This is a genomic window from Microbaculum marinum, from assembly GCF_037855135.1.
Lineage (GTDB): Bacteria > Pseudomonadota > Alphaproteobacteria > Rhizobiales > Tepidamorphaceae > Microbaculum > Microbaculum marinum.
This window is the reverse complement of record NZ_JAZHOF010000008.1, coordinates 1-57,671: the sequence shown is the minus strand read 5'-3', so window position 1 is coordinate 57,671 and position 57,671 is coordinate 1. Positions and strand designations below refer to the sequence as shown.

Genomic DNA, 57,671 nt, shown 5'->3' with positions numbered 1-57,671 from the left:
TCTGGGTGGCGCTCATGGTCTCGAAGAAGCCGTCCATCTGCCGGTCCTCGGTGACATAGGCGATGCCGTCGCGCACCGCCTCCGAAGGGCGTTTGTAGCGGATCTCGCGACCCTCGAAACGGATGCGCCCGCCACCGAAGTTGCGGCGGAACTCCCCGAAGATCACCTTGGCGGTCTCGCTGCGCCCCGATCCGATGAGGCCCGCAATCCCCGTCACCTCTCCGGGATAGACGGAAAACGAGATGTTGTTGACGACGTTGCCGTATTTGAGGTTCTCGACCCTGAGGATCGGCTTGCGTGTGGGATGTGCCGGCCTGGGCTTGTCGATGAAGCGCTCACCTTCTGCACCCTTTTCGCCGATCATGTGACGGATAAGCGTCTCCCTGTCGAAGCTCGATGCGCGGTCCGTGATGATCTTGTGGCCGTTGCGCAGCACCGTGATCCTGTCTGCCTGGGTCAGCGCTTCCTCGAGAGCATGGGAAATGAAGATCATCGCCACGCCGCGACTGCGCAGCTCGTTGACGAGAAAGAAGAAGTGGTCCGTTTCTTCCGGGGTGAGTGCCGCCGTCGGCTCGTCGAGGATTATGATCCGGGATTGGTTGTAGACGGCCCGGGCGATCTCCACCATCTGGCGACGCGCGGTATTCAAGGCGCCTGCCCGGGTATCGGGATTGATGTTGAAGTTCAGCGACCGCAAGAGCTGCCGCGCTTCGTTTCTCAGCGCCCGCACAGAGTTGAACGTCTTTTCCCGGCCCAGAACGAGATTCTGCGCAACCGTGAGCTGCGGCACGAGACTGGTTTCCTGGAACACCATCGAGATGCCCTTTTCGTACGCATCCCGGGGTGTCTTCATGGAGACCGCCGCCCCGTCGATTCGCAGTTCGCCCTCATAGTCCTTCAATACGCCGGCGACGATCTTGCACAGCGTAGACTTGCCGGCGCCGTTCTCGCCGACCAGCGCGTGGACCTCGCCGGACCTCAGATCGAAATCGACGCTGTCGATCGCCGCCACGCCGCCATACCGCTTGGTGACACCCTTGATCAGCAGAAGCGGAGCATCCGTCATGGGTGTTCCCCCTTCACGCGCAGCAACTCGCCGCTGCCTCTGCTGAGCGCGACGATACCGCCCCGCCACTCGACCGCCGTCGTTATGCCGTGGCGGGTGCCGTTGGCCCGGGAATGGAGGCTGGCTCCAGGCTGGAAGTCGGTGTCGAGGAGTACCACGAGGCCATAGGAGAGCGACGGCGCCCACGGCTTGGTTTCGCCGAACAGACGGGTGGCGCCAGACTGGACGGGGTAGCGATAGTCTGCCTGTGCGCTGAGGCGCGGGGCGACCCAGTATTCGGGCTCGATCTCCGCCATCATGCGCGCGGCGAACGCCTCCTCGGTGCGGATGAAGTCGATCAGCGGATCACGCCGCGACAGGCAGGCGAGTAGGTAGCCCCCGCTCTGGCGCCTGTGAATGCGCCCCGGATTTCCCGGCAGTTCGTTGAAGCCTGCTTCCGGACCGGTCGTTCTCAGTCCGGAGGCCCAGCATTCGGAGATCACCAGCGATCCGGCGGAGGTCTCCACCATTCCATGCGGGCAGCGCAGCTGCGAGGCGACAGTCGTTGTCGTGCCGTTCTCGCTGATCCGGAGAATCCGGCCGCCGCCGCTGTCCGCGAAGAGCTCCCGCGTATAGGGATAGGCGCCGCCGTCGCGGCCCGCGTCGGCGGCGAGGAGGTCGCCATTCGAGGCGAACACGAGCGCGGTCGTCCCGGTCGGCCGCGTGTCCGTTTCATAGAGTCCGTCGTGGACGGCAAAATCCGCATCCAGGACTTTCACCCCCTCCCCTTCGATCCCGACGGCGGCCAGCCCGTCGTCGCGGCAGGCGAGCGCCGTGACGGCCCCGCCGAACTCCGCGACCCGGACAGGGCCGCCGTCCCCCCAATCGTTCATCCTCAGCAGGCTGGCGCCACTGGACACAAGCAACGAGCCGTCTGCAGCGATGCACATGTCGTGCGGCTCCGCGACCGGGATCGCCTCCGCCTCCTCCAGGGCGTCATTCGGACGAAGCGGTCCGTCGAGAAGCGGAAACGAAGGCTGCGCTTCGGCACGGCGTCCGAACATGTCCTCACCTCGGCCAGTAGCTGTCGTTGGAGGTCCAGCGGCTATCGGCGCCCGGCAGCTTCAGGCGCCCGATCTTGTCGTTCGACACGCCGGCCAGAAAAAGCTCGCCACGGTGCTCGCGCATGGACGTGATCATGTAGAGAGGCCCGTCAGGCGCATCCCAGTAGGAATCCTCGATCCTGCCATCGGCGGAGCATTTCAGGACACCGCCGATGTTGAGATTGGCGAAAAGCCAGTTGGTCGGCGGCACACGCTTGGCCATGCGATGGCGCAGGCCTGGCTCCCGCATGGCAAGGTCGAGCGCCGGCGAACGCATGCCGGCAAGGGCGATCCAGTATCCCCCGTCGGACGCTCGGTTGATGTTGTCGGGATAGCCGGGCAACCCGGTGATGAACTCGCGCGGTCCTTCATCGAGCCGGTCCAGGTCGAAGCTCATCACGGAGCATTGCGCCGTGCTGACGACGAGGAGCCGTCGACCGTCGTGGCTGACGCAGACGCCGTTCGGGAAATGCAGGTGGTCGCAGACCGTCGTCGTCGCGCCGGTTCGCGGATCGTGACAAAGCAGCCGTCCGTTCGGCCGGCCCTCGAGTAGGTCGACCGCCCAGGTCTCCATCTCGTAGCGCTTGGTCGCATCGCTGAAGAAGATCCGCCCGTCTGGTGCGATGTCGAGGTCGTCGGCCATCCTGATCGCCCGGTCGTCCTCCAGCGACGTCCAGCTCCGCCGCGTCTGACTGGCCAGGCGTTCCACCCGGTTGGGGCCGGGAATCCGGTAAAGCCCCATTCCCGCGATGCAGACGACCAGCCGGTCCTCCGCGTCAAAGGCCATGCCGAGCGGCCGGCCGCCGGTCTTGGCGAAGGTCTCGATCCGTGTGTAGTCCGGCGCAAGCAGCCGCATGATCCTGCCGTCGCGCGTGCCGCAGTACAGGTTGTCGTCCCGGTCGAGAATGACGTCTTCCGGACCGTCGATCCGGCCGCCCGCCAGGATCGTCGCATCGGCCAGCTTGTTGGCACCACGGCCGGGGGCGAGGTCCGCGAGATCCATCGCCGGCGCCAGGGTCAGTCTGGCCGGATCGAGATAGGCTCGGGCGAGCAGGCGATGGCGCTCCTTGCGGTACTTCGTGTCCAGCGCCAGCACCGCCACGAGGATCAGGCCCATCGCGGCCTGGACGAAGTCGCCGCGGAAGCCGGCATTGCGAAGCGAGTTGCTCAACAGGTAGATCGTCGCGAAACCGATCAGGGCGTTGAAGACGCTGCCCCGGCCCGGCACGAAGCCGCCGAGGCCGACGACCAGCCCCGTCAGGACGAAGAACTCGAGCCCGAGACCGGTATCCGAGCCGGCACTGTTCTCGCGAGCCGCATAGAGAAAGCCTGCGAGCCCGACGAGCGCGCCGGCGAGCACGTAGGTCAGCAGGATGACGCGTTTGATCGGGACGCCGGCGTGGCGCGCCGCCTTCCTGTTGCCTCCCACGGCCAGGATATGCCAGCCGAACCGGGAATGGCGGAACATCAGGTGGAGGACGATCGCAACGACCGCGAGGATCCAGAAGCTGACGGGCACGCCGAAGAGATCGTCGAACCCGAAGAAATCCCAGATCGCATCGCCTCGGAACGACGTCGATATTTCGACCAGGGAGGCCTGCGAACCGATCACGAACAGGGCCCGGAATGTGATCATCGTCCCCAGCGTCGCCAACAGGGCCCCGCATCCCAGGACGCCCGTCAGGAAACCGTTCAGGAGACCGACCGCGGCACCGCATAGCACCGACAGCGGCAGGACCAGCCATGTCGGCAACTCGACGATGTGGAACAGATAGAGAGAGGCGAGGACGCAGACTGCGTAGTTCGAGCCGACCGACAGGTCGATGCCCCCGATTGCCACCACCAGCAGCATCGCCAGAAGGACTATCGCGACGTCCGAGGAGTAACGGGCAAGGGTACCGAGATTGGACGGCGAGAAGTAGCCGTCGGTGGTCAGGAGCAAGATCGCCAGCAATCCGAAGAATGCGACGAACGGCACGGCTCCTTCGATCCAGTTCCGATTCAGCAGATCGGAGACGATGCGGCGAAACGAAACGACCGCCAGCGGGGTGCTGACACGCGGTCTGGCGGAGATCGACTGGGGTGCGTCGGCCGAACTCATGTAGGACTATCCGTGCATCAAGGTGACGGCGGGAGGCTCGAATGCCTCCCGCCGGAGGATTGCCGCGTCGGTCGCGCGGCCCGGCAGGCGCCAGTTACTCAGCTGGGCATGTCCCAGCACATGCTCGGCGAGTAGTTTTCCTTGGTGATGACGATGAGGGGCGAGTCCACCCGAAGCATTTCGCCGTCCTTCGGCTCGGCGCCCTGCAGGATCACCCGCATCATCGTCGCGGCGTCGCGCCCCTGACCGTCGGCGTTGTAGCTCCAGTAGCGATCGATGACGTCCTGCTCGATGTTGTTGCAGATCAGCCGGTTGCCGCCGCCTGTCGCATAGACAAGCACGTCGTCCTGCTTGCCGGCATCCTTGACCGCGTTGCCGGCACCGATCGTGTGCACGCCCCAATGGCCGAATACGGCGCACAGGTCCGGGTGCTGCTGAAGCACGGTGGCGGTGATCTGCCTGGCCTTCTCGGGCTCCCAGTCGGATGCCTGGTTCGAGACAACCTCGATTTCGGGATGCTCCTTGAAGACGGCAAACGCGGCTTCGTTCATGATGACGCTGTCTGCAGCGGTCAGCTGCCCGGGAACGATGGCAACCTTGCCCGACTTGCCGCTGCCCTCGCCGCACTGCTTCACGATGTCTTCGGCCACTTCGCGACCTATGCGGTCCCAGTCGGCCCCGACGAAGGCGGTCGAGTTCTGCAGCGAGCTCAGGTTGAGCTGCATGACCTTGATGCCGCTGTCCTCGGCCTTCTTGATCTGCCGGGCGAGGAGCTGGACCGTCGGATTATGGGCGACGATCAGGTCGGGCTTCTCATTGATCGCTGCGGCGAACAGCTCCGACATTGCTTTCATGTCGAAGGCGGCGTCGCGGACTTCGTACTCGATGCCGAAAAGTTCAGCCTGCTCTGCCATGCGTCGCGACCAGCCCTCGGTGAGGGTGATGCCCATCGCGATCGGCACGAAAATGACCTTCTTTCCCTTCATCCGGTCATCGGCGGCATGCGCCGGGTTACCTGGTGCGAGCGCAACCAGCGCGGTGATCAGGGCTGCCCCCATAAGGGCGCCTGCTTTCTTCAGTCGGATCATTGGCACTTTCCTCCTTTGCGGTACGGTTCTTGTGGTTCCGGTGGTGATCAGAGATCTCCCTGAGTCTCCGTTTCGGGGTCTCGCGGATTCCGGTGATTGTCGATGACGATCGCGGTGATCAGCGTCATCCCCATGATCAGACCCTGAAGCTGGGTGGACAGGTTCATCAGCGTCATGCCGTTTCGAAGAACGGCTATGAGGAAGACTCCCGCGATGATCGACAGAATGCTGCCGCGTCCCCCGCGCAGGCTGACGCCGCCGAGCACCACCACCATGATGACTTCAAACAGCAGCGTTCCGTTCGTGACAGTCCGGAAGTCCACTGCCCCGCTCGAACTCGCGACGACGATACCGGCGATCAGCGCGGCTATGGCTGCGAACACGTAAGTCACCAGAGTGACGGCGCGAACGGGCAATCCGGTCAGCCGCGCCGCGCCAATGTTGTCTCCCATCGAGTAGATGGTCCGCCCGACGATTGTCCGCGACAGAATGAAACCCGTCACGGCCAGAATGCCCAGCGCTATCACCGCCGAGAGCGGAACGCCGAGAATGCGGCCCGAGGAAATCGCCACGATGAACGGATCGTCCTTCGGCAGGAGCACGAGGAACTCCCCTTGCAGGAGGCCCCACCGGATACCGCCGGTGATCAGCATTGCCGTGGCAAGCGTCGCCAGCAGCGACGGGATCTCGAAATAGGCGACAAGCCAGCCGTTCAGAATGCCCAGCACGACGGCCGTAGCCAGCGCGGCGACAAGAGCGGAACCGACACCGTGGCCGCCCGTCAGAAGGACGCCGAAGGCGGTGGACGCGGCAGTCATGACCGCGATCTGGGACAAGTCCAGACCGCGGGTCATGATGACCATCGCCATGCCGCAGCTCAGGATCATCAACGAGGCGGAATTCTGGGCCAGGTTGGAGAGGTTCGGCCACGTCGCAAAGCCGCTGACAAAGAACGCGAAGAGCGCCGCTGCAGCGATTGCCAGCATCAGGACGAGCGCTTCCATCGACCGGCCGATCATCGGCCGACGCTCCGGTAGCTGTCGTTACGGACCATCGTGAAGAGCCGCCCGCCGATTGGATCGCGCGACCTGCTAGGGCTGCTTTTTGACGTCATTTCAACAGGTTCGAAGAACCTCCCCCGGATTCGGAACAGACCTGCCCCATGGCGAATTTGAAAAAGTGTGTCACATTTTATACTGGAGAGTAAGTTTTTTTTCGCGTACGTAACTCCAGTGATCGCTGTGCCTGTAAACGGTCGTCGAGAGGAAGTCGCACATGTCTATTCGCTTTGACGGCAGGGTCGCGATCGTCACCGGGGCCGGCTCGGGCCTTGGCCGGTCGCACGCTCTGGCACTCGCCGAACGCGGCGCGAAGGTCGTGGTCAACGATCTGGGCAGCGCAATGGACGGGACGGGGATGTCCGAAGCCCCGGCACTGGCGGTCGTCGATGAGATTCGCGCTCAAGGCGGAGCCGCGATCGTCAACGAGGCCGACGTCACAAACGCCGATCAGGTCACTGAAATGGTGGAGGAGACCATCGGCGAATGGGGGCGTGTCGACATTCTCGTCAACAATGCCGGCATCCTGCGGGACAGGACATTCGCCAACATGGGTCTCGATGACTTCCGCAAGGTCGTCGACGTCCACCTGCTGGGAAGCGTGATCTGTACGAAGGCCGTGTGGCCGCTGATGCGCGAGCAGGGCTACGGCCGGGTCGTCATGACCTCGTCGTCCTCGGGTCTCTACGGGAATTTCGGCCAGGCTAATTACGCGGCGGCGAAGTCGGCGATGCTCGGCTTGTGCAACGCGCTCCATCTGGAAGGCGAAAAGTACGATATCCGGGTCAACGTCCTTTCGCCTGCCGCCGCCACCCGTATGGTCGAGGGTCTCGTCGAGGACGACGTGCTGGACCAGTTGGACCCCTCGGCCGTGTCGCCCGGCCTGTTGTACCTCGTCTCCGAAGACGCCCCTTCGCGAATCGTGCTGTGCGCCGGGGCGGGGAGTTTCGCCCGCTACGTAGCGTTCGAAACCCGTGGGATCTATCTTCCGCCCGATGAACGGACCCCGGAGGCGATCGCCGCACGCTTCGGCGAAATATCCGATCCGACCGACGGGCAGGTCCTCAACTCGGCGTTCGAGCAGACCCTGAAATTCGTCCATCACGCCGCGGGCGAGGCTCAAATCTAGATCTTATCGGCGAACCTCATGCTATGACGGGCACCCGATTCGGACGCCGACGCAAGGAACCGACGAGAATGCCTGGAGGAACCGGTTGAGCCGACGAGCCCAGCAGAACGTGTTCGATCGGCCGCGGGATCACCAGATCAAGCGCGACGCGGTGCTGCGCGTCGCCGCCGAGATGTTCAACAAGCGCGGCTACGCGGCAACGTCGCTGGAAGAGATCGCCGGCCGCTTCAACATCTCGAAGACAGCGCTGTACTACTACGTCGGCACAAAGCCGGTCGTGCTGCAGGAGTGCTACGAGCAGACCCTCGACTATTGTGAATCCGTCATGGCCGAGGTCACCGCCAGCAACGATTGCGGTCTCGCCAAGATTGAACGCTATGTGCGCGGGGTCATCGTCGACGTCCTCGATCATCCTTGCGCTATCGTTCACGAATTTGCATCTCTCCCGCCGGAATCGATGGATCGAATTCACGCCCGGGCGCGCCAGCTCGATACGGATCTGCTGAAACTGATAGAGGAAGGGATCGCGGACGGCTCGATTGTCGGTGTTCCTCCCAAGCTGACCGAGTTGCTGCTGATGGGCGCGATCAACTGGATCCAGCGGTGGTACAACTACGAGGGCGAGAACTCGCTGGACGAGATCGCCGACTGCTTCATCGCCATGTTCCTCGGCGGCCTGAAGCCACGGCCGTAGGAAACGACCCCTTGCTCAAGCTGCCGGGTCCGTTGCCTCTGCCGGGTCGACTTCCACACTCCGGCGTGCCGGGAACACCCACCTGAGCGCGACATAGAAGGCGGGCGTCAGGAACAGACCGAAAATCGTGACGCCGAGCATTCCCGAAAACACCGCCGTCCCCAGCGACCTGCGCATTTCGGCGCCTGGCCCCTCCGCAATCATCAGCGGCACGACGCCCAGGATGAATGCAAAGGCGGTCATCAGGATCGGCCGCAGCCGCAATCGGCAGGCTTCAACAACCGCATCGACTGGGCCAAGCCCGCGGTCCTGGCCCTGCCGGGCGAACTCGACGATCAGGATCGCATTCTTCGCCGCAAGTCCGACCAGGACGATCAGACCGATCTGCACGAGGATGTTGTTGTCGAGGCCGTTTAGGACGACCCCGACAAGGGCCGCCAGGATGCTCAGCGGAACGATCAGGACGATTGCGACAGGAAGCACCCAGCTCTCGTACTGAGCTGCCAGCGCGAGGAACACGAACAGCACCGAGAGCCCGAAAATGAAGATGGCGAGGTTTCCGACCTGGCGCTCCTGGAAGGCGAGTTCCGTCCACTCGAAAGCCGTCCCCGCCGGCAGCTGCGCGAGCGCGATCTCTTCCATGCTGTCCAGCGCCTGGTCGGACGAGGCCCCCGGCGCGGCGTTGCCCTGCACCGGCACCGAGACATACATGTTGTAGCGCTGCACCAGGGTCGGCCCGGTGGTTTCCCGCAGCGACACCAGCGTGCCCATCGGCACCAGCGCGCCCGTTGCGGAGCGCACCTTGAGCTCCAGGATATCGGAGGGCTCCAGCCGGAAGGTCTCGTCGGCCTGGGCGCGGACCTGGTAGACCCGGCCGAATGCGTTGAAGTCGTTGACGTAGGAGGTGCCAAGATTGATGGCCAGCGTCTCGAATATGCTCGGAATCGGCACGTTCAGGACGCGGGCCTTGTCCCGGTCGATGTCGAGGTAGATCTGGGGGCTCGAGGCCGAGTATGTCGAGTAGACGCCGGCGAGGCCCGGCGTCCGGTTCGCTGTGCCGATGATACCTTGGGCCGCCTCCAGGATACGATCCACGTCGGAGCCCTGCCGCTCCTGCAGTTGCATCCGGAAGCCCCCCGAATTCCCGATCCCCCGGATCGGGGGTGGGGGGACGGCTATGATGAAGGCTTCCTGTATTTCCTGCAGTTTGCCGTAGAGGTCGCCGATGATCCGGTCCGCGCCGAGCCCCGCCGGACCGCGCTCCTCGAAGGGGTCGAAGCCGGTGAAGATCACCGCCGAATTCGGAGCGTTGGTGAAGGTCGCCCCGGAAAAGCCGGCGAACGCCACGGCGTCCCTGATCCCGTCGATGCCCGAGATGATGTCGGAGGCCCTGCGCACCACCGCGTCGGTGCGCGACAGCGACGCCCCGTCGGGAAGCTGGATGACGACGATGGCGTAGCCCTGATCGAGCGTCGGGACGAACCCCCGGGGGACCGTCTGGACGGCGTAGTAGGTCCCGTAAAGCAGGCCCGAGAAGACGACCAGGGTGGCGATCAGCGCGATCCGCCGGCCAACAAGGAAGCGGATGACGGACGAGTAGCCGCTCGCCATCTTCTCGAAGCCCCGGTTGAACGCGCCCGCGGCGGCAGCCGCCCCACGCGTCAGCAGGAAGCGCGGCGGACGGGCGCCGTGCGGCTTGAACAGCAGCGCAGCAAGGGCCGGAGACAGGGTCAGTGAATTGAGTGCTGAGATAGCCGTGGCGACCGCGATCGTCACCGCAAACTGCAGGTAGAACTGGCCCGAGATGCCGGGAATGAATGCGGTGGGAACGAACACGCCGATCAGCACCAGCGATATCGCGATGACGGCGGTGCCGACCTCGTCCATCGTCCTGTGGGAGGCGGCGCGGGGCGACTGGCCGAGCGCTATGTTGCGCTCGACGTTCTCGACCACCACGATCGCATCGTCGACGACGATGCCGATGGCCAGCACGAGCCCGAACAGCGTCAGCATGTTGAGCGAAAGGCCGAACGCGTAAAGAAAAGCGAAGGTCCCGATCAGGGAGACAGGAATGGCGATGATGGGAACGACGGCGGTGCGCCACGACTGGAGGAAGACGATGACCACCAGCACGACGAGCAGCGCCGCCTCCAGGATGGTCTTGTAGACCTCGTTGATCGACTCGGCGATGAACTCGGTCGGATTGTAGACGATCTGGTAGTCGAGCCCCGGCGGGAAATCCTCCGAAAGGTCCCGCATCGTCGCGGTAATCTCATCGGCGGCCGCCAGAGCATTCGTGCCGGGCCTCTGGAATATGGCGAGCGCCACGGCCGGGCTGCCGTTCAGATAACTGTTGGTGACGTAGTCCCGCGCTCCAAGCTCAATTCTGGCGATGTCCTGCAGTTCGACCAGTCGACCGTCAGGTGTCGCCTTGACGATGACGTATCGGAACTGCCGGGCGTCCTCGAAGCGTCCCTGGGTGGTGACGGTGTATTGAAATGCGTTGGTTTCCGGCGCTGGCGGCGCCCCGATCGAGCCGCCGCTCACCTGCACGTTCTGTTCGCGCAAGGCCTCGACAACGTCGGCGGCGGTCATCCCGTAAGCTTCGAGCTTCTCCGGATCGAGCCAGACGCGCAGCGAATACTCCCGCTCGCCGAAGATGATCAGGTCCCCGACGCCATCCAGCCGCAACAGCACGTCGCGGACACGCGATCGCGCATAGTTCGACACGTAGAGCTGGTCGGAGGTATCGTCGGGCGACAGCATGTGCACGACCATCATCAGGTCGGGAGAGCTTTTCGTCGTCGTGATCCCCAGTCGCCGCACCTCCTCCGGCAACCGCGGCACCGCAATCGCCACGCGGTTCTGGACGAGAACCTGTGCCTGGTCGAGATCGGTGCCCAAGCGGAAGGTGATCGTCAGCGCCATCGCGCCGTCGCTGGTGGAGTAGGAGGACATGTAGAGCATGTCCTCGACACCGTTTATCTCCTGCTCGATCGGCGTCGCGACAGTGGCGGCAACCGTCTCGGCGTCCGCGCCGGGATAGGAGGCCCGCACCACCACTGTCGGAGGCGCGATCTCGGGGTACTGGGATACCGGAAGGCGCGTGTAGCTGATGGCGCCGACGATCACGAGGAACAGCGATACGACCGTCGCGAAGATCGGCCGGTCGATGAAGAAATGCGCGAACCTCACTGCCGTGTCCCGGCAGGCTCGTTGGTGGGCGGCAAAGTGATCAGTTCCGGCGCGACTTTGACACCCGGTCGCACACGCATGAGACCATTGACCACGACGGTCTCCTCTCCCGTCAGACCCGAGCGGATCACCCTGTATCCGTCTATGCGCGGACCAGGCCGTACAGGCACCGCCGAGGCCACGTCGTCGGCGTTCACAACATAGACAATGCGGCGGTTCTGGTCGGCCCCGATCGCCTCATCCGGCAGCATCACGCCCTGATAGGGCACCGAGGCCGGTACATTCACGTACCCGAACATGCCGGGCTGGAAGACGTAGTCCGGGTTGGCGAAGGTCGCCCGAACCCGCATCGTGCCTGTTTCGCGGTCCAGCCGGTTCTCGGCGAAATCGAGAGTTCCCTCGGCAGGCGGAATACGGTCGTCCGCGACCCGGACCTTCACCTTCAGATCGCCGGCCCCCTCGTTCAGGGTCGCACCGTTCTGGCGCGCGCGCATCGCGTAGTCGAGGTACTGTTTCTCGTCGAGCTCGAAGTAGAAGTGGATCGGGTCGAGCGACACGATCGTCGTCAGGACGGTCTGGTTGGCCTCGACCAGGTTGCCGACCGAAACCAGGCGACGATCGATGCGTCCCGCGAGGGGGGCCCGGATCTCCGTATACTCCAGGTCGAGCTCGGCGCGGGCAACGGCTGCGCGGGTTCCATCGGCCCGCGCCGTGGCGGCAAGGTACTCGCGACGCCGGTCATCGACGGTGGATACCGGAATGTTGCCATTGCCGACGAGCGACTGGGCGCGCTCGAACTGGATCTTGGTGAAGTCAACGAGCGCCTGCGCGGCCCCCTGCTCCGACTTCGCCTGATCCAAGGCGGTTTCGAACGGCCGCTGATCGATCGTGAAGAGGAGTTGGCCCTTCTCGACCATCGCGCCATCGGTGAAATGGACCTGATCGAGATACCCGCCGACGCGAGACCTTACGGATACTTGATCGACCGCTTCGAAGCGGCCGACGAATTCGTCATCCTCGATGATCTCCCGCACCACCGGCCTGGCGACAGTCACCTGCGGGTCGGCCGTCTGCGCCTCTGCAGCAAGTTTATCGAAGTGAAGAGCCAGAAAGACGAACGCTCCGGCCAAGATCAGGCGGCCGCGCCTAGACGAAAGAGACATCTACCGATCCCTCAATCCTGGGACGCCGCAAGGAGACGGCTACCCTATCGGAACGAAGCCGTTAATTGGATCGTCAGGGGCGCTCGGCAAGAGAACGCCAATCTCCAGATGTAATTAATTTCGCGAAGACCGGACCGGATCCTTCGTAGGACGATGCGTGAACGGCTTCGGCCCCGCTATCCGGCCGCACCTCGGCAATCTCACCCTCAAACAGATGGACGCCAGCCCGCGCGCAACGGCGCACGGAAGCGGTTGACTCCGCCGTGAATCCATTTGTACCATATCTAGCATAACGTTCCATATAGAGCAACATATGAGCTCCCTTGACAAGGCCCTCCTGATCCTCGGCTGTTACTCGGCGAACCGAGCGGTGCTCGGCGTGACGGAAGCTGCCGCCGAGGTGGGCCTTCCCAAGAGTTCGGTTTCGCGTCTGATGAAATCGATGGCGGAAGCCGGTCTTCTCGAACCATCGCAGAAGCGACGCGGCTATTCGCCCGGCCCGCTCGCGTTCCGTCTGGGCAATCTGTACCTGAAGGACGATCGGGTCCTGGACCTGATCGAGCGCGCTTCGGGACGGCTCGTCGACGAATTCGGCCTCACCAGCTACATCGGAGTTCTGGACGGAACCGAAGTGGTTCTCATCGGGGTCCGCCAGGGGTCGTATCCGGTCCGCCTCGTCCTCCCGAAGGGGATGCGGCTGCCTGCGCACGTCACGGCAGTCGGACTGGCTCTCCTCGCCCGCTTGCCGGACTCAGAGATTCTGCGCCGCTTCCCCGACACGGTGACCTACAGCGAGACCGGTCAGGTCAATTCGGCAGTCGAGATTCTCGCACTCGCCCGCAAGGCCCGCGCCGACGGCTACGCACGGATCGAGAGCATCACCTATCGCGGGTTCAACGCCTTCGCGGTCGCCGTGGCCAACGAGACCGACGGGCACCTGTTCTCGGTGTCGCTGTCCTGCCCCGAGGAACTCTACACGCCCGAACTGCAGGCGAGGATGCGGATGCGCATGCTCGCGGAAGCGCGCGAGATCGGTGTCACCGTAGGCGACCCGTACTGGCTGGCACGGCCGCGCGACGACGCATCGAAACCCCATTCACACAGCCACGAAGCCCCGACACGGAACCCGGGTGCGGACATGGCCAATACCACGTCGGCCTGACCCGGCCGGCAAACTTCCACAGGGATAGAGCGGAGGACGATCAAATGAGCAAATACGATCTCGAAATCACTCGCCGGCGGCTGCTTTCGCAGTCTGCGCGGCTCGGGGCCGGGGCGGTAGCGCTGTCTGCGTTCGGCGGAGGCGCCGCGCTGGCAGAAGCCAGCACGCTGAACGTGCTGTTTCCTGGCGGCACCTGGCTCGAGTTCTACGAGAAGACGTTCACGACGCCCTGGAGAGAGGCGCACGGCACCGAATTCGTCTGGAAGAACGGCCTCGGCTTCGAGCCGCTGGTCATTGCCCAGCGCCGCCGCCCGCAGTGGGACCTGATCCACCAGAACCAGAACACCTCGAGCCAGCTCGGCGCACTCGATGCGATCATCGAGTGGAAGGAAGAGGACCTGCCCAACCTCAAGAACATCCATCCGTCCTTCCGCTACCCGTACCTCGCCGGCAAGGTGCACACGCCCTACGGCCTGGCGGTCAACACAAGCAAGATCACGAAGCCCGTCACCAAGTGGGCCGATCTCTGGGATCCGGAATTCAAGGGCAAGGTCGGCTTCCCTGACTGGGACTGGATGGGTCAGGAAGTCTTCCACGCAATCAACCAGATCAACGGCGGCACCCCAGACAACGTCGATCCCGGCATCGACAAGATGAAGGCGCTCTACGCAGACGGGGGCGCCATCACCCTCGACAATGTCGAGCACACCAAGCAGATGCTGGTCGCCGAGGAGGTGTGGATCACGCCCTATTTCGGCGCACGCACCGATCAGGCGAAGGAAGCCGGCGCGCCGGTGGAATTCATCGTGCCCGAGGAGGGCGGACTGTCCTTCATCTTCAACACCTCGATCATTTCCGGTCGCCCGGACGACAGCCAGGAACTCGCGCTGGCATTCGTCGACACCACCCTGGACGCCGAGAAGCAGATCGAGTTCTCCCGGCTCACCGGCTATCCGCCCACCAACGTCGAGGCGATGAAGAACCTGCCGCCGGACCTCAAGAAGCTCGAGCTTACCGACGAACAGGTCGACGCACTCGGCAAGCTGCAGCGCGACTTCGACTACATGGCGATGTTCGCCTACCGCGATCAGATCAAGGATCGCTGGAACAAGGAAGTTCTCGGAAGCTGAACGAGACCAAGGGGTAGCAAACGATGACGGACGATTCAGTCCTTGAATTGCGGGGCGTCGAGAAGCTCTACGGCGAGACCCGTGTTCTAGGGCCCATCGACTTCACCGTCCAGAAGGGTGAGCTCCTCACCCTTCTGGGCCCCTCCGGCTGCGGCAAGACGACGACCCTGCACATCATCGCGGGTCTCGTCGAACCGACGGTCGGCACCGTCACGATGAGCGGCCGCGACGTCACCAATCTCGAGCCGCCACATCGCGACATGGGGCTCGTCTTCCAGAACTACGCCCTGTTTCCGCACAAGACCGTCTTCGACAATGTCGCTTTCGGACTCAGGATGCGCCGTGTCGGCCGCGAAGAGATCCGGGAGCGGGTCATGCGCGTGCTCGACGTCGTCGGCCTGCCCGGCGTCGAACAGCGCCAGCCGCACCAACTGAGCGGTGGGCAGCGCCAGCGCGTCGCGGTGGCCCGGGCCGTCGTGATCGAGCCACAGGTGCTGCTCCTCGACGAACCGCTCTCCAACCTCGACGCGCTTTTGCGCAAGCGCATGCGTCTCGAACTGCGCGACATCCAGCAGCGGCTCGGCATCACGACGGTCTTCGTCACCCATGACCAGGACGAAGCCTTCGAGATGTCCGACCGGGTGATCCTCATGAACAGGGGCCGCATCGAACAGCTCGGTTCGCCGGAAGACCTGTACGACCGTCCCGAGAGTCGTTTCGCGGCCGAGTTCATCGGCGAGACCAATCTGATCGACGGCAAGGTCACCAAGGCCAACGGCACCACGGTGAGCATAGCCGTTACGGGCGGCGCGGAATTCCAGGCGCCGCTCACGAACGGCGCCGGCGCGGTGGGCCAAGAAGTCTACCTGATGGTCCGCCCGGAGCGTGTCGAAATCGCGCGGGAGCGGCCCGCGGATGCGGCCGCGATCGGTGCGCGCGTCACCAAGCGAGTGTTTTCCGGCGACATGCTGGCGCTGACGCTGACGTCCGCCGACGGGCTAGAGATCGTCAGCCGCAAGCCGAGCGTGTCGCGCTATCGCGACCTGGAAGAAGGCAGCGACGTCTGGATGATGCTCGAGGAGTGCCGGATGTTGCCTCGCGACGACACGGCGGTCGCCCGATGAGCGGCGAACGCGCCTTCTCGCGGCTGCTGCTCGCGCCCATCACGCTCGTATACCTGCTGTTCCTGATCGCCCCGATCAGCTTCTTCCTGGCGATGAGCCTGTTCAGGTACGACGCGTTCGAACTCTACATTCCAACCCTGACCGGCGAGAACTTCGCCCGTCTGGTGACGGACGGCTACTACCGCGACATTATCCTGCGTACGCTCAAGATCGCATTCCTCACCGCCGCGTTCAGCCTGCTTCTCGGCTACCCCCTCGCCTATTTCCTTGCCCGCACCAAGACGATCTGGCGCGGCGTGCTGATGTTTCTGGTGATCGCGCCGCTGATGAGCGGCGTCATCGTGCGCACCTACGGCTGGATCATCCTGCTCGGCAGCGAAGGCGCATTGAACCGCGCGCTGCTCTGGACGGGCGTGATCGCCGAGCCGCTGAAGCTTCTCAACACCGAGGGCGCAGTCCTCGTCGCCCTCGTCCACATCCTGATGCCCTACATGGTGTTCCCACTGTTCTCGTCGCTGGCGAGCCAGGATCCCGATGTCGAACGCGCCGCCGGCACGCTCGGCGCCGGACGCATCCGCACCTTCTTCGAGGTGACGCTGCCGCTGAGCAAGGCGGGCATCGCCATGGGCTCCGCCCTGGTCTTCACGCTCGCCGCCGGCGCGGTCGTCACGCCTGCGCTGCTCGGCGGCAAGAACGTGCAGATGCTCGGCCAGCAGATCTACGACCTGGTGCTGTCGACGCTGAACTGGCCGCTCGCCTCGGCGATCGCCTTCGTGCTCGTGGCCTGCCAGTTCGTGATCATCGGGCTTTACTTCCGCACCGGCAAGGCCAAGGCGGGGGTCGTGTGATGACCAGCACGTCTCCGACGCTGACATCCGCTTCGCACCGGACGATCCACCGACGCCGCTATCTCTCGCGCCTGGCGCTGGGGCTGGCTGTCACAGCGATCTACGTGTTCCTGCTGTTCCCGATCGTCATCATCGTATTCTCCTCGTTCAACCCGACGCAGGCGAACACATTCCCGCCGGAAGGCTTCTCGCTGCGCTGGTACGGGGAATTCTTCGAGAGCCGCGGTTTCGTCAGCGCCTTCAAGTTCAGCGTGGTGCTCGGCCTGATCGCGTCCTTCCTGGCGACCCTGATCGGCTTCATGACGGCCTATGGCCTGGTCCGCTTCATGAAGCGCAGCCGCGAGATCGGCCAGTCGCTGGCGATGCTGCCGGTGATGATCCCGCACATCCTGATCAGCATATCGCTGCTGCTGCTGCTGACGCTCCTGCCGATCCCCGAGCTCGCCGGGCTGATCGTCGGCCACACCATCATCTGCCTGCCGTTCACGGTCGCCGGCATCATCGCAAGCCTCGAAGGCGTCGACCATCAGCTGGAGCTTGCCGCCTACACGCTGGGCGCCTCGCGCGTACGCGTCATGTGGGAGGTCACCATTCCGCTGACCGCGCCGGGCATCCTGTCGGCGCTGATCTTCGCCTTCATCATCTCCTTCGGCGACGTCTACATCGCGCTGTTCCTGTCCGGGCCGGGGATGACCACCCTGCCGATCGAGATCTTCTCCTACATGCAGTGGGAGAGCACCCCGGTGATCGCCGCGATCACCACCCTGCAGATCGTCCTGATCGTCGTTCTGGGCCTCGTCATCGAGCGCCTCGTGGGGCTGCGCCACGTGATGCGCGTCTGAGCGCCCCGCCGAAATTTCGTGTACCCGAGGAGAGACTATCCATGAGAACCATCGAAGTGGGCACCGCCGTCTCGGACGAGGCCGGGCGCGTGCGGGGCAAGCTCGACATCGGCGCGCTTCCCGACGGCACGCCCGTCGAGATCCCCGTCGAGATCGTCCGCGGCGCCGAGGACGGGCCGGTGCTGTGGCTGCACGGCTGCGTGCACGGCAACGAGTACTGCGGCACCTACATCATCCACGAGTTGATGCGCTCGCTGAAGCCGGAGGCGCTGAAGGGGACGGTGGTCGCGCTGCCGGTGCTGAACCTGACGGCGTTCCTGAAGAACCAGCGGATGAGCCCGTTCGAGCAGTTCGGCGGCGGCGACCTGAACCGCTGCTTTCCCGGCCGCGCCGACGGCTCGGTGACCGAGCAGATCGCCCATGCGATCTACACGCCGCTGAAGAAATACGCGACGCACCTGGTCGACTTCCATACCGCCTTCACCCCGGACACGCGCTGGATGCTCTACTCGGCGCCGGGCGGCGAGGTGTCCGACAAGGCGGAGACGATGGCCCGCGCCTTCGGCTATCGCGACACCCTCCCCTCGCCGCCGGACCTGCTGGTCGGCTCGGCGATAACGACGGCGGCGCAGGACGGCATCCCGACCCTGATCGTCGAGGCCGGCGGCATCGGCCCGGCCTTCGAGATGTCCACGGTAGAGGACGCCGGCGGCCGCCTGCAGAACGTCATGCGGGCGCTCGGCATGCTCGAGGGCGAGGTCACCGAGTATGGCCCGTTCAACTACTTCACGACGTTCGCCTGGTGCTGCGCGACGACTGCAGGCCTGTTCGAGCGCACCGTGAGCTGCGGCGACACGGTGACCAAGGGCCAGACCATCGGCCGCTACTACGACCTCTACGGAAAACCAAACGGCGAGGCCACGGCGCCGGAATCGGGCGTCGTCCTGGCGATCCATGCCGGCGCCCTGATGGCGCGTGGCGAGACCCTTATCCATATCGGCCTGAACCCCCGGGAGGCGTAATCCGATGAGCCTGCAAGACATCAAGATCGGCGACGCCGAGACGATGGGCCCGGGCGTGGCGACCGGCCGGCTGAAGCTCGCCGACTATCCCGACGGGTCGCCGATGGCTACCCCGGTGATCATCGTCACCGGCGAAAAGCCGGGAAAGACGCTGTGGCTGCACGGCTGCGTTCACGGCAACGAGTACTGCGGCACCTTCATCATCCACGAACTGCTGCGCTCGCTCGATCCGGCCGAGCTGTCCGGTCGCGTCGTGGCCCTGCCGGCCCTCAACATCACCGCCTTCAACAAGAACCAGCGCCTCAGCCCGTTCGAAGGCTATGGCGGCGGCGACATGAACCGCTGCTTCCCGGGCGTCGAAGGGGGCCCGCTGACGTCGCAGTTCGCCTTCGCGGTCTACACGGAGATGAAGAAGCACGCCGACCTGTTCGTCGACTTCCACACGGCGATGACGCCCGACGTGAACTGGGCGCTGTACGCGGCCTACGGAGGCGAAACCGGCAAGGTCTCGCGCGTGCTCGCCAAGGCCTGGGGCTACCGCGACACGCTGGCGACGCCGACCGACATGCTGGTCGGTTCCGCATTCATGACGGCAGCCTCCGACGGCATACCTTCGATGATCGTCGAGGCCGGCGGCAAGGGGCCGGCCTTCACCCGCGAGACGGTCGAGGACGGAGCCGAGCGACTGCGCAACGTGATGCGCGCCGCCGGCCTGCTGGACGGCGACGTGACCGACTATGGGCCGATCGCCGACTTCGATCGCTTCGAATGGGTCTCCGCCCCGCGCGGCGGGCTGTTCCAGCCGATGGTCAAGTGCGGCGACAGCATCGAAGTCGGCACCAGGCTCGGCCGGTTCTACGACATCTACGGCGACGACGACGGCTTCGCGGAAAGCCCGCGCAAAGGCATCGTCTTGGCCATCCATCCCGGCCCGATCATGACGAACGGCGAAACGCTCGTTCACATCGGACTCAATCCCAAGGAGAACATTCTATGATCGGAACCGTAGCAATCGGCGGCGGACAGCTCGTCGACGGAACCGGGGCCGACCCGATTGCCAACGCGCTCGTCCTGATCGAGAACGGCCGCATCACATATGCCGGCAAGGCAAGCGGCGCGAGCATTCCCACGGGTGCGAAGCTCGTCGAGGCGGACGGCGCCTCCGTCATGCCCGGCATGTTCGACGTACACGTTCACATCTCGCTGAGCGCTCCCTCAAGCCTGCTGCAGGAAGTGACTGCGCGCTCCGTCGGCGAAGCGGCCTTCGAGGTCGCCAACAACCTGGCCGACACGGTGTCCGGCGGCGTCACCACGATCCGCACCGTGAGCGATCTAGCCCATCTCGACATCGATGCCATGAAGTCGATCGAAAAACGCAAGATCCGCGGCCCGCGCGTCTACCCATGCGGACACGGCCTGACGACCACCGGCGGCCACGGCGACATCATGCCGTGCTGGCTGTCGCAGTCGCACGGCGACATCAGCGAGGTGGTCGACGGACCCGACGAGATCCGCAAGGGCATCCGCCGGCAGGCGAAGGCCGGCGCGAAGTGGATCAAGCTCTTCCAGACCGGCGGCGTGGTCGACCCGCATGGCCGCCTGGACGCAGAGGAGTTCCTGCCCGAGGAATTCCAGGCCGCCGTGGATGCCGCAACGCTGCTCGGGTTGCCGATCTGCGTCCACGCCCACAACAAGCCGGCGATCATGCGCTGCATCAAGGCAGGCTGCCGCTCGGTCGAACACGGAATGCATTTCGACGAGGAATGCGCCGAGGCCGCCAAGGAACACGGCACATGGCTGGTGCCGACCCTGACCGTCATGGACCGGATCCTGGTTCATGGCGCACAGGCCGGCATTCCCGACTTCATGATCGAGAACGTGCAAGAGCGTACCAACAAGCACCACGAGTACGTCAAGCACGCCTACGACATCGGCGCCAACATCGCCTGCGGTACCGACGCCGGCTCGCTGCTGACGCCCCACGGCTCCGGCGGTCGGGAGATCGTCCAGTTCGTCAAATGCGGCCTGACTCCGCTGCAGGCCATCGAGGTTGGCACCCGCAATACGGCCAAACTGCTGAAATCGGAGGACACCGGTTCGGTGGAGGTCGGCAAGCTCGGCGATGTCGTCGTCGTCGAGGGCGACATCCTCACCGACATCCGCAGACTCGAGGTGCCGGGCAACATGCGCAACGTCATGATCGGCGGCCAGCGGGTCGCCGCCGGAGGAAATCCGGTACTCAACTAGTTGCCGGAGGGGGGACTAGCCGCCCCCCTCCGTCACAGAATGCGGTCTTGGGGCAAGAGGTCATCGCCCGCCCGAAACCGGGACCACCGCACCGGTGATGTAGCTCGCGGCGTCGGACGCAAGCCACATGACCGTCTCCGCGACTTCCATTGCCGTTCCCGGACGCTGTACCGGAATCATCGGCGTCAGGCGGTCGAGCCGTCCCGGCACGTGAATGCTGGTATCGATGACCCCCGGACTTACGGCGTTGACGCGGATCCCCTCGGTCGCCACTTCACGTGCCAGTCCGACCGTGAAGCTGTTGATCGCCCCCTTGCACGCGGCATAGTGGACATATTCTCCCGAACCGCCGAGCTCCGACAGGCGTGAGGAGACATTGACGATCGCGCCTCCCTGGCCCCCCTTTGCGGTAGACATGCGGCGAACCGCTTCCCTGGCGCAGAGATAGCTTCCGAGCACGTTGATTCCGAAGCTGCTGGAGAGCGTATCCAGGTCGATATCCTCGACCCGGCACCCACGGCCGGTTATCCCGGCGTTGTTCACAAGCACGGTCACCGGACCGAGTTCCCGTTCGACCGTCTCGAACATGGACATGATGTCGGCCTCCTTGCCGACGTCGGCGCGAACGGCAATGGCGCGGCCGTTGTTCTGGCGGATCGCCTCGGCTCCGGCTTCGGCCTCAGAGATACTGGATGTCGCAGTCATGCAGACGGCGTAGCCCTGCCTCGCCGCCAGTTCGGCGACCGCCGCCCCGATACCGCGGCTTGCTCCCGTAACTATCATTACACCGGTCATGGTCTTCTCCTGGATCGATTGGGCTGAGAGCTTCGCGGCCCTCGAGGCGGATATGGGTCAGGGCTGCACGCAGGATACGAGATGCTGCGAGTAGGCATGGCGCGGATTGGCGAAGAACGCCCTGGTTTCGTTGATCTCGATGATGCGACCCGCCCGCATGACAGCCACCCGGTCGCAATAGTGGGCGGCAATCCCCAAGTCGCCGGTGACCAGCAGGCGGGCCGTTCCCCGATTGCCTGCAAGGGTCTCGATGAGATCGAGCACCTGCCGCTGGATCGTGACGTCGAGGCCGGCGGTCGGCTCGTCGGCGATCAACAGGTCCGGGCGATGCATCAGCGCTAAGGCTACGCAGACCCGCTGTGCCATGCCCCCGCTCAATTCGTGCGGATAGGCCTCAAGCCGGCGCGCGGGGTCGGACAGGCCGACCGACGTCAGCAGTTCGATCGATCGGTCCCGCGCCTCCCTGGACGAGATCCGTTCATGCGCCTGAATGGCGCTGATCATCGTCCGCCCAACGGTGATGAGAGGGTGAAGCTGCGCCTTAGCGTTCGGGAGAATCGCGGCGATCTGGTTCGACCGCAGCTTTCTGAGCTGCCCCTTGTCGAGACCGAGCAGGTCGGTATCGCGGTAGCGGATTTCACCGTCACGGACGGCCAAGGTCGGCGGGACGAGTTGCAGGAGCGAGCGCACCAGCAGGGACTTGCCCGATCCGGACTCCCCGACGACGCCCAGGCACTCGCCCTCGACGAGGGAAAAGCCGATGTCGTCGAGCAACGGCGCGCCGCGCTCGTCCCATCGGCCGACGGTGAGACCGCGAACGGCGAGGATGGCCGGTCCTTCCGCTGCGCCTGCAGCCAAGGTCGAACCGTCCGGTTCACCCGCGAACGCCGACGCCGGAACCGGATCAGGCACGGGCTCCGGAACCGTCGCCTCCTGGATCGGAATGTCCGGCTCCGTCGGCACCGGCCCGGTGGGGCCCTCGTCCATCGGGCGGTGGCCGTCGCCTCGTGTCGCCCGCGGCTCCAGCGCCTTGTTCAGGATCTCGCCGAAGACGCCAAATGAGAACACGATCAGGCCGAGCGCGACGCCGGGAAACAGTGCCGGCCACCACTGATCGACGATCAGGTACTTCGCGCCACTGGCGATCATGCCACCCAGTTCCGGTGTCGGCGGTCTCACGCCGGCGCCGACGAAGCTCAGCCCCGCAGTGAGCAGTATGGCGAAGCCGACCGTCACCGAGATCTGAACGACCACCCTCTCGGCCGCGTTGGGCAGCACATGCCGGAATCCCGTGCGCATTTCCGTGTTTCCGATCGCCCGGGCTGCCTCGGCGAATGGCTGCTGGATCAGCGACAACACGTCAGACCGCACAAGCCGGACGAAGACGGGCGTGTTCACGAATGCGACGGCGGCGATGATGTTCAACGTCGTGCCGCCGAAGACGGCGACGAGAACCATCGCGAAAACGAACACCGGGAAGGCCTGAACGACTTCGAGAAGCCGCATGGCGGTTTCCGCCGCAGCGCGGGAGCGCCTCGTCCGGCGGCTTTCCAGAAGTGCGACCACGACCCCGATCGGTGCACCGAGGATCACGGATATCGCAGTCGCGATGACCGCGATGGTGACGTCGGTGCGCGGCGCGGCCAGCAGCCGGGAGAATATGTCGATGCCGTTCTCGTCGGTTCCGAACCAGTGCTCCGCACTCGGCGGCATCAGCCGGTCGGCGGGAGACGCGGTGGTTGCCGAGTATGGTCCGATATGGGGACCGAAGACGGTCAGGAAGATCGTCCCGGCGAAGATGACCAGCACGACCTTCTGCCAGACCGGCAGATCACGCAACGTGGATTTCATGCGCGCCCACATTGCCGGATCAGCTCGCCGTGCCGCCGACCTTGATGCGTGGATCCATGGCAAAGTGCACGAGATCGACGATCAGGTAGACAAGCATTGTGAAGATGGCCGCGAAGCATACGAAAGCCTGGATGGGCGCGTAATCGGCGGTGATTATCGCCTGGACCGCGTACTGGCCGACGCCGTTCATGTTGAACACGGACTCGACCAGCACGGCGCCGCCCAGCAGGAACATCACGATCGTGCCGACGATCACCACGGTCGGCGCCGCAGCAAGGCGGGCGGCACGCAGGAAGACGGTTGCGGGCCTGAGACCGATCGCTTCCCCGTAGACGGTCACGTCCGAGTTCAGGGCCGATTCCATCTGGCTGCGCAGCATCTTGAAGATCGGCGCCCCATAGACGAACGCCAGGGTAAACACAGGCAGGATCAGATGCCGCACCGCCGACCAGAACGTTTCCATGTCCCCGGCGAGCAACGTATCGATCAGGATCCAGCCGGTGACGAACGGCGGCGCGAAATCTAGGATCCCCAGCCGGCCCTCGGGGCCCGGCAACCAGTTCAACTTCGTGAAGAAGACATAGATGAGAATCAGCCCCAGCAGGAAATCCGGCAGGGCCCCGGCGAGCATTCCGTAGCCGAACGTTATCCTGCGCAAGAATGCGACGATTCTGTTGCGGCTGCGGCTGGCGGTCACGATGGCGAGCGGCACCAGAACGAGGAAGATCATCGCCAGGGCGAGGAAGATCAGTTCCAGCGTCACCGGAACGCGCTGGATCATGTCCTGCGCCACCGACGTGCCGTTGACCCACGACCTCCCGAAATTGCCTTCCAGCGCGTTGCGCAACCAGATCAGGTATTGCTCAAACAGCGGCCGGTCGAGGAACATCTGCTCGCGCAGCTTCTCCACCGCTTCCTCCGGCGCCAGCGGACCGAGCGAAAGCCGAGCCGGATCGCCGGGCAGCAGCCGCACGAGCGCGAACGTGATGAAGGAGATCAGCAAGACCTGCGGCACCAGATAGAGAAGGCGATATCCGACGTAGAATGCGAAGCGCATGCTGGCGATTACCCGTCCTGCGATTGATCAGGCATCGACCGCCGCCAACTCGGTCTGCTCAAGTTCCTGCCAGCGCAGACAGGCCGACGTGCGTGCCGGCGCGACTTCCATCAGCGGCGGCACACCCTCGCGGCAGCGGTCCTGCCGCATCGGGCAGCGGCTGTAGAGCCCGCATTCGGGCTTCGGATTGATGGCGGTGGGAATCTCCCCCTTGATCACGTAAGGCGACGGTACCCTGCGCGGATCGGCGAACAGCACCGCGGACATCAGCGCCTTGCTGTATGGATGATACTGCTTGGCAAGCAACTCGTCGGTAGGCGCTTCCTCGACGATCCTCCCCAGATACATCACTGCGATCCGATGGCAGATCCGTGCGATCGACGTCATGTCGTGGGAGATGAAGATGAAGCTGGTGCCCGTCTCCTTCTGGATTCGTTCCAGCAATGCGAGAATCTCAGCCCGGGCGGAGGCATCGAGCGTCGATGTCGGCTCGTCCAGCACAACGATTTCCGGCCGCGTGATCAGGGCCCGCGCAATGCCGATCCTTTGCTGCTCCCCGGCCGTCAGGTCGGCGGGGTAATAGTTGAACAGGTGCTCGCCGATGCCGACGTGGCGCAGCATATCCGCGACGCGTTCATGTCGTTCGGCCCGCTTCACGCCGTGAAGGGCCAGCGGCTCGGAGACGGTCTGCCTCACGGTATAAGTCGGATTGAGCGAGGCCAGCGGATCCTGGAACACGAGCTGCATGCGCGAACGCATCCGCCGCAGGTCATCGGTCTCGAGCTTGCGGATGTCGGTGCCGTCGAGAAGCACCTCGCCGCTTGTCGGCTCGATGAGCCTCAGAACGCACCGGCCGACCGTCGTCTTGCCGGACCCGCTTTCGCCGACCAGGCCGAGCGTCTCGCCTCGCCCCAGCGCGAAGGAGACGTTGTTCACCGCCACGAGATCTTCGTGCTTTGAAAGCGAAAAAACCTTGGTCAGTCCGCGTACTTCGAGCAGATCGCCCATCGCGTCCGTGTTTTCCTCCCGTCTGGAAGTCCGGCGAGTGGCAGCCGGTCCCAGACCCTATTTGCTTTGAACGACTACCGGCTTCGCCTCGTCAACGTCGCTGGCTCTGAACCATCTGGCCGCGTTTTCGAGGTCGTTGACGATACCCAGGCGGGCCATCTCCGCATCCCGCGCCTTGAGACCCTGCAGTGCTTTCGCATGGGCTTCGTGGCCCTCGTGAAGCCGGACTTTCGCACGGCTTCCTTCGGCGAACGGCCGCAGCAGAGGGCCGCCCTTCAGCCACAGCGCTTCAATGATCGGGAACAGGTGGTGCGAGCTTGCGGCCTGATAGATCTTGAAATGGAACAGCCGGTTGCTGTGCAGGAAGCCGCGAACGTCGGTTTCGTCGCTGGCCCGCTCCATGTCCAGGAACGACTGTTCGACATCGGCGATCTGTTCGTCGGTGATTCGTTCGGTCGCCAGCACGGTGGCGAGGCCCTCCAGATTGAGGCGCACGTCGTAGAGCTCCTCGATGCTCTCCCTGCTGAACACCGGAATGCGGGCTGCGCGGTTCGGCAGGATTTCCACACCGCCTTCCGCGCGCAGCCTGACGAGCGCGTCGCGCACCGGCATCGGGCTCGTTCCCAGGGCACTTGCCAGCGAGCGGCTCGACAACGTTTCGCCGGGCGCGAAGTCCCCTTGCAGGATCGCCTCCTTCAGTGCCCGGTAGACCCGCTCCTGCAGGGTCGTGTTGTCGACCGGTTCCAGCATGTCAGGCCACGATTTTCTCTCGTTCAACGGGCGCCAGGGGCCGGCTGTTCGCTTTAACGGAGTATTGACACATACAAGTGGCATCCTCAATATCAAATCTGCGATCTCACATCGCACAAGGCTCGGAAATCGGGCACGGCACGCCTCTCGGGGCGGCCGACCAACGGGAGGAATTCAATGTATCGGCGGCTCCACAAAGCCTCGTCCGGCATCGCCGGGATTTGTGCAGGCACAATCCTCGGCGTGATGGCCGGACTTGCAGCAACACCCGCGCTCGCAGCCAAAGACACCCTCGTCATCGCAATCCCCGGCCTTCCCCAGGGCGTCGACCTGGACAAGCACATCGGTCCGCAGACCTGGACGATGGGCGCCCAGTTGCACGAATGGGGGATGGACTGGGAGTTCGGTCCCTATCCCTTCGAGACCGGCGCCTACTACGATCCGACGAACATATCCGGCTTCGAGTATCCGATCGGCTACACCAACCAGAACATGTCGCCCAGCCTGATGACCGGGTGCGACATTTCCGAAGACGGCAAGACCATCACCTATCACCTGCGCGAAGGCGTGGTCTCCGCGGAAGGCAACGAATTCACCGCCGACGACGTCATCTGGCGCTTCGACCGCGAGCGCGAGCGACCGATCATCTACGCGCTGATCACCCGCCTCTTCAATCTCGACCAGGCCGAGTACGAGAAGGTGGACGACTACACCGTCCGGCTGACCAATCCAACACCGGCCCCGCTCGGGTGCGCGGGTCTGACCAACTTCTACTATCCCTGGCTCGATTCGAAGGCTGTCGAGGCGCACAGCACGCCGGACGATCCGTACGGCGACAACTGGATCGCCACCCACGGCGGCGGCTTCGGCGCCTACCACGTCACGGAGTGGACGCCGGGAAAGCGTGCCGTGATGGAGGCCAATCCGAACTATTGGCGCGGCGAGCCCCAGATCAAGCGGATCATCTGGCTGGTGGTGCCTGAGTCCTCGGGCCGACTCGCGCTCCTGCAGAAGGGCACGGTCGATATCGCCGAGGCCCTGTCCCCCGACGAACTCGCGTCGCTGGAGAGTTCCGACGTCGCGCGTCCCGTCGCGATCCGGGGCAACCGTCAGATGTGGCTCATTCTCAACAACGAAATGAAGCCGTTCGACGACCCGCGGGTCCGCCAGGCCATCAACTACCTGATCCCGCGCGAGGAGATCGTCAACGACGTCTACCACGGCATGGCGAAGGAATGGTCCGGCGTGATTTCCAGCGTGACGCCGGGGTACCAGGATCTCCACCCCTACAGCTACGACCCGGAGAAGGCGAAGCAGCTGCTCGAGGAAGCCGGCTACGGCGACGGGTTCGAAGCCGAACTCGCCTACAGCGCGGGCATTCCGGAGATGGAGAACATCGCGATTGCGCTGCAGAGCGCCCTTGCGGAGCTCAATGTCAGGCTCGACCTGAAGAAGCTGCCGGTCGCGGCCCATTCCGACCTGGTGCAGTCGAAGCAGGCCCAGATGGCATTCTGGATCGACAGTCCGATCCAGCCCGACGTCAACTACGTGATCAATCTGGTCTACACGTCGGGTCCGCTGTCGCTGGTGAACTACAACAAGTTCTCCGATCCGAAGGTCGACGAGATGATCAAGACGGGCGCGTCGATCGTCGATCCCGAAGAGCGGCTCGAGCACCACAAGGGCGTGCAGGAGCGCATCCAGGAAGGTGCCGCGATGGGTTGGGTAGTGGAGCCCTACTACCGGATGGGCATTTCCCGCGACATCGAGGACATCGACTGGAACACCACGCAGTTCTACCGCGTGGCGAAGATCAAAATCCCGGACTGACCTGGGGACATTGCGACGAGGCGCCGCCTGCTCGGCGGCGTCTCCTGCAGTTCCCGGCATCCAGAAATCACCTGAGGATCCCCATGAAGACGAGCAAAGACCGCATCCTGACGACGCACGCCGGCAGCCTACCGCGAACCGACAAGCTGGCGGAACTGCTCATCAAGCGTGACAACGACGTTCCCGTCGACGAGGCCGAACTCCAGCGCGAGATCGAGAAGGCCACGGACTGGGTCGTCGAAAAGCAGCTTGGCAGCGGCATCGACGTCGGCAACGACGGCGAGGAGGCGCGGGTCGGCTTCCAGACCTATGTCAGCGTGCGGCTGTCGGGTTGGGGCGGCGTCTCCGAACGGCTCGGCATGACGGACATCGTCAAGTTCCCCAAGTACGGAGAACTGCTGAGAAGCCGTCTGGCACGGCCGGGCGAACTGACGGCCAAACTGTTCAACTGCGCGCAGTGCCAGCAGGCGGTCCGCTACCAGCCGGACCTCAGCGACGTGAAGCTGGAGATGGACTCCTTCCGGAAAAGCCTCGACCGGTCCGAGCAGAAGTTCGAGGAAACGTTCGTTACCGCCGCCTCCCCCGGCATCATCACCACGACGTTCCTGCGGGACGAGAACAACCCGGACTATTCCACGGACAAGGAATACGTCTACGGCGTCGCCGAGGAGATGAAGAAGGAATACGACTACATCGTCTCGCAGGGCCACCTGCTGCAGCTGGATGCCCCCGACCTCGCCATGGAGCGTGCGTTCATGTTCCAGGAACGGCCGCTGCAGGAGTTCCTGGACCGCATCGAGTTGCACATCGACGCGCTCAACATGGCGCTGGCAGACATCCCCCCGGAAAAGGTGCGCCTGCACGTGTGCTTCGGCAACTGGGACGGCCCGCACATTGATGACGTCGACCTCGAGCCCCTTCTGCCGATCATCTACAAGGCAAAGGTGGGAGCGTTCAGCATGGCGTTCGCCAACCCCCGCCATCAGGCCGACTGGAAGATCATCAAGAAGAACCCCATTCCCGACGACAAGCTGCTGATTGCCGGCGTCATCGACGTGACCACCAACTACCTCGAGCATCCCGAGGTGGTCGCCGACCGCATCGAGCTCTTCGCCGACGTGATGGGCGACCGGGAACGCGTCATCGCCGGCACCGACTGCGGATTCTCCACGGTCGCCGGCTACACGATGGTGGCCGAAGACGTGGTGTGGGCCAAGATGAAGGTCCTCTCGGAAGGGGCGGAAATAGCCTCCAGGCGTTTGTGGGGCTGATCCGCTCCTCAGGGCATCTGCCAAGCCGTTATCGCGAATGAATGGAGGTCTGCGTTGCTCTATATCGACCAGAGGACTTACACGTTCTATCCGCTCAAGATGCCCAAGTGGATCAAGCTGTACGAGGAGTTCGGGCTGCCGGTGCAGCTGAAGCACATCGGCAACCTGATCGGGTTCTTCCAGACCGAGATCGGGCCGCTCAATCAGGTGGTCCATCTCTGGGGCTACGACAGCCTGGACGAACGCCAGCGCCGGCGGGGAGAGATGGCGAAGGACCCGGCCTGGCACGAGTTCCTGAAGCGGAACGAGGAGCTCAATGCCGTCCAATACCAGGAAGACAAGATCATCGTGCCGGTGAGCTTCTCGCCCATCCGGTAGGCTTCGGTCCGCCTACGTGCGCAGCTTGGGGCAGCACCCATAAGAATGCCCCGAGCTGACGCCATCGGTCCCTGCTAGCTGACGTCCCGATCGATACCCGCTGCGCGAGACGTCGGGACGTCTTCATTTCCCGAACAGCCTCACTCCGCATCCGAACCCCGTGTTTCGCGGGACTGCGAGACTCCTACCCGGCGAAGCGCGGCTCCGGCACGCCCCGGATGCCCAGGTCGTGGATCGCAAACAGCGAGCCGCGCAGGACGCCGTCGCCGGGGAAGCGCGGCAGCGGCGGCTTGGCCATCGAGGTGACGTAGAGGATGTCGAGGTTCGGACCCCCGAACATCGCGCTGGTCACCTTCTTCACCGGCATATCTATCACCCGGTCGACGCTGCCGTCAGGGGCATAGCGGATCATCTTGCCGTCGTAGACCTGGGCGCTCCACAGGCAACCCTCGGAGTCGACGGTGGCGCCGTCTGCCGCGCCGCCCGTTGAGGTGTCGATCTTCGTGAAGGTGCGCCGGTTGGAAACGCTGCCTGTGTCGAGGTCGTAGTCGTATGCCCAGATCTCGCCCGACCAGGAGTCGGCGAAATAGAAGGTCTCGCCGTCGGGGCTCCAGCACGGGCCGTTGGAGACGATGATGTTGTCGTCGATCTTGTGCAGCGACAGGTCGGGGTCGAGCCGGTACAGCGCCCCGTTGGGGCCCTCCTCCATGGTGTCCATCGACCCGGCAATGAAACGGCCCCGCTTGTCTACCTTGCCGTCGTTGAGGCGGTTGGCCTCCCTACCCGGCTCCGGGTCGACGATCAGTTCGCAGTCACCGGTCTCGAAGTCCAGGAAATGGAAACCGCGTGCAAGCGAGACAACCGCCCCACCGCCCTTTCGGAGCGCCATGGAACCGATCTTCATCGGCACGTCCCAGGACCGGACTTCGCTTCCGTCTGGCGCACACCGGAAGACGCGGCCGTCGAAGGAGTCGATCCAGTAGAGCCGCTGCTCATCCACATCCCAGAGCGGCCCCTCTCCCAGCGTCGTCTTGACGTCGACCAGAACCTCGATGCGCATCGTTTCCTCCCTCTAGTCCGTGTGTGTCCCGCCCGGCGGGTGTCCAGCGCCATGGTTCGAGACGCCTTGCTGCTCAAAGCTCCTCACCATGAGGTTTCCCGTGTTGTGGCGCATCCGCTCGCTCGCGTCGCCACACCCTCCGCCCTCATCCTGAGGAGGGCGCGCAGCGCTCGTCTCGAAGGATGGACGAGAGGATTCCAACTCTCGGCACGACTTCATCCGCCGAACCGCGGCTCGGGCAGACCAGTCACGCCAAGGCCGTGCACGGCGAACAGGCCGCCGGCCTCCTGCTCCAGCGGCGCGCCGCGGCCGGGCACCGTTCGGGCCATCGAGGTGACGTAGGCGATGTCGAGGTCGGGACCGCCGAAGATCAGACTGGTCGCGTAGTCGACGGGAAGCTGCACGACACGATCGAGCCTGCCATCGGGATCGAAGCGGACGAGCCGGCCGGCATAGACCTCGACGCTCCAGACGTGGTCCTCGGCATCGACGGTTGCCCCGTCGGGGAAGCCGCGCAGGCCCGCGTCAGGGAAGCTGCAGAAGGTCCGCTTGTTCGAGATCGCGCCCGTCGCGGTGTCGTAATCGTAGGCGGAGATCGACCTGGTATAGCTGTCGGCGAAATAGAAGGTCTTCCCGTCGGCGCTCCAGCACGGGCCGTTCGAGCAGATGATGCCGTCCTCGAGCTTGTGGACCGAATGGTCGGCGTCCAGCCGCCACAGGCTCGCCAGCGGATCGCTTTCGCCGTAGTCCATCGACCCGGCAAGAAAGCGTCCCTGGCGGTCGACCTTGCCGTCGTTGAGCCGGATCTTCGGCTCGTCCGAGTTGGTGTCGGCGATCCTTGCGCAGGCTCCGGTGTCGAGATCGAGCGTGTAGAAGCCGTCGCGCAGCGAGACAATCGCGCCGCCGCGGGTCCGTAGTGCCATCGATCCGATGTGGTCCGGCACGTCCCAGTGCCGCCGATCGCCGCCGGAGGCGTCGCAGCGGTGCACCTTGCTGCCGAGGCTGTCGATCCAGTAGAGCCGCTGCTCGTCGACGTCCCAGAGCGGCCCCTCGCCGAGGTCGGCGCGGGCGTCGATAAGGAGTTCGATCTTCAGCATGTGCCTACTCCTCCTCATGGCAAGAAACGGCCTGCCGGATCAGGCAGGAACCCCACACTCCGCTCATTCCGTCCCCGGGTCCGGCTATGCCGGCCCGAGGATAAACTCCAGCGGGACTCCAGTGCGGCGGCTGCGCCGGGTCCTGACGCTGGATCCCCGTTTGCACGGGGATGAGGGGGGCTGCGGCTCGGGCGGTCATTTCCCGCAGATCTCTCAGAAGGCGACCTTGTCGCCGCCCTTGAGCTGCAGGATCTGTCGGGCCTCGTCGGGGGTCGCGAGTTCCAGGCCCAGGCCTTCCACGATCTTGCGCGCCATGCGCACCTGGTCGGCGCTGGAGGTGGCGAGCTTGCCCTTGCCGGCCCACAGCGAGTCCTCCAGCCCGACGCGGATGTTGGCCCCCATGGCGGCGGCCTGGGCTGCGACCCGGAACTGGGCGGAGCCTGCGCCGAGCACCGACCAGCGGTAGTCGTCGCCGAACAGCCGGTCGGCGGTGCGCTTCATGTGGATGACGTCCTCGGGATGAGTGCCGATGCCGCCGAGGATCCCGAACACCGACTGGACGAAGTACGGCGGCTTGACGAGGCCGCGGTCGGCAAAGTGCTTGAGGTTGTAGAGATGGGCGATGTCGTAGCACTCGAACTCGAAGCGGGTGTCGTTGTCGTAGCAGGTCTCGAGGATGTACTCGATGTTGGCGAACGAGTTGCGGAACACGAGGTCGCGCGTCGATTCCAGGTGCTGGCGCTCCCAGTCGAACTTGAAGTCCTTGTACTTCTCCAGCAGCGGGAACAGACCGAAATTGATCGAGCCCATGTTGAGCGAGGCGACCTCGGGCTTGAAGGTGGCCGCCGGGCGGACGCGCTCCTCCACCGTCATGTAGGGGCTGCCGCCGGTGGTGATGTTGATCGCCGCGTTGGTCGCCTGCTTGATGCGCGGCAGGAACCGGGCGAAGGCCTCGGGCGTCTGGTCCGGCTTGCCGGTCTCCGGGTCGCGGGCATGGAGGTGCAGGATCGCCGCGCCGGCCTCGGCCGCCGCCACCGCGTCGGCGACGATCTCGTCGGGCGTGATCGGCAGATACTCCGACATGGTCGGCGTGTGGATCGCGCCCGTGCAGGCGGTGGTGATGATGACTTTTCCCTGTACTGCCATTTGGCTTCAAGCCCTTCCCTTGATCATTTTCCGATATCGGTGTCCGCGCGGCGCTTGTGGGCGGCCAGTGCCATCAGCCTGCGGTCCCGCCACACCTGGCGGTCCTTCAGCCGTTCGGCCGGCAGCGCCCTGCGGCGGTCGGCCTCGACGTCCTTCAGCACGTCGCCGGCCCAGTCTACCCGGTCGCGCATCGACGGGTGAATGCGCGAGTAGATCGACTGGTAGCGCTCGACGTAGTCGCGCACGCCGCCCGGCGCGTTGAGATCGATCGTCTCGAAGGGGCCCATGAACGACCAGCGCAGCGCCAGGCCCTCGCGGATGCCGATGTCGACGTCCTCGACGGTGGCGTAGCCGCTCGCGACGAGCCGGAATGCCTCCTCAAGCAGGGCGCCCTGCATGCGGTTCATGACGAAGCCGTCGAGTTCCTTCTTCATGACGATCGGGGCGTGCCCGGCCGACCGCATGAAGGCCGCAGCCTTTGTCATTGCCTCCTCGGAGGTCCACGGCGCAGGCACCACCTCGACGGCGGGCACCAGATAGGGGGGATTGATCGGATGCACGACCAGGCACCGCGCCCTGCCCTTCAGGTGTTCGGTGAAGCTCGACGGCAGCAGCGCGGAGGTGGAGCTTGCGAGGATCGCGCTCGCCGGCGCCGCCTCGTCGAGCATCGCGAAGACGGTCTTCTTGATCTCGACGTCTTCCGGCGTGTTCTCCTGGACGTGGTCGACGTCCTTCAGCACTTCCCCCAAGTTCGCCTCTGCCGACATCCGGCCGCGCACCGTGGCCGGCTCGGCGCCGTTCAGAAGGTCGTTGGCGGCGAGTTCGGGGAGGACGCCCTCGACGTAGTCCAGCGCAGCGGCGGGCGCGGAGGCGTCGGCGTCCCACAGGACGATGTCGTGGCCGGCGCGGGCGTAGCTGATCGCCCAGGCGCGTCCGATGAAGCCGGTACCGATGATTGCTACTCTTGCCATTCCGGTTTCCTGAATCTTGGCCCCGTTGCCTGGGATTGGATTGATATGGTGTCAAGCGTGCACCAACCTCCCCTCACTCCCGCGGAAGCGGGAGTCCAGGAGCGGCGGATGCGCCATGTTGTTGCGCTGGATCCCCGCTTGCGCGGGGATGAGCGGTTGTGAGAATTGGCCCACATCGTCGATGCCTTACAGCGACTCGACGTTGCGATCGACCCCGATCGACTGGCCGGAAATGCTTTCGCCGGGTTTGGAGAACAGGAAGGCCACCGTGTTCGCCACGTCCTGGTTGGTGACCATCCGGCGCATCGATATGCGGTCGAGATAGGTTTTCTCCATCTCCTCGTAGGAGACGCCGACCTGATCGGCGCGGGCCTGGATGACGCCCGACATGCGCGGCCCCTCGACGATGCCCGGCAGGATCGCGTTGACGCGGATGTTCGAGGGCCCGAGTTCCTTGGCGAGGCTGTTGGTCAGGCCGATGATGCCGAACTTGGCCGAGGAATAGGGCGTGCGGTAGGCGTAGCCGAACCGGCCGGCGGCCGACGACATGTTGACGATGGAGCCGCCGCCGGCCGCCTTGATCATCGGCACGGCGCGGCGGGCGCACAGGAACTGCCCGGTCAGGCAGACGTCGATGCAGCGGCGCCACTCGGCCGGATCGATCTCGTCGATGCCGCCGGTCGGCCCGGCGATGCCGGCATTGTTGACCAGCGCGTCGAGGCCGCCCAGGGACGCCGATATCTCGTCGAACCAGGCATCGACCTGCGCCTCGTCGGATACGTCGACCTTGCTTGCGCCGGCGTCAGGATGCGCGGAGGAGAAGTCGGCGAGGAACTCGTCGGAGACGTCGCAGATGTGGACCCGGGAGCCGTAGCCGATCAGCGTATCGGCGATCGCCCGGCCGATGCCGGAGGCGCCCGCGGAGATGGCGACACGCAAGCCCTCGAGTCCCGAATTCAGGGGTGACACGCCTTCGGCCTGGGCACTCATTGCACTCGCTCCCGTATGGATTCGTTCATGACCGTCGATCCCTCAGCGCGATCACCGCGCCCAGCACCACCAGGCCGAACAGGATCGCGCGCGTCGCGTATGGCAGTGTGGTGCCGGCCAGCAGCGTCTGCAGGCCGGTCAGCAGCAGCACGCCACCGAGCATTCCCAGGTAGTGGCCGCGGCCGCCGGTGATCAGCGCGCCGCCGACCACCACGACGGCGATCGAGGGCAGCAGGTACTCGTCGCCCATGCCGAGGCTCGCCTGTCCGGAGAACCCGGTCAGCAGGATCCCGACCAGCGCCGAGCAGAGGCCGGACAGCATGTAGACCAGCACCAGCGTGCGGCCGACCCTGATGCCGGACAGTTCGGCGACCCGCAGGCCGTTGCCGATGCCGTAGACCCGGCGCCCGAACGGGGTGCGGCCGAGCAGGACCACGGCGCAGACGACGAAGGCGACGAGGAAGAACACCACCGGCGTGACGCCGAGGATCTTGGAGGTCATGAAGGCGCGCAGCATCGGCGAGGAGAAGCCGTCCGGCGTGCCGCCGGAGTAGATCAGCGCCAGCCCCTGCAGGATGCCGTTGGTGGCCAGCGTCATGACGATAGGCGACAGGCCGAGAAAGACGATGCCGAGCCCGTTGACGATGCCGATGATGCAGCCGACGACCAGCACGATCGGCAAGGCGTAGATCAGCGCGGCGTCGGAGCCCTTCACCATGCCGGCGAGCAGGATCCCGCACAGGCCGATCGTCCAGGGCACCGACAGGTCGAGGCCGCCCGTCAGGATCACCGTGCCCTGCCCGAGCGCCAGGATCGCCAGGAACGACGACAGCACGATCAGCGAGTTGTAGTAGGTCCAGTTGAAGACCGCGTTGCCCAGCACGAACTGGGTGACGACGATCGCCACCACGAAGCAGACATAGGCCGGTACGGCGTAGCGCAGCGTCTCGGCGTGGCGAACGCGGAACGGCGGCAGGGCCGCCGCCGGCACGCCCCTGCCGGTCTGCTCGGTCAGGCTCAACCGCCTGGCGAGCGAGCCGATTTGGCTCGGCAGGCGCCCATTGCGCCAGGCCGACAGACGCGCGCTGCCGTCGCGAAGCTGGCGGGCGAGCGCGGAATCGCGGCTGAGCGAGGCGCCGAGCACCGCCAGGATCAGGATCAGCCCCTCGGCCACCGTGGAATAATAGGCAGAGATGTTCAGCACCAGCAGGATGTTGACGACCATCATCAGGATGTAGGCGCCGAAGATAGAGCCGACCGGGCCGCCGCGACCGCCGCCCAGCAGGGTGCCGCCGACGACGACCGCCGCGAACACCTGCAGCAGCATCGGGTTGCCGATCAGCGGATCAGCCGACCCGGTCTGGCCGGAGATGAAGACGCCTGCCAGCCCGTAGCAGCCGCCGGCCAGCACGTAGACGAAGAACAGCACCCAGGCGGACCGTACGCCGGCCGAACGAGCCGCGTCCGGATCGCTGCCCACCGCATAGATCGCGGTGCCGAAACGCGTTCCCTTGAGCCACAGCCAGGCCAGAATGACGACGCCCAGCAGGACGATCGGCATCGGCAGCCATTCGCTGACGGCGTCGCCGACAAATATGCCGAGCGAGGGCGCGACGAAGCCGCCCGGCTTGTCCATGATCAGGAGGGTGATCCCCTGTACGATGAACATCGTGGACAGGGTGACGACGATCGGCTGCAGGCGCAGGAAGGCGACGAAGAAGCCGTTGAACGCCCCCGTGACGACGCCAATGGAAATGCCGACCAGCGTCCAGAATAGGGGCCCCGGGTCGGGCTGGCCCATCTCGTAGCTTGAGGCGAGCACCACGTTGACCAGCGAGATCACCGCCCCGGCCGACAGGTCGAAGCCGCCCGACAGGATCACGAACGTCTCGCCGACCGCCGCGATCGCCAGCGTGGCGCCGCCCGACGAAAGGTAGCTGACCTCGAAATAGGTCATCGGACCGGGAGATATCAGGTCGGCGAACAGGAACAGTGCCGCAAAGACCGCGATGGCGATCAGCAGCCCGCGATGCCGCCCAATCCTGATGCCCCGCAACAGCCCGCCGGACCGGGACCGGATTGCCGCGGCCTCGCTCATGCCACCCGCTCCGCCATCTTCGATTCGCCCCCGAGCGCGGCCTTGACGATCGCTTGCTCGCTCAGGCGCTCGGCCGGAATCTCCTCGGCGACGCGGCCGCCGTAGAGCACCATCACCCGGTCGGCGAGATTGACGAGTTCCGGGATCTCCGTGGAGAAGAACAGGATCGATCCGCCGGCCTCGACATATTCGCGCATCAGCACGTAGAGCTCGTGCTTGGTGCCTACATCGATGCCACGGGTCGGATCGAACAGGAGCAGGATCCGGCTCTCCGACACCAGCCACTTGGCGATCGCGATCTTCTGCTGGTTGCCGCCCGAAAATGCGCCGACCGGGGTCCAGAGGGCCCGCCGGTCGACATCGATCCGGTCGAAGACGCGGGAGATCGCCGTGCGCTCCGCCTCGCCGTCGATGAGGCCGAAGCGCGTGAACCGCTCGATGACCGGCAGCGAGGCATTGTGCTTGCCGTTCAGCTTGAGGAACAGCGCCTCCGTCTTGCGGTCCTCGGGCACCATGCCGAGGCCGATATTGGCGCCGATGGCATCTGCCGGCGATGTGAAGGTCACGGGCTTGCCGTCGACCGAGATCGTGCCGGAATGGATTTCCGCCATGCCGAAGCAGGCAAGGAACAGATCGAGCTGGCCCATCCCCTGAAGGCCGCCGACGCCGAGGATTTCGCCCCGGCGCAGCGAGAATGAGGCATCCTTCAGCTTGCGGCCGGCGCAGAGCTGCGCGGCCGCGAGCACTTCGGGTCCCTGGTCAGCACCGGCGTCCGGACGAGACGGGAAGGTCTGGGATATCGAGCGGCCGATGATCATCTCGATGACGTCGCCGTCCGAGAACCCCGAGACGTCGCCGGTGGCGATGTGACCACCATTGCGCAAGACGGTCAGCCGATCGCAGAAGGCACGCACCTCCGGCATCCGGTGCGAAATGAAGACAATCGTCACCCCCTCGCCCTTCAGCCTGGCGATAACGTCCCCGAGCCAGTCGACATCGCGACCGCTGAGCGTCGAGGTGGGTTCGTCGAGCAGCAGAATGCGCGGCTTGCGGTATATTGCCCTGGCGATCTCGATCTTCTGCTGGACAGCGAGGTCCAGGTCGCGAACCTCGTCCTCGAGGTCGATGCCGGCGATGTCGAAGCGCTCGAAGTGCGCGGCAACGTCGCGCGCGGCCATGCGTCGCCGGATCATGCCGATCGGTCCGACCGGGGCATAGGGCAACAGCATGTTGTCGAGGACGGTCAGGTCCTTGACGAGCGTCATTTCCTGGAACGCGGTCTCGATGCCGAGCCTGTGCGAGGCGCGAGGCGAGCCGAGCCGCGCCTGTTCGCCAAAAACGGTGAACCCGCCGGAATCCGGCTCGATCAGCCCCGACAGCAGCTTCACGATGGTGGACTTGCCGGCACCGTTCTCGCCCAGCAGGGCATGGACGGTGCCCGGAGCGATGTCGAACGACACGTCGTCCACCGCGACCGTGGCGCCGAACGACTTGCGAATGCTGTCGGCCTTCACCGCGGAAGCGGTCGATGTGTCCGGTGCCGGAACGGTCGCGGCGGACATGCGCCGGTATCTCCTGACTGGGTCGAGCATCGGCCCGGCACGGTCCCGCAGCAATGCGGATCGGCCGGGGCCATTCGGCGAGGGTCACTCCCCGGATGGACCGGGTAGGCGACGGGACCGCCGGCTTGCGGCGGCCCCGTACCTTGCGAGCCTATTCCTGGATTTCGGGCTGACCGACGAGCGCCGCGTTCAGCCCAATTTCCGGGGTCTCTTCGGAGAAGATCGAGGCGAACCAGCCCGGGTTGACGACGATCGAGGGCAGGAAGGCATTGCAGCCGTCCTTCATCTCCTGCCAGGTGCCTTCCTTGCACAGCTTGATCGTCTCGTTGGTGACGATCGGCAGCGGCAGGATGGTCGTCTTCTCGATCTCCTTACCGTCGAGCTTCTCGACCGCGAGCTTCAGCGCCAGACCGCCGGAATAGGGCGGAGAGGCGTAGGAGATGCGGGGAGCGTTGAGCGGCGCGTAGGGAGATGCGGCGCCCTCCACCTCGGTGTCCGTCGGCAACATCTGGATGCGGCCGCCGTTTGCGCCTTCGCCGGCGCACGGGATCAACTCCTCCGCCGTCTTGCCGGCCTCGAGCTGCATCGCGTTGGCGGTGTAGCAGCCGACCTGCAGCCACAGGCCGTCGATATCGTCCCAGTCACGGGTGGCAAGGATCTTGGAGAGCTCGGTGCGGGTAACCGCCTGGCTCCACATGCCGACCGCCTCGCCGACGATGTTGATGTCGGGATGCTTGGCGAAGACCTCCTTGGCGGCCTTGGTGCGCAGCGTATCCACGGAGGTGCCCGGCACGCCGGTCAGGATGACTATGTCGCCCTTGCCGTCGAGTTGCTCGACCAGCCATTCCGCAGTCACGCGGCCGGCTTCCTCCTGATCGATGTGGACGTTGTAGGCGCATTCCTCGGTGATCTCGGCATCGTAGGCGATGACGATGACGCCCTTGGCGCAGGCGTTCTTCACAACCGAGTTCAGCGCCGTCGGGGATATTGGAAAGACGATGATCGCGTCGGCGCCGGCCTGCACCATCGCGTTGATCTGCTGGATCTGGCGCTGAGCGTTCGGTCCGGCCACCTGCACCTGCAGGTCGACCTTGTCCTTCATCGAGTCATGGGCCGCCATGGCCTTGACCATGTTGGCGGCCTCGGCCTGCCAGTCGTTGCCGATGTAGCTCATCGACAGGAAGATCTTGTACTTGTCGTTGTCCTGCGCATGCGCGCCATGCGCCGCGACGGCCATGCCCGCGGCGACGGCACCGGCGGCTGCATAGCGTATCAACTTCGAAACAATTTTCATGGATTTCCTCCCAGTCGTCCTCGTTCCGGCTCCCCTGGGACAGCAGACAACGGGCCTGCCGCCGTATGCCAGAAGAACGGCCGCGCTTGCATGCGCTGTTTTGATCATAGATCATACATCAATGATGCTGCAACCATCCGAATGGTATTCCGCGATCAGCCGGCTTGCCGGCGCCGCCGGGACCGGCGAGTTGACTTGTCCGCCGGGACAGGATCGAAGAGCGCATCGCAACAGGGGCCAGAAATGACGAGCACGACCGCAACGCGGGCCGAGTTGCCCGGTGTGGCAAAAATCCCGAGGGAGACCCTGCAGGACCGCGTCTACCGGCAACTGACGGATCTCATCCTCAACGGCGAGATTCCGCCGGGCCAACTGGTCACCATCCAGGGCATCGCGGACGCCTTCGGCACCAGCGCCATGCCCGTCCGCGAGGCGCTGAAGCGGCTTGCGTCGGCGAACGTGCTGACGGTGGTGTCGGGCAGGTCGATCGGCATTCCGCTGCTGACGGCGGAGCGCCTGTCGGACCTGCGCAGGGTGCGCCGCGAGATCGAGCCGATCGCCGCGGAATGGGCGATCGGCAACGTCACGCCGGCGATGATCTCCGGGCTCAACGCACATCTGCAGGCCATGGACACCGCGATTGCGGCGGGAGACATCAAGGCGTTTCTGCGGGGCAACCGGGCGTTTCACTTCGCCATCTACACGGCGGCGGGCTCGCCGGCCCTCGATGCGATCATCGAGACGCTATGGCTGCAGATCAGTCCGTACTTCCATATGCTCTACGACTCGGGAAACTATCCGGTAGCGAACCGCGAGCACCGAAGCATGGTCGATGCCCTGGAGGCCGGCGACCGCAAGGCGCTGCGCGGTAGCGTCTGCCGCGATATCGACATGGCCTACGAGGTGCTGATCGGCTTGCTGGCCTGACCGGCGCGCTGTCGCCTCACCCGGCCGGCCGGAAGTTCGCGAACTGCCATGGATCGTGCGGGTCGGCCGGCTCGTCAATGAAGGTACGCTGCGCGAGCGGAGTCCAGTCCGTTCGCTCGCACAGGATGCGGCCCAGATAGGGCCGTGCCGCCTCCAGAACGAAATCGTGCGGCAGATCCTCGGGCTCGCAGTATCCCCGCGCCGGATTGACCAGCGCCCACATGGTGGCCGCGACGACCCCAGCTGCGACCTGCAGCGCGGTCGGGTTGGAGTACGGCACGATGCGGCGGGCCTCGTGGATATCGAGGTGCGAGCCGTACCACAGGCCGTTCAGGCCATGACCGAGCAGCAGGACACCGAGCTCGTCGTGGCCGTCCACCACGTCGCGCTTGATGATCCGCTCCTCCTCCGGGGCCTGCCAGCCGCTCATCATGGTCTCGTGCAGGCTGGCAAAGGCGCTGTCGCACGGCAGGTACACGAACGAGACCGTCGGACGGTAGGCCGCTCCGGTACCCTCTTCCCCTCGGGCGACGGTCAGATAGTCGCTGAGCGTCACGGTCTCGCTGTGGGGGATCGCGATGCCGAGGAACTGGCCATGCGTCGGCACCCAGGAATAAAGCAGGAAGCGCGCGGCGGGCTGATCGATGTAGATCGTGTTGCGCGGCCCCGACGTCTGGCGCTTCGCGTCGTCCGGCATCACCCGCTCGTGGGTCCCCCAACCGAGTTCCACCGGCATCATCGCCTCCTCGATGAAGCCGGGGATGCTCCAGGTGTTGACGAATTCGCCGGGCCGCTTCGGGCGGCTCGACATCTGGGTGTCGCGTTCGGAGATGTGGACGATCTTGGTACCGGTCCGCTCCGCGAGGCGCGCCCAGGCTTCGCTGCCGTCCGGCGGATCGAAGTCGAGCCCCATGCCCGTCGCCACCTCGATCAGCGCCGCCTTGGCGAAATGGCTGACAAGCCCCGGATTGGCGCCGTGGGTGAAGACCGCCGTGGGTCCGTTGGCCGTCCAGCCGGCCGCGGCCCGCTGCCGCGCCCGCTGGTGCAGCGTGTATTCGGTACGTTCGGCGGCCGGCCGTTCGGCGTCGTCGACGTAGCCCTCCCACGGTTCGAGCGCGGTATCGACGTAGATCACGCCGCAGCGATGGCACCAGTCGGCGACGTCGACGGAATCTATGCCCACGGTCAGATTGATCAGCAGGTCGCCCGGAGCCGTGATCTCCCGCAGAACCGCGCCGAGATTGTCGGGCGTGACGGTCCGGTTGAGATAGGCCACGCCTGCGTCGAGAAAGGGTGAGATCAGGTCCGGCGGATCGAAGCGGTCAACGATCCTGAAGCGTTCCGCCGGGCGGCCGAGCCGGTCGAGCAGCAATGGCAGAACGCATTGTCCGATCGTGCCGAAACCGAGCATGACGATATGGCCGACGGTCGCGTCGTCCGGCAGGCGATTCAGCGGCGATTGGCGGTTCATGGCTCCAGTGCGGTCGAGAAACGGCTTTTCTGTTAAGCAGTTTGCGCTTCCCACCGCAACAACAGCACCGACTTCCCGGCCCGGCCACGCTACCCACCGGCCCGGCGCGGCGTCACAAAGCGGGTGCATCGCCGCGCCCGCCATGCCAATCTCTGACCAACCGGTCAAAGGCCGCGCCTGCGGGTATGCCGGAGTATCAACAAGGAGGTGGGACAATGCGATTTTCGATCGTTGCCGCAATCGCGGCTGCCGCTCTTGTCGGCCAGGCCCATGCCGCCGACGTGAATCCCGCCGTCGTCTACGACGCCGGCGGAAAATTCGACAAGTCCTTCAACGAGGCTGCCTACACCGGCGCGGAGCGCTTCAGGAGCGAGACCGGCATCGAGTACCGCGACTTTGAGGTGCAGAACGACTCCCAGCGCGAACAGGCACTGCGCAACTTCGCCCGTCGCGGGCACGACCCGATCGTGGCCATCGGCTTCTCTCAGGCCCAGGCGGTCGAGAAAGTCGCCCAGGAGTATCCCGACACCCACTTCGCCATCATCGACATGGTGGTCGACCTTCCCAACGTCCGCTCGGTGGTCTTCAAGGAGGAGGAAGGCTCCTACCTCGTCGGCATGATCGCCGCGATGGCATCGAAAACCGGCAAGATCGGCTTCGTCGGCGGGATGGACGTCCCGCTGATCCGCAAGTTCGCCTGCGGCTACGTGCAGGGCGCCAAGGCGATCAATCCCGACATCGAGGTGTTCCAGAACATGACCGGAACGACCGGAGCGGCCTGGAACGACCCTGTGCGCGGCGGCGAACTGGCCAAGTCGCAGTTCGACAAGGGCGCCGACGTCGTCTACCAGGCCGCCGGCGGCACCGGTCTCGGCGTGCTGCAGGCCGCCGCCGACGAGGGGAAATACTCGATCGGCGTCGACTCCAACCAGAACCACATCCATCCCGGTTCGGTGCTGACGTCGATGCTCAAGCGCGTCGACAACGCCGTCTACGACGCCTTCATGGACCTCAAGGACGATGCATGGTCCACCGGCGTGGAGGTGATGGGCCTCGAGCAGGACGGGGTCGGCTGGGCCCTCGACGAGCACAACGAGGACCTGATCACCGACGACATGAAGAGCAAGGTCGACGCCGCCTCGCAGGACATCGTCTCCGGCAAGACCAAGGTGCACGACTACATGTCGGACTCGACCTGCCCGGTGTCCTGACCGCTGGCGTCACGGGAACTCCGGCTGACCAAAGGTCGGGTTCACGACCAGGCACATGACGGCAACGTGGGATCCCCCTCACCCGGCGGCGGTGCCGCCGACCTCTCCCCGAACGACATCGGATGTTTCCGATGTCGTCAGTGTCGACTGCATAGTCGGGAACACCCGACTATGCGGGGGAGAGGTGGGGGGATGCCGCGCGTCTCGAGATCGCACCTCTCCTCCGAGACGCGGAGCACCCGTCGTAGGCGGCGGTCACATCCGCAGCCACACCTCTCCCTTGGGGAGAGGTCGGGCCGCGCCAGCGGGCCGGGTGAGGGGATCGGGCGGCGCGTATGGCACCCGCCCCTCGGCTCGGGCGGCACTTGCCTGCCTTGCATTGGTCGCCCCGCTGACCGGCTGCACCGGCGCCTCGCAGGGCGTGCAGCCGATCGCCGTCAGTTCGGGCGACGCGGCCGGGTCGGTGTCGGCCTATCGCGCGAGCAACGGGCGCGGCCCTGTCACCGCGAATGCCAGGCTCAACGCCCTCGCGGCGCGGCAGGCTCTGGCGATGGCGAAACGGGGAACGCTGAGCCATACGCTGGACGGGTCGCTGCAGACGCGGCTGAAGAACGGCGGCTACGCCTGGTTCGTCGCCGTCGAGAACGTCAGCGCCGGCTACGACACGTTCGACGCGGTGCTGGCCGGGTGGACGACCTCCCCCGGCCACCGCGCCAACCTGCTCGAACGCGACGTCTCGGAGATCGGCGTCGGCGCCGCCCGCGCCGACGACCGCTACGGCAGCTACTGGGCGCTGATCCTGGCGTCGCCGGAAGCGGCCGCGGGCTCGGGTATGCTGGCTGCGGGCGGGTGAAGACCAGATGAGCAGGTCCGGCGAGGCTTCGCACCCTCCTCCAGCCATCGAACTGGCCGGCATCGACAAGAGTTTCGGCGCCGTACACGCAAACCGGAACATCGACCTGAAGATCGGCAAGGGGACGATCCACGGCATCGTCGGCGAGAACGGCGCCGGCAAGTCGACCCTGATGTCGATCCTCTACGGCTTCTATCAGGCCGACCGGGGCGAGATCCGGATCGACGGCGCGCGGGTCGACATCCAGTCGCCGGACGACGCCATCGCGGCGGGCATCGGGATGGTGTTCCAGCATTTCATGCTCGTGGAGCCGTTCACCGTGCTGGAGAACGTCATGCTCGGCGCCGAGGGCGGATCGCTGCTTCGCAAGGGTGTGGCACAGGCGCGAGCCGAACTGCAGCGGCTCGAGCGCAGCTACGCGCTGGAGGTCGATCCCGACGCCGTGGTGGGTGACCTGCCCGTCGGACTGCAGCAGCGCATCGAGATCCTGAAGGCGCTCTATCGCGGCGCCGAGACTCTCATCCTCGACGAGCCGACCGGCGTGCTGACACCGGCGGAAGCGGACCATCTGTTCCGCATCCTTCGGCAGCTCCGGGACCAGGGCAAGACGGTCATCCTGATCACCCACAAGCTGCGCGAGATCATGGCGGTGACCGACGAGGTCTCGGTGATGCGGCGCGGCGAGATCGTCGACACGCTGAAGACCGCCGAAACGACGCCGGAACGGCTCGCTGAACTGATGGTCGGCCGGCGCGTCCTCCTGCGGGTCGACAAAGCGGCCGCCAGCCCCGGCGCGGCGATGCTGGACGTCCGCCATCTGACACTGCGGGACGGGCGCGGGGTCACCCGTCTGGATGACATCTCCTTCGAGATCCGGGCGGGCGAGATCGTCGGCATCGCCGGTGTCGTCGGCAACGGCCAGTCGGAACTGCTGGAAGTGATCTCGGGGATCCGCAGGGCGACATCCGGCACCGTGCGGGTCGACGGCATGCCCGTCGACGTCACGGGAACGACGGATGCGTCCTACCAGCGCTCGATCGGCGTCGCCCACGTGCCGGAGGACCGGCACCGTATGGGCCTCGTCGTGGCCTTCGAGGAGAACGAGAACGCGATCCTCGGCTACCACGACGACGATGCCTACCTGAACGGTCCGTTCCTGGATACCGACGCCGTCCGGGATCATGCGCGCAAGCGCATGGAGCAGTACGATATCCGGCCGCCCGACTGCCGCCTGAAGACAGAGAACTTCTCCGGCGGCAACCAGCAGAAGATCGTTCTGGCCCGCGAGATGGAGCAGCACCCGAAGGTGTTGCTGGTCGGTCAGCCGACGCGCGGCGTCGACATCGGCGCGATCGAGTTCATCCACCATCAGTTGATCGCCATGCGCGACGCCGGCGCCTCGATCCTGCTCGTTTCCGTGGAGCTCGACGAGATCCGCTCGCTCTCCGACCGCATCCTGGTGATGTGCGGCGGCCGCATCGTCGGCGAGCGCGGGCCGGAGGCGAGCGAACGGGAACTCGGCCTGTTGATGGCGGGCGTCGGCGGGCCCGACCCCGGCGCCACCGCCGGGGGACCGCCGCGATGACCGGGGCGCAAGTGGCACCGCCGGCCAACGCGCGCAGGCGCCGGGCGTCCCTTCCCGGCTGGATCGAATACGCGGTCCTCCCCCTGGCCAACCTGCTCGCCGCCTTCCTCGTGTCCGGCCTGGTCGTCCTGTTCGTCGGTGAGAATCCGTTCGAGGCCGTCAAGATCCTTCTGTGGGGCTCGCTCGGCTTCGGCGAAGGCATCGGCTTCACGCTGTTCTACGCCACCAACTTCATGATGACCGGCCTTGCCGTCGCGGTCGCCTTCCACGCCGGCCTGTTCAACATCGGCGGCGAGGGGCAGGCCTATGTCGGCGGCCTCGGCGTCGGGCTGGCGGCACTGGCGCTCGACCGCTACGTGCCGTGGTGGGTGACCTTTCCGGTCGCAGTCGCCGCGGCCGCCGTCTTCGGCGCGGCGTGGGCGCTGATCCCGGCCTGGCTGCAGGCCAGGCGCGGCAGCCACATCGTCATCACCACCATCATGTTCAATTTCATCGCCTCGGCGCTGATGGTCTGGCTGCTGGTGGACCATCTCACTCCGGCCGGCTCCATGCAGCCGGAGACCCGCACCTTCGAGGCGGGCGCACACCTGCCCGAGCTCGGCGGCTTGTTCGCACTACTCGGCCTCGAAATCGGTGGCGCGCCGGTCAACATCACCCTGTTCGTCGCCCTGGCCGCCTGCGTTCTGGTCTATGTCCTGATCTGGCGAACCAGGCTCGGCTACGAAATCCGCGCGGTCGGCTTCAATCCGACGGCGGCGGTCTACGCGGGTATCTCGCCCGTGAGGATAACCATCGTCGCCATGCTGATCTCCGGCGCCCTCGCCGGCATCATGGCGCTCAATCCGATCATGGGCGAGCAGTACCGCCTGCAGATCGACTTCGTCGCGGGCGCCGGTTTCGTCGGTATCGCGGTGGCCCTGATGGGCCGCGCCCATCCGGTCGGCATCGCCCTGGCGTCGATCCTGTTCGGCATGCTCTATCAGGGCGGCGCCGAACTCGCCTTCGAGATCCCGGCCATCTCCCGCGACATGATCGTGGTGATCCAGGGGCTAGTGATCCTTTTTGCCGGAGCGCTGGAGAACATGTTCCGCCCCGGCTTCATCCGCGGCTACGGATTGTTCACGGAGGGTCGCGCGCCACCCGCGGCGCGGGCGGAGGGGTCATGATGGACTTCCACTCCGTCATCCTCGTGCTCGATTCCTCGGTGCGGCTCTCCGTGCCGCTCATCTTGGCGGCGCTGGCGGGGCTGTACTCGGAGCGCTCCGGCATCTTCGACATCGGGCTGGAAGGCAAGATGCTGGCCGGCGCATTCGCCGCCGGGGCGGCGGGCGCTCTGGCGGGGTCGGCGATCGCCGGCCTGGCGGCGGGAATTCTGGCGTCGGTGGGACTGGCGCTTGTGCACGCCTACGCCTCGATCACCCAGCGCGGCAACCAGATCGTCTCCGGTGTCGCGATCAACTTCCTCGCCGCCGGGCTGACCGCATTCCTCGGCTACGCCTGGTTCTCGCGCGGCGGGCAAACGCCGCAGCTGCCGGCGTCAGGCCGGTTCCAGTCGCTGACCTGGCCTGGCGCCGAGGTCGTGCGGGACGTTCCGGTCGTCGGACCGATCTACGCTGAACTGATCTCCGGCCACAACATCCTCGTCTATCTCGCCATCCTCGCGGTTCCGTTCACCTGGTGGGTAGTCTATCGGACCCGATTCGGACTGAGGCTTCGGGCCGTCGGCGAGAACCCGGCCGCCGTCGACACAGCCGGCATCTCGGTGGTCTGGCTGCGCTACCGGGCGGTCATCATCTGCGGCGTGTTCTGCGGCATCGCCGGGTCGTACCTCTCGATTGCCCAGTCAGCCGGTTTCGTGCGCGACATGACGGCGGGCAAGGGCTTCATCGCGCTCGCCGCGCTGATCTTCGCAAAGTGGCGGCCATGGCCGGTGCTCGGCGCCTGCCTGCTATTCGGGCTCCTGGACGCGGTGGCGATCCGGCTGCAGGGGGCGAGCCTTCCCGGGATCGGCGAGGTTCCGGTACAGTTCATGCAGGCCCTGCCCTACGTGCTGACCGTCATACTGCTGGCCGGTTTCATCGGCAGGGCGGTGCCGCCGAAGGCCGGCGGCATACCCTATGTCAAGGAACGATGATGAGCGATCCGCGCAATCTGTTCGAGGCGGCCAGGGCAGTCATGGCGAATGCCCATGCCCCCTACTCCGGTTTCCCCGTCGGCGCGGCATTGCGCACGCCCGGCGGCACGATCCATGCCGGCTGCAACGTCGAGAACGCCTCCTATCCCGAGGGCTGGTGCGCGGAAACGTCGGCGGTCGCCCACATGATCGCGGCAGGCGAAAGGGAGATCGTCGAAATCGCGGTGGTGGCGGAGCGGATGGATCGCATCACCCCGTGCGGCGGCTGCAGGCAGCGGCTCAAGGAATTCGGGACGGCCGACACGCTTGTGCATCTCTGCGACCGGGACGGCGTCGTGGGGACGGTACGCCTCGGCGAACTGCTGCCGATGGCGTTCGGCCTGGAGGGGCGATGACCGAGACAACGGCAGCGCTGATCGCCGACCGCGCGGGGCATCGTCCGACCGTCGGGCTGGTCCTGGGATCGGGCCTCGGCGGACTTGTCGAGGCCGTCGCGGACCGCGTCGCGATCCCCTATGCCGACCTGCCGGGTTTTCCGCAGCCGTCCGTCTCCGGTCACGCAGGAGCGCTCGTGCTCGGTACGCTTTCGGGCACGCCCGTCGCGATGCTGTCGGGGCGCGCGCACTACTACGAGGAGGGGCGGCCCGACGCCATGCGCTTCGCGCTCGAGGTGCTGAAGCGGATCGGCGTCGAGACGCTGGTCCTAACCAACTCCGCCGGCAGTCTTCGCGCAGACGCGCCGCCGGGCTCGGTCATGCTGATCACCGACCACATCAACCTGGCCGGCGCCAACCCGCTGATCGGCGAGAAGAGCGATGCCCGCTTCGTCGGGCTGACGAGCGCCTACGATCCCGAGTTGCGGACCCTGGCAACGGCAGCGGCCGAGGCGGAGGGTCTCGACCTCGCCAGCGGCGTCTACGCCTGGTTCTCCGGCCCGTCCTTCGAGACGCCGGCGGAAATTCGCATGGCCGGCATTCTGGGCGCCGACGCTGTCGGCATGTCGACCGTGCCGGAGGTGATCATTGCCCGGTTTCTCGGGATGCGCGTGCTCGCCTTCTCCGTGATCACCAACATGGCCGCCGGCATCACCGGCGCTGAACTGTCGCACGAGGACACCAAGGCGATGGCGCCGGAGGGCGGCGGCAAGCTGGCGCGACTGCTGACCCGTCTGATAGGGGACATGCGATGACGAAGCCGAAACCGAAGACGGTCGCCGAGCGGGCGCTCGCCTGTCTGGATCTCACCAACCTGGAAGACGGTTGCTCCCCCGCCGACATCGTTCGCCTCTGCGGGCGAGCGCAGACCGACCACGGTCCGGTCGCCGCCGTGTGCATCTGGCCGCGCTTCGTTCCTCAGGCTAAGGAACTGCTTGAGGAAACTCTCACAAAGATCGCTGCGGTCGTCAATTTTCCTGCGGGAGACTCGCCGCCCGCCTGGGTGGTCGGCGAGACGCGCAATGCGGTGAGTGACGGGGCAGACGAGATCGACATGGTAATCCCGTGGCGTCTGCTGCGGAACGATCCCGACGAGGTCGGACGCCAGATCGACCGGGTCCGCAAGGCGGCAAAAGATAGAATTCTCAAGACGATACTGGAAACAGGCGAACTGAAGAGTGAAGCAGCCATTCGAAAGGCGACCGAAATCGCGATCAGTGCCGGCGCCGACTTCGTCAAGACATCCACCGGAAAGGTGAAGGTCAACGCCACACCGAAGGCCGCCAGCGCCATGCTGGAGGTGATCAGGGAACACGGCGGCAAGACCGGCTTCAAGGCCGCCGGCGGCGTACGCAGCCTCGACGATGCGGCCACCTACCTCGGCCTGGCCGACGACATTCTCGGCAAGGACTGGGCGCGGCCCGGGACCTTCCGTTTCGGCGCGTCCGGGCTGCTGGACGCGCTCCTGGCGGTGCTGGAGGGCCGAACGAAGGGTCCTCCCGCCCAGAAGTCCGCCGGATCGAAGACCGCAAGGAAGTCCGGAAGGACCGGCAAGGAATACTGATGACGTTCCTCCCGCAGGAGATTATCCGCAAGAAGCGCGACGGGCACGCCCTGGACGAAGAGGAAATACGCTTTTTCGTCAAGGCACTGACGGAGGGTTCTGTCACCGAAGGTCAGGTTGCAGCGCTTGCCATGGCGATCTTCTTCCGCGACCTCGACACCGCCGAACGCGTGACACTGACACTGGCGATGCGGGACTCCGGCATGGTGCTGGACTGGCCTGCCGGCGAGGGCCCCGTCCTCGACAAGCACTCGACAGGCGGCGTTGGCGACAACGTCTCGCTGATGCTGGCGCCGATCGTGGCTGCCTGCGGCGGACGGGTGCCGATGATCTCCGGCCTAGGGCTCGGCCACACCGGCGGTACGCTCGACAAGCTCGACACGATCCCCGGCTACAACACGCGGCCCGACCTTGACGAGCTCCGGCGGGTTGTCGGCGCGGCCGGCTGCGCCATTATCGGCCAGACGGCCGACCTCGCCCCTGCCGACCGGCGCCTCTACGGCATCCGCGATATCACGGCGACGGTCGAGTCGATCGCGCTCATCACCGCCTCGATCCTTTCGAAGAAGCTCGCCGCCGGCCTGCAGGGGCTGGTCCTCGACGTGAAGGTCGGTTCCGGCGCCTTCATGGAGGAGATGGACGAGGCGCGGGCGCTCGCCCGCAGCCTGGTGTCGGTCGCCAATGGCGCGGGGCTGCACACCACCGCGCTGCTGACCGACATGCATGAACCCCTCGCCTCGGCGGCGGGGAACGCCGTGGAGGTCACGAATGCCGTCAAGTTCCTGGCCGGCGAACGGCGCGACCGCCGCCTGCTGGAGGTGACGCTGGCGCTGGCGGCGGAGATGCTGGAGATCGGCGGGCTCGCCGCGACCCGCTCAGAAGGCCGGGAAATGGCGCGCACCGCACTGGAATCGGGGCGGGCCGTGGAGACGTTCGCACAGATGATCGTGGAACTCGGCGGACCGACCGATCTCGTGGAAAGGCCCTGGCAGCATCTGCCGGAGGCGCCGATACAGCGGCCGGTGACGGCGGACGGATCGGGCCATGTCGCCGCGATCGACACCCGCAGGATCGGGCTCGCGGTGATCTCGCTCGGCGGCGGTCGCACGAGGGCGTCCGACACGATCGACCCCGCGGTCGGCTTCACGGAACTCGCCGGGATCGGCGCCGAGGTGGGCCCGGGCCGCCCGCTCGCCGTCGTCCATGCCCGCGACGAGGCGGCGGCCGAACGCGGCGCAGCGGCGCTGCGGGCCGCCTACATGATCGGCGAGGCGCCCGCACCTCGGCCCGTCGTCTACGAACGCATCACCGGCGAGGCGGGCTGAATGGCTCGGGCATTCCTGCTGGTGATGGATTCCGTCGGCATCGGCGGCGCGGCGGACGCCGAAGCGTTCGGCGATTCCGGCGCCGATACGCTCGGGCACATCGCCGCGGCCTGCGATCGCGGCGAGGCGGATGTGGAGGGCGGCCGGACGGGACCGCTGAAGATCCCGAACATGAACGCGCTCGGCCTCTGCCGGGCCGCGGAGGCCGCGACGGGAGATCATCCGGCCGGCGTACCGCGCGTCCCGTCTCCCGACGCGATCTGGGGCTATGCCTCTGAAATCTCACGCGGAAAGGACACGCAGTCGGGACACTGGGAGATTGCCGGCCTGCCGGTGCCGTTCGCCTGGCACTACTTTCCGGACACCTATCCGGCCTTTCCTGAGATCCTCACCAACGCCCTGATCCGCGAGGGCGAGCTTCCGGGATTGCTGGGGAACAGACATGCGTCCGGCACCGCGATCCTCGCAGAACTCGGCGAGGAACACATGCGCACCGGCAAGCCGATCGTCTATACGTCGGCGGATTCCGTCCTGCAGATCGCCGCGCACGAGGAGACGTTCGGGCTGGAGCGGCTCTACCGGCTCTGCGAGATCGCCCGCCGGCTGTGCGATCCGCTGCGCGTCGGGCGCGTCATCGCGCGGCCGTTCGTCGGCACCATGGCCGATGACTTCAGCAGGACCGGACACCGCCGTGACTATGCCGTCCCGCTGCCAGAACCGACCCTTCTCGATGCCGTCGCAGTGTCAGGCCACGAGGTCTTCGGCGTCGGCAAGATCGGCGACATCTTCGGCGGTCGAGGGGTGACGCAGCTGCTCAAGGCGTCCGACAACGAGAGCCAGTTCGACCGCACCCTGGAGGCCGCGGGGCGGGCCGGCGACGGCGACCTGGTGTTCACCAACTTCATCGACTTCGACCAGCTCTACGGCCATCGCCGCGACGTCGCCGGATACGCCGCATGCCTCGAGCGCTTCGACCGGCGGCTCCCCGAACTGACGGGGCTGCTCAGGAAGGGCGACCTGGTGGTGCTGACCGCCGACCACGGCAACGATCCGACCTGGACCGGCACCGACCACACCCGGGAGACCGTGCCGGTGATGGCGTTCGGACCGGGGATCGCCGGGCGCCCGATGGAGCCGCGAAACAGTTTTTCCGATATCGGCCAGTCGATCGCCGCGCATCTCGGCCTGCCGCCGCTGAAGCATGGTACAAGCTTCCTCTGAGGCAGGCGGGAGACGGCGGTGACGACATCCAACCAGCGCGGCAAGGGCATCGCCGGCGGGCTGACCAACTACGGCGACCCGGACTTCGCGCTCTACCTGCGCCGCTCCTTCGCCCGCTCGATGGGCTATTCCAACGACGCCCTGAAGCGGCCCGTGGTCGGCATCGCCCACACCCCGTCCGGCTTCAACAACTGCCACCGCGCCCTGCCCGACCTGCTCGAGGCGGTGAAGCGGGGGGTACTGATGGCCGGCGGGCTGCCGCTCGAATTCCCGACGGTCTCGCTCGGCGAGGTCTTCCTCAGCCCGACCAGCCTGAAGTTCCGCAACCTGATGGCGATGGACACCGAGGAGATGATCCGCGCCCAGCCTATGGATGCCGTGGTGCTGCTCGGCGGCTGCGACAAGACCGTGCCGGCCCAGCTGATGGGCGCGGCATCGGCGGGCAAGCCCGCGATCCAGCTGGTCGCGGGGCCGATGATGACGTCGCGCCACAACGGCGAGCGGCTCGGCGCCTGCACCGACTGCCGGCGGTTCTGGGCCCGCTACCGCGCCGGCGAGCTGGACGGCGAGCAGATCGAGGCGATCGAAGGACGGCTGGCGACGACCGCCGGGACCTGCGCGGTGATGGGCACGGCGAGCACGATGGCGCTGATAACCGAGGCGCTCGGCATGTCGCTGCCCGGCACGGCGGCCATTCCCGCCGTGCACGCCGACCGGCTGCGCGCCGGCGAGGCGACGGGCGCGGCCGCCGTGGCGCTGATCGACAACCCGATCACGCCTGACCGGATCATCACAAGGGCCGCGGTCGGCAACGCCCTGCGGGTGCTGATGGCCGTCGGCGGATCGACCAACGCGGTAATCCACCTCACCGCGATCGCCGGGCGTCTCGGCATCGACATGCCGCTGTCCTGGCTGAACGAGATCTCCGACACGACGCCGGTGCTGGTGAACCTGAAGCCGGTCGGCAGCCACTACATGGAGGACCTGTTCGCCGCCGGCGGGCTCGGCGCCGTGCTGCGCGAACTGAAGGACCTGCTCGACCTCGACTGCCTGACGGTGACCGGCGGGACGCTCGGCCAGCGGCTGGAAGGCGAGGCAGGCTACGTCGACCGCGATGTCGTCGCCGCCGCCGGTAGCCCGATCGAACCGCAGGGCGGCCTCGTCGCGCTGTTCGGGTCGCTGGCGCCGGGCGGCGCGATCCTCAAGCGCTCGGCCGCCGACCGCAGCCTGTTCGAGCGCGAGGGCCGCGCCGTGGTGTTCACCTCGCTCGACGACCTGTCCGCCCGCATCGACGATCCCGGCCTCGACGTGACCCCGGAGGATTTCCTGGTGCTGCAGAATGCCGGGCCGAAGAGCCCCTCGGGCATGCCGGAGGCGGGTTACCTGCCGATCCCCAGGAAGCTGGCCTCCGCAGGCGTCAAGGACATGGTGCGGATCTCCGATGCCCGGATGAGCGGCACGGCGTTCGGCACCGTGATCCTGCACGTGACCCCGGAAGCCCATACCGGCGGGCCGCTCGGCCTGGTGCGCGACGGCGACCGGATCCGGCTGAGCGTCAGTTCGCGGCGGCTGGACCTGCTCGTCGAGGCGGCTGAACTGGAGCGCCGCCGCGCCGATCTTGCCGCCGCACGTCCTCCCGAACCCGACCGGCGCGGTTATGATGCGCTCTATCAGCGCTCGGTCCTGCAGGCCGACGAAGGATGCGATTTCGACTTTCTGAAGGGGTAGCACAACGCCATGCGGTTCAAGAATGCAGCAGTTCTCGTCACAGGCGGCACGCGGGGCATCGGCGCCGCCTGCGTGCGCGCCTTCCTGAACGAAGGCGCCCGCGTCGCCGTCAACGGCCGCACCGACACGTCGGTCGCCGTGGCGCTGGCCGAGTACAACGGCAACGAGAACGCTGTGGCCGCGCCCGGCGACGTCTCGACGGTCGAGGGCTGCCAGGCCGCCGTCGCCGCAGCACTTGCCGCGTTCGGCCGGCTCGACGTGCTGGTCAACAATGCCGGGGTGTTCTTCCGGGGCACGATCGGCGAGACCGACGAGGTCGCCTGGGACGCGGTGATGAACGCCAACGTCAAGAGCGTCCAGTTCTGCACGCAGGCCGCCCTCCCCGCGCTGCGCGCGACGAAGGGCAACATCGTCAACATCGCCTCGGAATCCGGCATCAACGGCTATCCGGAGACGACCGCCTACTGCGCCTCGAAGGGCGCCGTCATCAGCCTGACGCGGGCAATGGCGATGGAGCTTGCCCCCGACATCCGCGTCAACGCACTGTGCCCCGGGGTGGTGGAGACCGACATGGCGCGGGCAGGCTTCGCGGTCGACGGCGACGAGGAGCAGGGCCTCGCCTACCAGCGCTCAACCTACCCGCTGCAACGCATCGGGACCGTCGAGGAGACGGCCGCCTGCGTGCTGTTCCTCGCCTCGGAGGACGCCGGCTTCGTCAACGGCGCGGCCCTGCCGATGGAAGGCGGGGCGACGGTGGGGAATTTCTGAGGATCGGGGGGCGTCGCTGTTGCCGCTCTGACCGCACGGGAGCAGTCCGGACAAGCGGGTCGACGACCTTCGGGACAAGCGCCGCCACGCGGCGGCAAACGCTATCCGGCCTTCCGATGCGCGGCCCGGCACGCTCGCGGTCGCTGCCAAACGAGTCCAGGCCAGGTTGCGCGGAGCGGGCCGGGGAAACCGGCCAGCGTCGCGCGATCAGGCAACCAGACTCATCCTGCGGGCAGGCGCCGCAGCCGCCTTCGCCGGCGCGATCCATCTCCGCCTCTCGTTGGCGTGGACCTCGAACGTCAGCGTGACCTGGCCGCTCATCCCGCCCCACAGCGCTCCCGGCAGCAGGGCGCGGCCCGTCGTCCAGCGGAACGCCGCGCCGTCCTCTCCCTCGGCCTCGTGAAAGCCGAAGGCGAGGCGCGGATCGTCGGCGCGGATGCGCCGGGCCTCGCCGGTCGCGTCGGTCACGGTCAGATGCCGGAAAACAACACCCAGGTTGCGGCGGTCGGCGCCGGCGCCGTGATGGTACGGGACCCAGGACGAGGACACGAGCCACGCGTCGCATGCGTCCGCCGGCAGGGTGACCCGGAGCTTGCCGCCGATCTCGTCGGGCAGCAGCGGCGTGCCTCCGGCTTCGACCGCGACCTCCGGCTCCGCGGCTTTCGATGCCCAGCCGATCTCCCGCGCCTGCGTCCCCAGTTGCGCCCGGACCTCCTCGACGACCCCGCCGCCCGTGACCAAGGGCAGGCAGAAAGGCAGATCAGCCGGATCGATCTCCGCGCGCTCGGATTCCGGCGCGACGTCGGCGCCGGCGAAGAAGTCGCGGTTGCCGCAGTCGAGATAGCTCTCGGCCGGCAGGCCGTTGGCGATCACCACGTCGTGGGTGTCGAGCTCGATATGGTAGTAGTCGATCGTCTCCAGCGGGATCTGTTCGATCGTCGCGCCGTTGACCAGCGATCCGATCGGGACGAGAACGTCATCCGCGGCGTCCGCCTGCTCTCCGGCGCTCACCTGCACCGCGTGCGCCGGCGACAGCCACAGCTCGCGCTCCGGCAGGCCCGGGCCGAAGGCGTCTTCTGACACCCGCACCGGCCAGGCCTGGCGGGGATTGGTGGTGGTGCTACAGTCCACCGTCCGCGCGCCGGACCAGCGGATGGCGCGCTCTTCGCCGGAGGCGGTGACCACCGTGTCGCCCTCGGCCAGCGTCTCGACCGGCAGGTCCCCGTCAGGCGTGCGGATCAGCGTGCCGGCGGCGAAGCAGACGGCGTAGGTGGCGTCGGTGTCGAGCGTGTAGTAGGTGAGGCTCGGAATGTCGGTGTCGGAAAAACCAATTAGTATGCCAGCAGAATCTTCGAAGAAGGCGATCTCGTGGCCGTCCGCCGTGGCAACGCCAACGAAAGTCATATCCCCATAGCTTGCCCCCGAGACGTCATCGTCTGAAATATCCCCGAATACTGTCAGGTCATCATCCGGGCCATTGGAGATATCGGCAATCGTTTCGTTTTGCGTGCCATAAACATTAATCAACACTCCATCAATTGGATAGAACGCATATGCAAACGTTTTCTCTCCCATGGAGCTGCCCCCAAACGGTATGTGAAACAAGTCGGCTTCTTGCCGCCGTGCAGAGCTATCGAAATCGGCTCCGGTGCCCGTCAAATGACTGCGTCGGCCCTTCGGGACGCGGGACGCGGCGCGAACCGGCAACGATGCCGGAAGCGAAGGCTCTTTTATTCCCTAGCGTCAATTTCGAGTGTGACGCCCAACAAGTCAAGGTTGCGTCGGGGAACTTGCCGACCGTCTGTGCACGGGCAGGCCCGCGGCTGTCGCGGCTGCGGGGATGATTTCTGACGACTGCGCATGGCGATGAGCCTGCCGCGCAGACTGCCTCTTCCGACGACGGGACTACGCAGGTCGACGGGGCGCGCCGGGCGAGGCCCTCAGGCGGCTTTGGGCGGGCAGTGGCGGGGCGTGCTGGGGGCCGCATTCTCCGGAGAGACCCACATCCGCACGTCTGCCGCATGGACCGCCAGCGTCAGCGTGACCTGGCCGGTCATGCCGGCCCACAGCGAGCCGGGCAGCAGGGCGCGGCCCGTCGTCCAGCGGAGAGCGTCGCGGCCGTCTCCCTCGGGAGCGTGGAAGCCGAAGGTCAGGCGCGGGTCGTCGGCGCGGATGCGGCGAGCCTCGCCCGTCACGTCGGTCAGGGTGAGGTGCCGGACGGCAACGCCGAGGTTGCGGCGGTCGTCGCCGGCGCGATGTTGATACGGCAACTGTGTTTTTCAGGCATGGAAGGGTACCTCGTCGCGGAGGATGGCGTTTGCGGTGAGGAGGATCTTTCTTG

Annotated in this window: 49 protein-coding genes (1 of these 49 running past the window's edge); 26 read left to right on the top strand and 23 right to left on the bottom strand. The window is 65.8% G+C overall.

All coding sequences use genetic code 11. From position 1 onward, the window contains the following. The 5 genes from V3328_RS18765 to V3328_RS18745 form a co-directional block, all read right to left on the bottom strand. Positions 1-1,066, bottom strand: the 5' portion of a protein-coding gene (locus V3328_RS18765) for a sugar ABC transporter ATP-binding protein (RefSeq protein ID WP_340331243.1). It extends 434 nt beyond the left edge of the window; only the first 1,066 of its 1,500 coding nucleotides appear in the window; the start codon lies at positions 1,064-1,066; its stop codon lies beyond the left edge, outside the window. Then, entirely contained in the window at positions 1,063-2,109 is a 1,047-nt protein-coding gene (locus tag V3328_RS18760) for an SMP-30/gluconolactonase/LRE family protein (protein ID WP_340331242.1), read from the bottom strand. The genes V3328_RS18765 and V3328_RS18760 overlap by 4 nt, the downstream gene beginning before the upstream one ends. A gap of 4 nt (positions 2,110-2,113) precedes the next feature. Beyond that, positions 2,114-4,249 (bottom strand): ABC transporter permease, encoded by a 2,136-nt coding sequence (locus V3328_RS18755; protein ID WP_340331241.1) that lies wholly within the window; start codon positions 4,247-4,249, stop codon positions 2,114-2,116. A 98-nt stretch (positions 4,250-4,347) separates the two neighbouring features. After that, positions 4,348-5,337, bottom strand: coding sequence for a sugar ABC transporter substrate-binding protein (locus V3328_RS18750; protein ID WP_340331240.1), 990 nt, complete (start codon positions 5,335-5,337; stop codon positions 4,348-4,350). A gap of 47 nt (positions 5,338-5,384) precedes the next feature. Beyond that, positions 5,385-6,356 carry an ABC transporter permease gene (locus V3328_RS18745; RefSeq protein ID WP_340331239.1) on the bottom strand — a complete coding sequence of 324 codons (972 nt, stop codon included), beginning with the start codon at positions 6,354-6,356 and terminating at the stop codon, positions 5,385-5,387. A gap of 256 nt (positions 6,357-6,612) precedes the next feature. Here V3328_RS18745 and V3328_RS18740 point away from each other — a divergent pair, with 256 nt between their 5' ends. Both V3328_RS18740 and V3328_RS18735 read left to right on the top strand, forming a co-directional pair. Then, positions 6,613-7,524, top strand: a complete 912-nt coding sequence (locus V3328_RS18740) for an SDR family NAD(P)-dependent oxidoreductase (protein WP_340331238.1) — start codon at positions 6,613-6,615, stop codon at positions 7,522-7,524. 85 nt (positions 7,525-7,609) lie between these two features. Beyond that, on the top strand, positions 7,610-8,218 hold the full coding sequence (locus tag V3328_RS18735) for a TetR-type transcription factor C-terminal domain-containing protein (protein ID WP_340331237.1): 609 nt from the start codon (positions 7,610-7,612) through the stop codon (positions 8,216-8,218). Between the two features lie 15 nt (positions 8,219-8,233). On the opposite strand, the gene V3328_RS18730 is transcribed toward V3328_RS18735, so the two are convergent. Beyond that, complete coding sequence (locus tag V3328_RS18730; RefSeq protein ID WP_340331236.1) at positions 8,234-11,413, bottom strand: efflux RND transporter permease subunit; 3,180 nt, start codon at positions 11,411-11,413, stop codon at positions 8,234-8,236. After that, entirely contained in the window at positions 11,410-12,576 is a 1,167-nt protein-coding gene (locus V3328_RS18725; RefSeq protein WP_340331235.1) for an efflux RND transporter periplasmic adaptor subunit, read from the bottom strand. The genes V3328_RS18730 and V3328_RS18725 overlap by 4 nt, the downstream gene beginning before the upstream one ends. Positions 12,577-12,889: 313 nt before the next feature. Here V3328_RS18725 and V3328_RS18720 point away from each other — a divergent pair, with 313 nt between their 5' ends. The 8 genes from V3328_RS18720 to V3328_RS18685 are packed head-to-tail and all read left to right on the top strand — an operon-like array spanning position 12,890 to position 20,951. Further along, positions 12,890-13,738: an IclR family transcriptional regulator gene (locus V3328_RS18720; RefSeq protein WP_340331234.1), complete on the top strand. Its 849-nt coding sequence runs from the start codon at positions 12,890-12,892 to the stop codon at positions 13,736-13,738. Between the two features lie 44 nt (positions 13,739-13,782). After that, the gene (locus V3328_RS18715; protein ID WP_340331233.1) at positions 13,783-14,868 is read left to right on the top strand and encodes an ABC transporter substrate-binding protein; all 1,086 of its coding nucleotides are present in this window, start codon (positions 13,783-13,785) and stop codon (positions 14,866-14,868) included. Positions 14,869-14,891: 23 nt separating this feature from the next. Next, on the top strand, positions 14,892-15,992 hold the full coding sequence (locus V3328_RS18710) for an ABC transporter ATP-binding protein (RefSeq protein WP_340331232.1): 1,101 nt from the start codon (positions 14,892-14,894) through the stop codon (positions 15,990-15,992). Then, complete coding sequence (locus V3328_RS18705) at positions 15,989-16,840, top strand: ABC transporter permease (protein ID WP_340331231.1); 852 nt, start codon at positions 15,989-15,991, stop codon at positions 16,838-16,840. Before V3328_RS18710 ends, V3328_RS18705 begins: the two co-directional genes overlap by 4 nt. After that, positions 16,840-17,682 carry an ABC transporter permease gene (locus V3328_RS18700; protein ID WP_340331230.1) on the top strand — a complete coding sequence of 281 codons (843 nt, stop codon included), beginning with the start codon at positions 16,840-16,842 and terminating at the stop codon, positions 17,680-17,682. Before V3328_RS18705 ends, V3328_RS18700 begins: the two co-directional genes overlap by 1 nt. A gap of 41 nt (positions 17,683-17,723) precedes the next feature. Continuing rightward, positions 17,724-18,704 carry a succinylglutamate desuccinylase/aspartoacylase family protein gene (locus V3328_RS18695; protein WP_340331229.1) on the top strand — a complete coding sequence of 327 codons (981 nt, stop codon included), beginning with the start codon at positions 17,724-17,726 and terminating at the stop codon, positions 18,702-18,704. Positions 18,705-18,708: 4 nt separating this feature from the next. Then, a complete protein-coding gene (locus V3328_RS18690; protein ID WP_340331228.1) occupies positions 18,709-19,701 on the top strand; it encodes a succinylglutamate desuccinylase/aspartoacylase family protein in 993 nt (330 codons plus the stop codon). Beyond that, entirely contained in the window at positions 19,698-20,951 is a 1,254-nt protein-coding gene (locus V3328_RS18685) for a metal-dependent hydrolase family protein (RefSeq protein WP_340331227.1), read from the top strand. Before V3328_RS18690 ends, V3328_RS18685 begins: the two co-directional genes overlap by 4 nt. A gap of 60 nt (positions 20,952-21,011) precedes the next feature. Here V3328_RS18685 and V3328_RS18680 read toward each other — a convergent pair whose 3' ends face one another. Genes V3328_RS18680 through V3328_RS18660 form a run of 5 tightly spaced genes read right to left on the bottom strand, consistent with a single transcriptional unit; the run spans position 21,012 to position 26,412 of the window. Beyond that, positions 21,012-21,746, bottom strand: coding sequence for an SDR family oxidoreductase (locus V3328_RS18680; RefSeq protein ID WP_340331226.1), 735 nt, complete (start codon positions 21,744-21,746; stop codon positions 21,012-21,014). Positions 21,747-21,803: 57 nt separating this feature from the next. Then, on the bottom strand, positions 21,804-23,597 hold the full coding sequence (locus tag V3328_RS18675; protein ID WP_340331225.1) for a dipeptide/oligopeptide/nickel ABC transporter permease/ATP-binding protein: 1,794 nt from the start codon (positions 23,595-23,597) through the stop codon (positions 21,804-21,806). Positions 23,598-23,616: 19 nt separating this feature from the next. Continuing rightward, the gene (locus V3328_RS18670) at positions 23,617-24,654 is read right to left on the bottom strand and encodes an ABC transporter permease (RefSeq protein WP_340331224.1); all 1,038 of its coding nucleotides are present in this window, start codon (positions 24,652-24,654) and stop codon (positions 23,617-23,619) included. A gap of 27 nt (positions 24,655-24,681) precedes the next feature. Beyond that, entirely contained in the window at positions 24,682-25,662 is a 981-nt protein-coding gene (locus V3328_RS18665) for an oligopeptide/dipeptide ABC transporter ATP-binding protein (RefSeq protein WP_340331223.1), read from the bottom strand. Positions 25,663-25,719: 57 nt separating this feature from the next. Then, the gene (locus V3328_RS18660; RefSeq protein ID WP_340331222.1) at positions 25,720-26,412 is read right to left on the bottom strand and encodes a GntR family transcriptional regulator; all 693 of its coding nucleotides are present in this window, start codon (positions 26,410-26,412) and stop codon (positions 25,720-25,722) included. Between the two features lie 177 nt (positions 26,413-26,589). On the opposite strand from V3328_RS18660, the gene V3328_RS18655 reads away from it, so the two are divergent. From V3328_RS18655 to V3328_RS18645, 3 genes are all read left to right on the top strand, one after another. After that, the gene (locus V3328_RS18655) at positions 26,590-28,242 is read left to right on the top strand and encodes an ABC transporter substrate-binding protein (protein WP_340331221.1); all 1,653 of its coding nucleotides are present in this window, start codon (positions 26,590-26,592) and stop codon (positions 28,240-28,242) included. Positions 28,243-28,325: 83 nt separating this feature from the next. Continuing rightward, positions 28,326-29,513 carry a uroporphyrinogen decarboxylase/cobalamine-independent methonine synthase family protein gene (locus tag V3328_RS18650; RefSeq protein WP_340331220.1) on the top strand — a complete coding sequence of 396 codons (1,188 nt, stop codon included), beginning with the start codon at positions 28,326-28,328 and terminating at the stop codon, positions 29,511-29,513. 54 nt (positions 29,514-29,567) lie between these two features. Next, positions 29,568-29,891: an NIPSNAP family protein gene (locus V3328_RS18645; RefSeq protein ID WP_340331219.1), complete on the top strand. Its 324-nt coding sequence runs from the start codon at positions 29,568-29,570 to the stop codon at positions 29,889-29,891. 184 nt (positions 29,892-30,075) lie between these two features. Here V3328_RS18645 and V3328_RS18640 read toward each other — a convergent pair whose 3' ends face one another. From V3328_RS18640 to V3328_RS18605, 8 genes are all read right to left on the bottom strand, one after another. Continuing rightward, a complete protein-coding gene (locus tag V3328_RS18640) occupies positions 30,076-30,951 on the bottom strand; it encodes an SMP-30/gluconolactonase/LRE family protein (protein WP_340331218.1) in 876 nt (291 codons plus the stop codon). Positions 30,952-31,166: 215 nt separating this feature from the next. Further along, positions 31,167-32,048: an SMP-30/gluconolactonase/LRE family protein gene (locus V3328_RS18635; protein WP_340331217.1), complete on the bottom strand. Its 882-nt coding sequence runs from the start codon at positions 32,046-32,048 to the stop codon at positions 31,167-31,169. Positions 32,049-32,261: 213 nt separating this feature from the next. After that, a complete protein-coding gene (kce, locus tag V3328_RS18630; RefSeq protein WP_340331216.1) occupies positions 32,262-33,194 on the bottom strand; it encodes a 3,5-dioxohexanoate:acetyl-CoA acetone transferase in 933 nt (310 codons plus the stop codon). A 23-nt stretch (positions 33,195-33,217) separates the two neighbouring features. After that, on the bottom strand, positions 33,218-34,165 hold the full coding sequence (locus V3328_RS18625) for a 3-hydroxyacyl-CoA dehydrogenase (protein ID WP_340331215.1): 948 nt from the start codon (positions 34,163-34,165) through the stop codon (positions 33,218-33,220). 186 nt (positions 34,166-34,351) lie between these two features. Further along, positions 34,352-35,155, bottom strand: coding sequence for an SDR family oxidoreductase (locus tag V3328_RS18620; protein WP_340331214.1), 804 nt, complete (start codon positions 35,153-35,155; stop codon positions 34,352-34,354). A 25-nt stretch (positions 35,156-35,180) separates the two neighbouring features. After that, positions 35,181-37,253: an ABC transporter permease gene (locus V3328_RS18615; protein ID WP_340331213.1), complete on the bottom strand. Its 2,073-nt coding sequence runs from the start codon at positions 37,251-37,253 to the stop codon at positions 35,181-35,183. After that, entirely contained in the window at positions 37,250-38,815 is a 1,566-nt protein-coding gene (locus tag V3328_RS18610) for a sugar ABC transporter ATP-binding protein (RefSeq protein ID WP_340331212.1), read from the bottom strand. Before V3328_RS18610 ends, V3328_RS18615 begins: the two co-directional genes overlap by 4 nt. Positions 38,816-38,966: 151 nt before the next feature. Further along, the gene (locus V3328_RS18605) at positions 38,967-40,109 is read right to left on the bottom strand and encodes a sugar ABC transporter substrate-binding protein (protein WP_340331211.1); all 1,143 of its coding nucleotides are present in this window, start codon (positions 40,107-40,109) and stop codon (positions 38,967-38,969) included. A gap of 243 nt (positions 40,110-40,352) precedes the next feature. Between V3328_RS18605 and V3328_RS18600 the strand changes: the two genes are divergently transcribed. Continuing rightward, the gene (locus V3328_RS18600) at positions 40,353-41,036 is read left to right on the top strand and encodes a GntR family transcriptional regulator (RefSeq protein ID WP_340331210.1); all 684 of its coding nucleotides are present in this window, start codon (positions 40,353-40,355) and stop codon (positions 41,034-41,036) included. Positions 41,037-41,052: 16 nt separating this feature from the next. Here the strand turns inward: V3328_RS18600 and V3328_RS18595 are convergent, their stop codons facing one another. Further along, positions 41,053-42,507, bottom strand: coding sequence for a saccharopine dehydrogenase C-terminal domain-containing protein (locus tag V3328_RS18595; RefSeq protein WP_340331209.1), 1,455 nt, complete (start codon positions 42,505-42,507; stop codon positions 41,053-41,055). Positions 42,508-42,722: 215 nt separating this feature from the next. Here V3328_RS18595 and V3328_RS18590 point away from each other — a divergent pair, with 215 nt between their 5' ends. The 12 genes from V3328_RS18590 (at position 42,723) to V3328_RS18535 (ending at position 55,330) form a co-directional block, all read left to right on the top strand. Next, positions 42,723-43,718, top strand: coding sequence for a BMP family lipoprotein (locus tag V3328_RS18590; RefSeq protein WP_340331208.1), 996 nt, complete (start codon positions 42,723-42,725; stop codon positions 43,716-43,718). A gap of 313 nt (positions 43,719-44,031) precedes the next feature. After that, positions 44,032-44,571 (top strand): CAP domain-containing protein, encoded by a 540-nt coding sequence (locus tag V3328_RS18585; protein ID WP_340331207.1) that lies wholly within the window; start codon positions 44,032-44,034, stop codon positions 44,569-44,571. A 7-nt stretch (positions 44,572-44,578) separates the two neighbouring features. Beyond that, positions 44,579-46,156, top strand: a complete 1,578-nt coding sequence (locus tag V3328_RS18580) for an ABC transporter ATP-binding protein (RefSeq protein WP_340331206.1) — start codon at positions 44,579-44,581, stop codon at positions 46,154-46,156. Then, the gene (locus V3328_RS18575) at positions 46,153-47,322 is read left to right on the top strand and encodes an ABC transporter permease (protein WP_340331205.1); all 1,170 of its coding nucleotides are present in this window, start codon (positions 46,153-46,155) and stop codon (positions 47,320-47,322) included. The genes V3328_RS18580 and V3328_RS18575 overlap by 4 nt, the downstream gene beginning before the upstream one ends. Beyond that, positions 47,322-48,290, top strand: coding sequence for an ABC transporter permease (locus V3328_RS18570; protein WP_340331492.1), 969 nt, complete (start codon positions 47,322-47,324; stop codon positions 48,288-48,290). The genes V3328_RS18575 and V3328_RS18570 overlap by 1 nt, the downstream gene beginning before the upstream one ends. Then, a complete protein-coding gene (locus tag V3328_RS18565; RefSeq protein WP_340331204.1) occupies positions 48,290-48,685 on the top strand; it encodes a cytidine deaminase in 396 nt (131 codons plus the stop codon). Before V3328_RS18570 ends, V3328_RS18565 begins: the two co-directional genes overlap by 1 nt. After that, positions 48,682-49,479, top strand: coding sequence for a purine-nucleoside phosphorylase (locus V3328_RS18560; RefSeq protein WP_340331203.1), 798 nt, complete (start codon positions 48,682-48,684; stop codon positions 49,477-49,479). Before V3328_RS18565 ends, V3328_RS18560 begins: the two co-directional genes overlap by 4 nt. After that, a complete protein-coding gene (gene deoC / locus V3328_RS18555) occupies positions 49,476-50,288 on the top strand; it encodes a deoxyribose-phosphate aldolase (protein WP_340331202.1) in 813 nt (270 codons plus the stop codon). The genes V3328_RS18560 and deoC overlap by 4 nt, the downstream gene beginning before the upstream one ends. Beyond that, positions 50,288-51,613: a thymidine phosphorylase gene (deoA, locus tag V3328_RS18550; protein WP_340331201.1), complete on the top strand. Its 1,326-nt coding sequence runs from the start codon at positions 50,288-50,290 to the stop codon at positions 51,611-51,613. Before deoC ends, deoA begins: the two co-directional genes overlap by 1 nt. After that, positions 51,614-52,834 carry a phosphopentomutase gene (locus V3328_RS18545; RefSeq protein WP_340331200.1) on the top strand — a complete coding sequence of 407 codons (1,221 nt, stop codon included), beginning with the start codon at positions 51,614-51,616 and terminating at the stop codon, positions 52,832-52,834. It begins immediately after the preceding gene. An 18-nt stretch (positions 52,835-52,852) separates the two neighbouring features. Beyond that, complete coding sequence (locus tag V3328_RS18540) at positions 52,853-54,562, top strand: dihydroxy-acid dehydratase (protein WP_340331199.1); 1,710 nt, start codon at positions 52,853-52,855, stop codon at positions 54,560-54,562. A gap of 9 nt (positions 54,563-54,571) precedes the next feature. Further along, on the top strand, positions 54,572-55,330 hold the full coding sequence (locus V3328_RS18535) for an SDR family NAD(P)-dependent oxidoreductase (RefSeq protein ID WP_340331198.1): 759 nt from the start codon (positions 54,572-54,574) through the stop codon (positions 55,328-55,330). Positions 55,331-55,537: 207 nt separating this feature from the next. On the opposite strand, the gene V3328_RS18530 is transcribed toward V3328_RS18535, so the two are convergent. Together V3328_RS18530 and V3328_RS18525 are read right to left on the bottom strand one after the other, a co-directional pair. Continuing rightward, a complete protein-coding gene (locus V3328_RS18530) occupies positions 55,538-56,734 on the bottom strand; it encodes a Hint domain-containing protein (protein WP_340331197.1) in 1,197 nt (398 codons plus the stop codon). Between the two features lie 536 nt (positions 56,735-57,270). Continuing rightward, positions 57,271-57,600 carry a hypothetical protein gene (locus tag V3328_RS18525; RefSeq protein ID WP_340331196.1) on the bottom strand — a complete coding sequence of 110 codons (330 nt, stop codon included), beginning with the start codon at positions 57,598-57,600 and terminating at the stop codon, positions 57,271-57,273. Between the last annotated feature and the right edge of the window lie 71 nt (positions 57,601-57,671).

Coding starts and splice junctions, on each gene's coding strand:
- V3328_RS18650 (WP_340331220.1), top strand. CDS start 28,326: ATGAAGACGAGCAAAGACCGCATCCTGACGACGCACGCCGGCAGCCTA.
- V3328_RS18750 (WP_340331240.1), bottom strand. CDS start 5,337: ATGATCCGACTGAAGAAAGCAGGCGCCCTTATGGGGGCAGCCCTGATC.
- V3328_RS18580 (WP_340331206.1), top strand. CDS start 44,579: ATGAGCAGGTCCGGCGAGGCTTCGCACCCTCCTCCAGCCATCGAACTG.
- V3328_RS18710 (WP_340331232.1), top strand. CDS start 14,892: ATGACGGACGATTCAGTCCTTGAATTGCGGGGCGTCGAGAAGCTCTAC.
- V3328_RS18605 (WP_340331211.1), bottom strand. CDS start 40,109: ATGAAAATTGTTTCGAAGTTGATACGCTATGCAGCCGCCGGTGCCGTC.
- V3328_RS18700 (WP_340331230.1), top strand. CDS start 16,840: ATGACCAGCACGTCTCCGACGCTGACATCCGCTTCGCACCGGACGATC.
- V3328_RS18535 (WP_340331198.1), top strand. CDS start 54,572: ATGCGGTTCAAGAATGCAGCAGTTCTCGTCACAGGCGGCACGCGGGGC.
- V3328_RS18640 (WP_340331218.1), bottom strand. CDS start 30,951: ATGCGCATCGAGGTTCTGGTCGACGTCAAGACGACGCTGGGAGAGGGG.
- V3328_RS18670 (WP_340331224.1), bottom strand. CDS start 24,654: ATGCGCTTCGCATTCTACGTCGGATATCGCCTTCTCTATCTGGTGCCG.
- V3328_RS18560 (WP_340331203.1), top strand. CDS start 48,682: ATGACCGAGACAACGGCAGCGCTGATCGCCGACCGCGCGGGGCATCGT.
- kce (WP_340331216.1), bottom strand. CDS start 33,194: ATGGCAGTACAGGGAAAAGTCATCATCACCACCGCCTGCACGGGCGCG.
- V3328_RS18545 (WP_340331200.1), top strand. CDS start 51,614: ATGGCTCGGGCATTCCTGCTGGTGATGGATTCCGTCGGCATCGGCGGC.
- V3328_RS18565 (WP_340331204.1), top strand. CDS start 48,290: ATGAGCGATCCGCGCAATCTGTTCGAGGCGGCCAGGGCAGTCATGGCG.
- V3328_RS18620 (WP_340331214.1), bottom strand. CDS start 35,155: ATGAGTGCCCAGGCCGAAGGCGTGTCACCCCTGAATTCGGGACTCGAG.
- deoC (WP_340331202.1), top strand. CDS start 49,476: ATGACGAAGCCGAAACCGAAGACGGTCGCCGAGCGGGCGCTCGCCTGT.
- V3328_RS18715 (WP_340331233.1), top strand. CDS start 13,783: ATGAGCAAATACGATCTCGAAATCACTCGCCGGCGGCTGCTTTCGCAG.
- V3328_RS18745 (WP_340331239.1), bottom strand. CDS start 6,356: ATGATCGGCCGGTCGATGGAAGCGCTCGTCCTGATGCTGGCAATCGCT.
- V3328_RS18695 (WP_340331229.1), top strand. CDS start 17,724: ATGAGAACCATCGAAGTGGGCACCGCCGTCTCGGACGAGGCCGGGCGC.
- V3328_RS18740 (WP_340331238.1), top strand. CDS start 6,613: ATGTCTATTCGCTTTGACGGCAGGGTCGCGATCGTCACCGGGGCCGGC.
- V3328_RS18675 (WP_340331225.1), bottom strand. CDS start 23,597: ATGAAATCCACGTTGCGTGATCTGCCGGTCTGGCAGAAGGTCGTGCTG.
- V3328_RS18615 (WP_340331213.1), bottom strand. CDS start 37,253: ATGAGCGAGGCCGCGGCAATCCGGTCCCGGTCCGGCGGGCTGTTGCGG.
- V3328_RS18660 (WP_340331222.1), bottom strand. CDS start 26,412: ATGCTGGAACCGGTCGACAACACGACCCTGCAGGAGCGGGTCTACCGG.
- V3328_RS18530 (WP_340331197.1), bottom strand. CDS start 56,734: ATGACTTTCGTTGGCGTTGCCACGGCGGACGGCCACGAGATCGCCTTC.
- V3328_RS18725 (WP_340331235.1), bottom strand. CDS start 12,576: ATGTCTCTTTCGTCTAGGCGCGGCCGCCTGATCTTGGCCGGAGCGTTC.
- V3328_RS18655 (WP_340331221.1), top strand. CDS start 26,590: ATGTATCGGCGGCTCCACAAAGCCTCGTCCGGCATCGCCGGGATTTGT.
- V3328_RS18600 (WP_340331210.1), top strand. CDS start 40,353: ATGACGAGCACGACCGCAACGCGGGCCGAGTTGCCCGGTGTGGCAAAA.
- deoA (WP_340331201.1), top strand. CDS start 50,288: ATGACGTTCCTCCCGCAGGAGATTATCCGCAAGAAGCGCGACGGGCAC.
- V3328_RS18610 (WP_340331212.1), bottom strand. CDS start 38,815: ATGTCCGCCGCGACCGTTCCGGCACCGGACACATCGACCGCTTCCGCG.
- V3328_RS18705 (WP_340331231.1), top strand. CDS start 15,989: ATGAGCGGCGAACGCGCCTTCTCGCGGCTGCTGCTCGCGCCCATCACG.
- V3328_RS18720 (WP_340331234.1), top strand. CDS start 12,890: ATGAGCTCCCTTGACAAGGCCCTCCTGATCCTCGGCTGTTACTCGGCG.
- V3328_RS18595 (WP_340331209.1), bottom strand. CDS start 42,507: ATGAACCGCCAATCGCCGCTGAATCGCCTGCCGGACGACGCGACCGTC.
- V3328_RS18760 (WP_340331242.1), bottom strand. CDS start 2,109: ATGTTCGGACGCCGTGCCGAAGCGCAGCCTTCGTTTCCGCTTCTCGAC.
- V3328_RS18755 (WP_340331241.1), bottom strand. CDS start 4,249: ATGAGTTCGGCCGACGCACCCCAGTCGATCTCCGCCAGACCGCGTGTC.
- V3328_RS18635 (WP_340331217.1), bottom strand. CDS start 32,048: ATGCTGAAGATCGAACTCCTTATCGACGCCCGCGCCGACCTCGGCGAG.
- V3328_RS18575 (WP_340331205.1), top strand. CDS start 46,153: ATGACCGGGGCGCAAGTGGCACCGCCGGCCAACGCGCGCAGGCGCCGG.
- V3328_RS18690 (WP_340331228.1), top strand. CDS start 18,709: ATGAGCCTGCAAGACATCAAGATCGGCGACGCCGAGACGATGGGCCCG.
- V3328_RS18685 (WP_340331227.1), top strand. CDS start 19,698: ATGATCGGAACCGTAGCAATCGGCGGCGGACAGCTCGTCGACGGAACC.
- V3328_RS18665 (WP_340331223.1), bottom strand. CDS start 25,662: ATGGGCGATCTGCTCGAAGTACGCGGACTGACCAAGGTTTTTTCGCTT.
- V3328_RS18680 (WP_340331226.1), bottom strand. CDS start 21,746: ATGACCGGTGTAATGATAGTTACGGGAGCAAGCCGCGGTATCGGGGCG.
- V3328_RS18570 (WP_340331492.1), top strand. CDS start 47,322: ATGGACTTCCACTCCGTCATCCTCGTGCTCGATTCCTCGGTGCGGCTC.
- V3328_RS18590 (WP_340331208.1), top strand. CDS start 42,723: ATGCGATTTTCGATCGTTGCCGCAATCGCGGCTGCCGCTCTTGTCGGC.
- V3328_RS18625 (WP_340331215.1), bottom strand. CDS start 34,165: ATGGCAAGAGTAGCAATCATCGGTACCGGCTTCATCGGACGCGCCTGG.